Annotated in this window: 45 protein-coding genes and 2 rRNA genes (2 of these 47 only partly in view); 21 read left to right on the forward strand and 26 right to left on the reverse strand. The window is 64.0% G+C overall.

Going from position 1 to position 57,671, the window contains the following annotated elements; all coding sequences use genetic code 11:
• The 18 genes from tssG to yacG form a co-directional block, all read left to right on the forward strand.
• Positions 1 to 639, forward strand: partial view of a type VI secretion system baseplate subunit TssG gene (gene tssG, locus BUS12_RS37510; RefSeq protein ID WP_074302617.1) — the 3' portion only. 438 nt of this gene lie to the left of the window's left edge; only the last 639 of its 1,077 coding nucleotides appear in the window; the start codon falls outside the window, past its left edge; it ends in the stop codon at positions 637 to 639.
• 66 nt (positions 640 to 705) lie between these two features.
• Entirely contained in the window at positions 706 to 2,550 is a 1,845-nt protein-coding gene (locus BUS12_RS37515; protein WP_074302619.1) for a type VI secretion system Vgr family protein, read from the forward strand.
• A gap of 35 nt (positions 2,551 to 2,585) precedes the next feature.
• A complete protein-coding gene (locus BUS12_RS37520; RefSeq protein ID WP_074302621.1) occupies positions 2,586 to 5,126 on the forward strand; it encodes a DUF2169 family type VI secretion system accessory protein in 2,541 nt (846 codons plus the stop codon).
• Entirely contained in the window at positions 5,123 to 6,181 is a 1,059-nt protein-coding gene (locus BUS12_RS37525; RefSeq protein ID WP_074302623.1) for a pentapeptide repeat-containing protein, read from the forward strand. Before BUS12_RS37520 ends, BUS12_RS37525 begins: the two co-directional genes overlap by 4 nt.
• A gap of 29 nt (positions 6,182 to 6,210) precedes the next feature.
• Positions 6,211 to 6,891, forward strand: coding sequence for a DUF3540 domain-containing protein (locus BUS12_RS37530; RefSeq protein WP_171991776.1), 681 nt, complete (start codon positions 6,211 to 6,213; stop codon positions 6,889 to 6,891).
• Between the two features lie 13 nt (positions 6,892 to 6,904).
• A complete protein-coding gene (locus tag BUS12_RS37535) occupies positions 6,905 to 7,294 on the forward strand; it encodes a DUF4150 domain-containing protein (protein WP_074302628.1) in 390 nt (129 codons plus the stop codon).
• Positions 7,295 to 7,312: 18 nt separating this feature from the next.
• Positions 7,313 to 7,834: a type VI secretion system lipoprotein TssJ gene (tssJ, locus tag BUS12_RS37540; protein WP_074302630.1), complete on the forward strand. Its 522-nt coding sequence runs from the start codon at positions 7,313 to 7,315 to the stop codon at positions 7,832 to 7,834.
• Positions 7,834 to 9,201, forward strand: coding sequence for a type VI secretion system baseplate subunit TssK (gene tssK, locus BUS12_RS37545; RefSeq protein WP_074302632.1), 1,368 nt, complete (start codon positions 7,834 to 7,836; stop codon positions 9,199 to 9,201). Before tssJ ends, tssK begins: the two co-directional genes overlap by 1 nt.
• Before the next feature lie 50 nt (positions 9,202 to 9,251).
• Positions 9,252 to 10,469 (forward strand): type VI secretion system protein TssL, long form, encoded by a 1,218-nt coding sequence (tssL, locus tag BUS12_RS37550; RefSeq protein WP_143788589.1) that lies wholly within the window; start codon positions 9,252 to 9,254, stop codon positions 10,467 to 10,469.
• Positions 10,466 to 14,071, forward strand: coding sequence for a type VI secretion system membrane subunit TssM (gene tssM / locus BUS12_RS37555; protein ID WP_074302634.1), 3,606 nt, complete (start codon positions 10,466 to 10,468; stop codon positions 14,069 to 14,071). The genes tssL and tssM overlap by 4 nt, the downstream gene beginning before the upstream one ends.
• 130 nt (positions 14,072 to 14,201) lie before the next feature.
• Positions 14,202 to 15,365 (forward strand): FHA domain-containing protein, encoded by a 1,164-nt coding sequence (locus BUS12_RS37560; RefSeq protein WP_074302636.1) that lies wholly within the window; start codon positions 14,202 to 14,204, stop codon positions 15,363 to 15,365.
• A gap of 175 nt (positions 15,366 to 15,540) precedes the next feature.
• Complete coding sequence (locus tag BUS12_RS37565) at positions 15,541 to 16,833, forward strand: HlyC/CorC family transporter (RefSeq protein ID WP_074302638.1); 1,293 nt, start codon at positions 15,541 to 15,543, stop codon at positions 16,831 to 16,833.
• A gap of 265 nt (positions 16,834 to 17,098) precedes the next feature.
• Positions 17,099 to 18,409 (forward strand): GspE/PulE family protein, encoded by a 1,311-nt coding sequence (locus BUS12_RS37570; RefSeq protein ID WP_083640853.1) that lies wholly within the window; start codon positions 17,099 to 17,101, stop codon positions 18,407 to 18,409.
• A 2-nt stretch (positions 18,410 to 18,411) separates the two neighbouring features.
• Complete coding sequence (locus BUS12_RS37575) at positions 18,412 to 19,632, forward strand: type II secretion system F family protein (protein WP_074302641.1); 1,221 nt, start codon at positions 18,412 to 18,414, stop codon at positions 19,630 to 19,632.
• Positions 19,633 to 19,660: 28 nt separating this feature from the next.
• A complete protein-coding gene (locus BUS12_RS37580; RefSeq protein WP_074302643.1) occupies positions 19,661 to 20,590 on the forward strand; it encodes a prepilin peptidase in 930 nt (309 codons plus the stop codon).
• 3 nt (positions 20,591 to 20,593) lie between these two features.
• Positions 20,594 to 21,196, forward strand: a complete 603-nt coding sequence (gene coaE, locus BUS12_RS37585) for a dephospho-CoA kinase (protein ID WP_074302645.1) — start codon at positions 20,594 to 20,596, stop codon at positions 21,194 to 21,196.
• Positions 21,197 to 21,397: 201 nt separating this feature from the next.
• On the forward strand, positions 21,398 to 22,153 hold the full coding sequence (gene zapD / locus BUS12_RS37590; protein WP_074302647.1) for a cell division protein ZapD: 756 nt from the start codon (positions 21,398 to 21,400) through the stop codon (positions 22,151 to 22,153).
• A gap of 94 nt (positions 22,154 to 22,247) precedes the next feature.
• Positions 22,248 to 22,445, forward strand: coding sequence for a DNA gyrase inhibitor YacG (yacG, locus tag BUS12_RS37595; protein ID WP_074302649.1), 198 nt, complete (start codon positions 22,248 to 22,250; stop codon positions 22,443 to 22,445).
• A gap of 71 nt (positions 22,446 to 22,516) precedes the next feature.
• On the opposite strand, the gene BUS12_RS37600 is transcribed toward yacG, so the two are convergent.
• The 4 genes from BUS12_RS37600 to secA form a co-directional block, all read right to left on the reverse strand.
• Positions 22,517 to 22,951: an NUDIX domain-containing protein gene (locus BUS12_RS37600; RefSeq protein ID WP_074302651.1), complete on the reverse strand. Its 435-nt coding sequence runs from the start codon at positions 22,949 to 22,951 to the stop codon at positions 22,517 to 22,519.
• Positions 22,948 to 23,817 carry an ATP-binding protein gene (locus BUS12_RS37605; protein ID WP_074302654.1) on the reverse strand — a complete coding sequence of 290 codons (870 nt, stop codon included), beginning with the start codon at positions 23,815 to 23,817 and terminating at the stop codon, positions 22,948 to 22,950. The genes BUS12_RS37600 and BUS12_RS37605 overlap by 4 nt, the downstream gene beginning before the upstream one ends.
• Before the next feature lie 66 nt (positions 23,818 to 23,883).
• Positions 23,884 to 25,125: a bifunctional glutamate N-acetyltransferase/amino-acid acetyltransferase ArgJ gene (gene argJ / locus BUS12_RS37610; protein WP_074302656.1), complete on the reverse strand. Its 1,242-nt coding sequence runs from the start codon at positions 25,123 to 25,125 to the stop codon at positions 23,884 to 23,886.
• A 157-nt stretch (positions 25,126 to 25,282) separates the two neighbouring features.
• Positions 25,283 to 28,084, reverse strand: a complete 2,802-nt coding sequence (gene secA, locus BUS12_RS37615) for a preprotein translocase subunit SecA (RefSeq protein WP_074302658.1) — start codon at positions 28,082 to 28,084, stop codon at positions 25,283 to 25,285.
• 280 nt (positions 28,085 to 28,364) lie between these two features.
• On the opposite strand from secA, the gene BUS12_RS37620 reads away from it, so the two are divergent.
• The gene (locus BUS12_RS37620; RefSeq protein ID WP_074302660.1) at positions 28,365 to 28,862 is read left to right on the forward strand and encodes a DciA family protein; all 498 of its coding nucleotides are present in this window, start codon (positions 28,365 to 28,367) and stop codon (positions 28,860 to 28,862) included.
• Positions 28,863 to 28,936: 74 nt separating this feature from the next.
• On the opposite strand, the gene lpxC is transcribed toward BUS12_RS37620, so the two are convergent.
• The 18 genes from lpxC to coq7 form a co-directional block, all read right to left on the reverse strand.
• A complete protein-coding gene (gene lpxC / locus BUS12_RS37625) occupies positions 28,937 to 29,854 on the reverse strand; it encodes a UDP-3-O-acyl-N-acetylglucosamine deacetylase (protein ID WP_074302662.1) in 918 nt (305 codons plus the stop codon).
• Positions 29,855 to 30,120: 266 nt separating this feature from the next.
• The gene (locus BUS12_RS37630) at positions 30,121 to 30,624 is read right to left on the reverse strand and encodes a peroxiredoxin (protein ID WP_074302664.1); all 504 of its coding nucleotides are present in this window, start codon (positions 30,622 to 30,624) and stop codon (positions 30,121 to 30,123) included.
• 260 nt (positions 30,625 to 30,884) lie between these two features.
• The gene (gene ftsZ, locus BUS12_RS37635) at positions 30,885 to 32,081 is read right to left on the reverse strand and encodes a cell division protein FtsZ (RefSeq protein ID WP_074302666.1); all 1,197 of its coding nucleotides are present in this window, start codon (positions 32,079 to 32,081) and stop codon (positions 30,885 to 30,887) included.
• A 129-nt stretch (positions 32,082 to 32,210) separates the two neighbouring features.
• Positions 32,211 to 33,443 carry a cell division protein FtsA gene (gene ftsA / locus BUS12_RS37640; protein WP_074262553.1) on the reverse strand — a complete coding sequence of 411 codons (1,233 nt, stop codon included), beginning with the start codon at positions 33,441 to 33,443 and terminating at the stop codon, positions 32,211 to 32,213.
• 27 nt (positions 33,444 to 33,470) lie between these two features.
• A complete protein-coding gene (locus BUS12_RS37645) occupies positions 33,471 to 34,223 on the reverse strand; it encodes a cell division protein FtsQ/DivIB (protein WP_074302668.1) in 753 nt (250 codons plus the stop codon).
• A 10-nt stretch (positions 34,224 to 34,233) separates the two neighbouring features.
• Positions 34,234 to 35,175 (reverse strand): D-alanine--D-alanine ligase, encoded by a 942-nt coding sequence (locus BUS12_RS37650; protein ID WP_074302670.1) that lies wholly within the window; start codon positions 35,173 to 35,175, stop codon positions 34,234 to 34,236.
• A complete protein-coding gene (gene murC, locus BUS12_RS37655; RefSeq protein WP_074302672.1) occupies positions 35,172 to 36,578 on the reverse strand; it encodes a UDP-N-acetylmuramate--L-alanine ligase in 1,407 nt (468 codons plus the stop codon). The genes BUS12_RS37650 and murC overlap by 4 nt, the downstream gene beginning before the upstream one ends.
• On the reverse strand, positions 36,575 to 37,702 hold the full coding sequence (gene murG / locus BUS12_RS37660; protein WP_074302674.1) for an undecaprenyldiphospho-muramoylpentapeptide beta-N-acetylglucosaminyltransferase: 1,128 nt from the start codon (positions 37,700 to 37,702) through the stop codon (positions 36,575 to 36,577). The genes murC and murG overlap by 4 nt, the downstream gene beginning before the upstream one ends.
• The gene (ftsW, locus tag BUS12_RS37665; protein WP_074302676.1) at positions 37,699 to 38,961 is read right to left on the reverse strand and encodes a putative lipid II flippase FtsW; all 1,263 of its coding nucleotides are present in this window, start codon (positions 38,959 to 38,961) and stop codon (positions 37,699 to 37,701) included. The genes murG and ftsW overlap by 4 nt, the downstream gene beginning before the upstream one ends.
• On the reverse strand, positions 38,958 to 40,493 hold the full coding sequence (gene murD / locus BUS12_RS37670; RefSeq protein ID WP_074302678.1) for a UDP-N-acetylmuramoyl-L-alanine--D-glutamate ligase: 1,536 nt from the start codon (positions 40,491 to 40,493) through the stop codon (positions 38,958 to 38,960). The genes ftsW and murD overlap by 4 nt, the downstream gene beginning before the upstream one ends.
• Before the next feature lie 31 nt (positions 40,494 to 40,524).
• Positions 40,525 to 41,694, reverse strand: coding sequence for a phospho-N-acetylmuramoyl-pentapeptide-transferase (gene mraY, locus BUS12_RS37675; RefSeq protein WP_074302680.1), 1,170 nt, complete (start codon positions 41,692 to 41,694; stop codon positions 40,525 to 40,527).
• A 17-nt stretch (positions 41,695 to 41,711) separates the two neighbouring features.
• Positions 41,712 to 43,151 carry a UDP-N-acetylmuramoyl-tripeptide--D-alanyl-D-alanine ligase gene (locus BUS12_RS37680; protein ID WP_074302682.1) on the reverse strand — a complete coding sequence of 480 codons (1,440 nt, stop codon included), beginning with the start codon at positions 43,149 to 43,151 and terminating at the stop codon, positions 41,712 to 41,714.
• The gene (locus tag BUS12_RS37685; protein ID WP_074302684.1) at positions 43,148 to 44,707 is read right to left on the reverse strand and encodes a UDP-N-acetylmuramoyl-L-alanyl-D-glutamate--2,6-diaminopimelate ligase; all 1,560 of its coding nucleotides are present in this window, start codon (positions 44,705 to 44,707) and stop codon (positions 43,148 to 43,150) included. Before BUS12_RS37685 ends, BUS12_RS37680 begins: the two co-directional genes overlap by 4 nt.
• Complete coding sequence (locus BUS12_RS37690; protein WP_074302686.1) at positions 44,704 to 46,572, reverse strand: peptidoglycan D,D-transpeptidase FtsI family protein; 1,869 nt, start codon at positions 46,570 to 46,572, stop codon at positions 44,704 to 44,706. The genes BUS12_RS37685 and BUS12_RS37690 overlap by 4 nt, the downstream gene beginning before the upstream one ends.
• Entirely contained in the window at positions 46,569 to 46,925 is a 357-nt protein-coding gene (ftsL, locus tag BUS12_RS37695; RefSeq protein WP_074302688.1) for a cell division protein FtsL, read from the reverse strand. The genes BUS12_RS37690 and ftsL overlap by 4 nt, the downstream gene beginning before the upstream one ends.
• Entirely contained in the window at positions 46,922 to 47,875 is a 954-nt protein-coding gene (rsmH, locus tag BUS12_RS37700; RefSeq protein WP_074302690.1) for a 16S rRNA (cytosine(1402)-N(4))-methyltransferase RsmH, read from the reverse strand. Before rsmH ends, ftsL begins: the two co-directional genes overlap by 4 nt.
• A gap of 15 nt (positions 47,876 to 47,890) precedes the next feature.
• Positions 47,891 to 48,319 carry a division/cell wall cluster transcriptional repressor MraZ gene (gene mraZ, locus BUS12_RS37705; protein ID WP_074302692.1) on the reverse strand — a complete coding sequence of 143 codons (429 nt, stop codon included), beginning with the start codon at positions 48,317 to 48,319 and terminating at the stop codon, positions 47,891 to 47,893.
• Positions 48,320 to 48,763: 444 nt separating this feature from the next.
• On the reverse strand, positions 48,764 to 49,393 hold the full coding sequence (coq7, locus tag BUS12_RS37710; protein ID WP_074302694.1) for a 2-polyprenyl-3-methyl-6-methoxy-1,4-benzoquinone monooxygenase: 630 nt from the start codon (positions 49,391 to 49,393) through the stop codon (positions 48,764 to 48,766).
• A gap of 301 nt (positions 49,394 to 49,694) precedes the next feature.
• Here coq7 and BUS12_RS37715 point away from each other — a divergent pair, with 301 nt between their 5' ends.
• Positions 49,695 to 50,867 (forward strand): porin, encoded by a 1,173-nt coding sequence (locus BUS12_RS37715; protein ID WP_074302696.1) that lies wholly within the window; start codon positions 49,695 to 49,697, stop codon positions 50,865 to 50,867.
• A gap of 239 nt (positions 50,868 to 51,106) precedes the next feature.
• Here the strand turns inward: BUS12_RS37715 and BUS12_RS37720 are convergent, their stop codons facing one another.
• Complete coding sequence (locus tag BUS12_RS37720; RefSeq protein WP_074302698.1) at positions 51,107 to 52,780, reverse strand: long-chain fatty acid--CoA ligase; 1,674 nt, start codon at positions 52,778 to 52,780, stop codon at positions 51,107 to 51,109.
• Positions 52,781 to 52,938: 158 nt separating this feature from the next.
• The gene (locus BUS12_RS37725) at positions 52,939 to 55,017 is read right to left on the reverse strand and encodes a molybdopterin-containing oxidoreductase family protein (RefSeq protein ID WP_074302700.1); all 2,079 of its coding nucleotides are present in this window, start codon (positions 55,015 to 55,017) and stop codon (positions 52,939 to 52,941) included.
• 170 nt (positions 55,018 to 55,187) lie between these two features.
• On the opposite strand from BUS12_RS37725, the gene BUS12_RS37730 reads away from it, so the two are divergent.
• Complete coding sequence (locus BUS12_RS37730) at positions 55,188 to 56,381, forward strand: M20 aminoacylase family protein (protein WP_074302847.1); 1,194 nt, start codon at positions 55,188 to 55,190, stop codon at positions 56,379 to 56,381.
• A 218-nt stretch (positions 56,382 to 56,599) separates the two neighbouring features.
• Here the strand turns inward: BUS12_RS37730 and rrf are convergent.
• Positions 56,600 to 56,713 (reverse strand): 5S ribosomal RNA (rrf, locus tag BUS12_RS37735).
• A 169-nt stretch (positions 56,714 to 56,882) separates the two neighbouring features.
• Positions 56,883 to 57,671: ribosomal RNA gene (locus tag BUS12_RS37740) — 23S ribosomal RNA — on the reverse strand; its annotated part runs 1,889 nt beyond the window's last position; the annotation flags it as partial.

Consider the following 57,671-nt stretch of genomic DNA (forward strand, 5'->3'; position numbering starts at 1 on the left):
GCCGATGCCCAGCCGACCGTCAGTCTGGACCGCCGGGAAGGCGCGCGCTTCGACAACTATCTCGCGAGTCTCGTCCATCTCGGCTTACCGGCATTGCGCCGGCGCGACGAGATTCCCGACCACGCCAAATACTTCATGGCAGCTCACCTGGTGCGGCAAACCCGCAATCCCGAAGGACTGCGGCAGATCCTGCGCGCTTATCTCGGCGTGCCGGTGGAGATCGTCGAACATGTGCCGCACTGGATACCGGTCGGCGCGCGGCAGCGCACGACACTCCGCACGCATGCGAACACCCAGAGACTCGGCGCGGGCGCGATGCTCGGCATCGCCGCGCTCGACGCCCACGCGAAGTTCGAGATCAGAGTCGGGCCGCTATCGCGCGAGGCGTACCTCGCGTTATTGCCCGGCACGCGGCGGGCGCGCCAACTGACGGACTGGGTGCGTCAGTACATCGGGCTCGAATGGGCGTGGGATCTAAGACTCGTGCTGGCAGCAGATCAGGTCACGGGCAACACGCTCGGCCGCGATCAGCCACTGGGCTGGGGCAGTTGGCTCGGCACGCGGACCCGTCGGTGCGCCGCCGACGACCTCGTCTACTCGCCCGAGACCAGCACGCACCGCCACGCTCAAGCCGAGTAGCACAAGCCGATCCCGCCCGCTACGCCTGCCACCGCACCGCGCCCATCAACCGTCGAGACGTTCTTCATGAGCCACATCATTACCGCGCATACGCCGCTCGATCCCGAGACGCTTCGGTTCCGCGCGCTGCAAGGAAGCGAGACGCTGTCATCGCTCTACGAATTCCGGGTCGAACTCGTCAGCCACTCGGCTTCGCTGGACATGGACGGCCTGCTCGGCAAGCCGCTGACACTGCATATCACCACCCTGAAGGGCAGCACCCGCTATCTCGGCGGACAGATCGCGCGCTGCGAATTCGCCGGCCGCGAAACCGGCACGCCGCGCAGCTATCTCTATGTGGCAACCCTGCGGCCCTGGCTCTGGTACCTGACGAAGACGACAGACTGCCGCATCTTCCAGAACCTCTCGGTGGTCGACATTCTTCGCGCGGTGTTCGGCAAATATGGCTTCCAGGTCGAAGAGCGTCTGCTCGCGCACTATCGCAACTGGGACTACTGCGTGCAGTATCAGGAGAGCGACTTCGCTTTCGTCAGCCGCTTGATGGAGCAGGAAGGTATCTACTACTACTTCCGCCATGAAGCCGCGCAGCAGGTTCTGGTGCTCGCGGACGACATCAGCGCGCACGACCCGCTGCCCGATTACGCCACGCTGCCCTACCTGCCGCCCGATCATCTGGCGCTGCCTCGCGACGAAGGGGTCGATCAATGGCGACCGGCCGCGCAGATCAGCACAGGCGCCTACGCCGTCGACGACTACGATTTCCGCAAGCCCCAGGCCGACCTGTCGCAGGTACGCGCTCACCCGTTGAGCGCCGAGCATGGCCGCTACGAAAAGTACCTGTGGCAAGGCGGCTACATCGAAGCGGAACAAGGTGAACACTATGCGCGCGTGCGCCTCGAGGAAGAGCAGGCTGAACATACCCGCACCCGCGCTCACACCCGCTTGCGCGCCATGGCGCCGGGTTACCTGTTCACGCTGAAGAACTGCCCGCGCCAGGCGGAAAACCGCTCGTACCTGGTGGTCAGCGTCACGTATCGGTTGCAGGAAGGCGGCTATGCAAGCGGCAGCAGCGAGGCGCACTACGGCTTTCATTTCGTCGCGCAGCCTGCGTCGTCGCCGTACCGCGCGCCCAGCGTCACGCCGCTGCCGAAAGCAACCGGCCCACAAACCGCGCTCGTCGTCGGACCGGCCGGCGAGGATATCTGGACCGACCAATACGGCCGCGTGAAACTGCAATTCCGTTGGGACCGTTATGGCCAGCGCGATGAAAACAGTTCCTGCTGGGTTCGGGTATCGGATGCCTGGGCCGGTTCCAACTACGGCGCCATTCACATTCCCCGGATCGGCCAGGAGGTGGTGGTCGATTTTCTCAATGGCCAGTTGGACCGGCCGCTGATCACCGGCCGCATCTATAACGCCGATCAGATGCCGCCCTTCAGTCTGCCCGCAGCGGCCACGCAAAGCGGCTTCGTCACGCGCACGCCCGGCGGCACGAGCGCCAACGCGAACATGTTGCGCTTCGAGGACCGCCAGGGCGCGGAACAGGTCGCGCTGCATGCCGAGCGCAATTACGACCTCTCAGTGGAAAACGACGCAACGACCCGTGTGGGCGGCAGCCAGACCAGTACGGTCGACGGCAACTCCATGACGGTGGTGGAAGGCACCATGGAAACGGTGAGCACCGACGCGATTTCGATTACGGATGCCGCCACGAGCATTACCGGCTCGTCCGTTGGCTTTGTCGGTTCGGGTGTGAGCATCTCCGGCTCGCAGATCTTCATGGCTGGGTCGAGCATCAACGTTATCGGCAGCAGCGTTGGCGTGACGGGCTCGTCGGTCACCGCGACCGAATCGAGTGTCTCGCAGACCGGCGTGTCGTTCAGCACCGTCGGCTACTCGGTGACGTTCTGAAACCGGCATCTCATGGTCCACACACACCACGCACAATGAAAATCATCAAACCCACGCCACTGGGTGTCCTGACACGCCCGCACCGGGCCGCAGGCAGCGAACATCTGGGCGTCGCGATTCCCATGATGGTGACGCTCGGCGAAACCCCGCGCCTCGTCAGCGAGTCGGAACTATGGGACACGGTCGGCGCGGAGCTGGCCGGCTTCCCGCTCGATGCGGCGCTCCCCAAACCGCGAGCCGAGTTTCTGCTATCGGCGCGTGCCTACGGGCGGTATTGCGACCATACGAATACGTGCCGGGTGGGTATCCGTTTCGCCGGTGTGGAAAAGGCGTTGCTCGTGTCGGGCGAGCGCCGCTGGGCAGGTTCGGCGCCCTCGGCCGCCGAGCCGTTCGAGTCCCTCGCGATCGACTGGCCTCTCGCGTTTGGCGGAGCCGGCTACGCGGACAATCCCCGCGGCCGCGGGTTTCACGGCGTGTCGGCAAACAGCGAGCGGTCACAGCAGCAGCTATCTCAACCGCTTCCCAACGTCGAATACCCGGCGGAGCGCTTACGCGGACCCGGACAGATCGTCACGCCAGGCAGTTTCACGCCAATCGCAGCCGACTGGCCGCAGCGCCGCGCGCTCTACGGAGCACTCGACGCGCAATGGCGCGAAAGCGATTGTCCAGGCTTTCCATGCTCGATGGACACCCGCTACTTCAATATCGCGCCCACCGATCAGCAATTCCCGGCGCTCGATGCCATGCCGGACGGCGCGGCCTATCGCATCGTTCATATGCATCCCGAACAACCGGTGATAACAGGCGCGCTGCCGCCGCTGCGTGCCCGTTGCTTCCTGCAGCGGCAATCCGAAGACACGCTCGCGGAGATTCCGATGCGTCTGACGACGGTGTGGTTCATTCCGCATCGCGAGCGGGCCGTGATGATCTTCCACGGCATAGCCGGGATTCGGGAGTTCGACGCGCAAGACGTCGCATGTCTGCTACTCGGCGCCGAACTGAGCGGCGAGCCGCGTTCCGCAGCCGACTACCGGCGCACCTTCGACCGGCGCATGGACCGCAAGCACGGTGCGCTCCATGCGCTGCGCGACCAGGATCTGGTGCCGCCGGCACTGCTCATCACGGCTGACGACGCGTCCACCGACGCCACGTCGCACGATGCGCTAGAGCGCAATCTGCAGCAACGCGCACGTCAGCAGATCGAGCGAGCGCGTGCGGCAGGCCTCGCGCCTGGCGCTTTCGATGCAGCGCCGACGCAGCCCCCTCGCATCGACCAACTGGCGGAGTTCGTCGAACAGCAGGAAAGGATCGCTCAGGAGCAGCGCGCAGCACTGGAAGAGAAGCAGCGTGAGATCGAAGCCCGCCACGCGGCAAGCGGAATGGGCAAGCGCGTCAATCCGCCAACCACGCGGCGTGGCCCGCCCGCGCTATCGCGCGATGGCGCGGCATCACGGCGTGCCGATCGGAAGAAGGACCCAAGCCACCTGGAAATCGACGCCGACAAGAAACTCCGCGAGACCTACCGGCATGCCGTCCAGTATCAGGAAGCAGCACCGCGCCTCGACACGGCCGCCGGGCGCGTATTGCAGGAACGCGTTGCCGCGGCGCATGCGCGTGGCGAGTCGCTGGCCGGTTGGGATCTGACCGGCGCGGATCTGAGCCGGATGAGTCTGCGCGGAGCAACGCTGTCCGGCGCGTTGCTGGAAAGCGCCGATCTCAGCGACACCGACCTGACAGGCGCGGTGCTGGGAAACGCGGTACTCGCGCGTGCCACACTCGTGCGTACGGCGTTTGCGCGCACCGACCTGACGGGCGCCAACCTGTCGCTGGCGCAGTGCGACGGCACCGACTTCAGCGACGCCGTGCTCGATCGTGCGCTGTTCGAGAACACGCGGTTCGAGCGTTGCCGGTTGACCCGTGCTTCAGTCCAGCGAACCCAGTTCAGGGATTGCCGCTTCCTCAGCACCGACTTCAGCGAAGCCACCCTGAGCGACCTGGCCTTCATCGAACAGACTTTCGACACTGTCGATTTCAGCCGCGCCAGCATCCGCAAGCTCGCCTTCATCCAGTGCACGCTTACCCGCGTCGCGTTCGCGAGCGCCGATATAGCAGGCTTCGGATTCGTCGAAACCGTCGCGAGCGGTATTCGCTTCGACGGCGCGATCCTTCGCAAGGCCTGCTTCGTCAAAGAGAGTGTGCTCGACAACGCGGATTTCTCGCAGGCGCAACTGAGCGAAGTCAACTTGCGCCAGGTCCGCGCACACGGTGCGAACTTCAGCGGCGCGCGGATCGACCAGTGCGACTTCTCCGACGCCCGCATGCGGTTGGCCGATCTACGCGCGGCAAAGATCGCAGACAGCCACCTCGTGCGCACCGATCTGAGCGGCGCCAATCTGGTGCGCGCCGATTTGATGGGCGCTTCGATGCGGCGCGCCGTCCTGCACGGTGCGAACTTTCGCGAAGCGAACCTGTTCCGCGCCGACTTCGCGGAGGCAGCGATCGACGATACGACACAGTTCGACGGCGCCTATCTGGACCAGGCCAACTTTCATCCGTTCGCCAAGGCGGCAGCATGAGTCCGGAACGAGATCGACTGCAGCAGAGGGTGCGCAACGGCGAGGTCATCGCGGATCAGTCGTTCGGGAGGCTGTCCCTCGAGCATGGCGATCTGTCGGGCGCCATCTTCGAACGAACCACCTTTAGCGGCACACGGCTGGCCCGCGCGCACCTCAGAGAATGCGTGTTCAACGCATGCCGCTTCACCGACGTCGATCTGTCGAACGCCGATCTGTCGAAAAGCGTGTTCCTGAACGGCGAGCTGGTTCGTACGGACTTGTCCGCGAGCCTGCTGGACGATTGCCGGTTGGCCGGCACGCAGGCCAGCGGCACGCTCTTCTCCCGCATGCGCGCCAGCCGTTTCACCTGCCTGAAAAGCGATCTCAGCGCTTGCCGGTTCGACGACGCGCAGATCGAACTCGGCTTCTTCGACGAAACACCGCTGGCAGGCGCCGACTTCACTGCCGCTCTCATCCGCAAATGCTTCTTCTATCGACTCGACATGCGCGCGGTACGTTTCGCACAGACAGTGTTCGAGCGTGTCGTATTCACCGAGTCGAACCTGGCCGGCCAGCACTTCGGCGGGCAGACGTTTCGCGGCTGCCAGTTTATCGACACCGATCTGCGCGGCGCCGATTTCACGTCCGCGCGCCTCGGTCAGTGCAACTTTCAGGGCGCGTCGCTCGAGCAGGCGCTCATGAATGAGGTCGACGCTGCATGCGCGAACTTCTACCGCGCAAAGGTCGAGCGCGCGCAATGCCGCGGCGCGCAATTCGAAAACAGCATCTGGGCCGAGGCGCGCCTCCGGGCAGCGGACTTCACCGGAGCGAATCTGCGCGGCGCGGTGTTCCATCGCGCCGACGCATCGGACTGCCGCTTCGCGCAAGCCCACCTCGAAGGCGCCGACTTTTCGTACGCCGAGCTAAGCGGCGGCAATTTCGATCAGGCCACGTTGGGGCGAACCCAGTTTCATCGAGCCGGTCATGCCGGATGGCGCGGCCGCCCGGGCGCTATCGACAATGACCCCGCTCGATTCGCCGCAGAAGAATGGTCGAAGCGCCGAGACGGCGGCTGACCACCATGCCCATCAATCAGAGACCCCCTATGAAATCGACAGTAGCGGAATTGAGAACGCCTGCGCACGGTCTAGCTCGCGAGAGCCACGACGTCGTGGGCATCGCCGTGGGCATCGTCGTGGCCCTCTTGCCTGACGACGCCGTGCTGGTGGAATGCGACGGTGCCCGACTGCGCTGCCTGCGCGCGTATAGCTGCCTCGTTGCGCCCGAACCCGGCGATCGCGTCGTCGTCTCTTGCGCCGATCCGCAGCAGCGCTATGTGCTGGCTATCCTCGAACGCGTGTCGGCGGGTGAGACGCGGCTTCGCTTCGACGGCGACCTGCTCGTCGAAACGACGCAGAGCCTGCGTTTTTGCGCGGGTCGGGACATCGCCGTCGAAGCCACCCAGGCGCTGCAACTCGACAGCCGACGCATAACCGTCGCAACCGACGAAGCCGAACTCAGCGCCGCTGCTGCGGCGCTCGATTGCCGCGACCTGCAGGCCCGCTTCGGCGCGCTACGTCTGATCGGAAAGACGCTGGAGACGGTCGTCGAACGCATCGTGCAGATCAGCAAAAGCAGCTTCCGCACGATCGAAGCCATCGATCATCTACGCACCCGTCATCTCGACTACGCGGCCTCCGCAAGCCTGCGCCTGCACGGCAAGAACGCACTGCTGACGGCGGAGCGGCTGTCGAAGATCGATGCCGAACAAATCCATCTCGGTTAGGAGAACCTCATATATGGTCATGGTCAACTCAAGCTCGGGCGGCGCCAACGATGCCGTCTGCGTCAACAAGACGCCCCCGTTCGGCGTCCCGGTCGCTTACGACAACAATGCCCAGCGCACCCAGGCCATCCCGAACGTCAGCAACATCCTGACCGGCGGCGCCCCGACGCACAACCTCGCCACCCTCATTCCCGTCACCCGCGGCGACGCGCCGGGTTCGATGGGCGGCGTCGTGTCGGGCACCGTCTGCTCCACCTCGCGCAATATCAACGGCGCGAATACGGTGCTGCTGCACGGCATGCCCACCACCCGCATGACCGATCCGACCCAGCAGAACGCCAACAATGCCATCGGCACCGGCACGTCGCCCAGTCAGACCCACATCCTGAACCTGGCGCCCTGATCCCTCCATGGCCACGTCATGATCAAACACACCCCCCGCCACGCCCTGCATCTGCTCGGCGCAGCCGTCCTGCTGAGCGCCTGCGCCGCGACACCCCAGGCCGTGCCGGTTCCGTACGACCTCTATCTCGCGGCCGGATCGCAGGTGAATCCGGACAGCCGCGGGCGACCCGCGCCGATTCTGGTCGGCATCTACGAACTGAAGTCCACAGCAGCGTTCGATTCCGGCGACTTCACGGCCTTGCAGGATCACGCGGCCGCCACCCTCGGCGACGACCTGGTCTCGTTCGAACAACTGATCCTGCTGCCAGGCGAGCACAAGCTGATGCGCCGGCCGGGGAATCCGGCGAGCCGTGCGCTCGGCATCGTCGCCGGTTATCGGGTGCTCGGCAAAAACGTCTGGAAGGCCACGGTTGTGCTGCCCGAGGGCAAGGATACGAGCGCGTTCATGCTCTGGTGGTCCACGCCGCAACCGCTGCGCTTGCAAGTGAAATTGGACGCCGGCGGCCTGACCGCCACAACGACGGACTGGACCCATTGATGAAGCATGAAAATCTGCCGCTGAAGGACTCCGGCGTGTCCAGAGGCAAAGTCGTCTGGTCGGAAGGCATGTACTTGCGGCCACAACATTTTCAGCAACTCGAGCGCTATGTCGAAAGCTACGTCCAGCAGCGCTGCCTGGGATTGCAGGGGGCGTTCTGGGGCTTCCTCGGCGTCGAGATCGATCACGACGCGCTCGCCCTGGGCAAGGTGTCGTTGACGATGGCGCACGGGGTGTTTCCCGACGGCACCCCGTTTCGGCTTACCAGTCCGGATGAGCTTCCGGCGCCGCTCGACGTGCCCGCCCATGCGAGAGACGAGATCGTGCTGCTCGCCTTGCCGCTCAGGCGGCCCGGCGGCGAAGACACGATCTTCGAAGAGCAGGCCGATTCGCCGGCGCGCTACGGCGTGTGCTCGCGCGAAATCGCCGACAGCAATGCCATCGCGCTCGGACCTGCCACCGTGCAGATCGCCCGGGCGCGTCTTCGTCTGGTGCTGGCATCGCAGCTCGGTAGCGAGTGGCAGGCGCTCGGTCTGCTGCGCATCGTCGAGAGGCGCAGCGACAACCACCTGGTGCTCGACCCCGGCTATATCCCGCCGATGCTCGTCGCCGGCCAGCACCCCACGCTCTTCAACTACCTGCGCGAACTGGACGGACTGCTCGAACAGCGCGGCGAAGCGCTCGCACAGCGGCTCTCGCAGCCGGGCCGCGGCGGTGTGTCCGAGGTGGCGGATTTTCTGCTGCTGGCGTTGATCAACCGCGCTCAGGCCGACACCTGGCACGTTCGGGAGACGGGCCAGGTGCATCCCGAGCAACTCTTTCAGCAGTGGCTAGGACTCGCCTTCGATCTCTGCACTTACACGCGCAACGAGCGCCGGCCCGTGGTACGTCCGGCTTACCGTCACGACGACCTGCAAGGCAGCTTCGTGCCGCTCATGACCGAGCTGCGCCGCGCCTTGTCGACCGTGCTCGAACAGAATGCCGTCGCCATCGAACTGCAGGAGCGCGCGCAGCGGGTCTGGGTCGCGCAGGTTCCCAATCTGGAACTCCTGCGCAACGCCGGTTTCGTGCTGGCCGTGCATGCCGACCTGCCGGCCGAGACGCTGCGCACGCGCTACCCGGCGCAGGTCAAGATTGGCCCGGCCGAACGGCTGGCGGAACTGGTGCATCTGCATCTTCCGGGCATCGCGCTGCGCCTGCTGCCGGTCGCGCCCAGGCAGATTCCGTACAACGCCGGCTATCACTACTTCGAGCTGGATACCGGCGGCGAGTTGTGGAGGCAACTGGAGAAATCGAGCGGCCTTGCCTTGCATGTCGCCGGCGATCTGCCGGGACTCGCCATGGAGTGCTGGGCGATCCGCGGCTAACCCACGCGCCAAGCGAAGCTAAACGAGACGAGAGCTGACGGAGAAGCCCGATGAGTGCCGCTGTTCAATCGCACACACCCCCACCGCCGGCGAGCTCAGCGAATGCGCTGGTCGTCGCCGCCCATACCTTGCTCGCCACGCTCGCGCAAATGCGCGTCGACGCGGCGATCCAGCCGGAGCGCTTGCGCGAATATCTGGTCGACGAAATCAGACAGTTCCAGACTCGCGCGCAGCAAGCCGCGATCTCCGTCGAGACCATCGTCGGCGCGCGCTATTGCCTGTGCTGCGCGCTCGACGAAGCCGCGGCGCTCACGCCTTGGGGCGGCGGCGGAGTCTGGTCGGCGCACAGCCTGCTGGTCGCGTTCCACAACGAGACCTGGGGCGGCGAAAAATTCTTCCAGTTGCTGGCGCGCCTGTCGTCGAGTCCGCACGAGCATCGAAACATTATCGAACTGCAGTACTTTTGCCTCGCGCTGGGATTCCAGGGACGCTACCGCGTCATCCAGAACGGCGCCGCGCAACTGGCGACGCTCATGCGGCGGCTGCACAAACTGCTGCACGAGACGGGCAGCGGTTACGCACATCCGCTGTCCCCTTCCTGGCGCGCCGCTGATCGCAAGGCTTCGGTCACGCTGCGCCGCGGGCTGCCGGCGTGGGCATGGCTGTGTCTCGCCGGTTTGCTCGGCGGCCTGAGCTTCGCCGTCTATCTGTGGTCGTCGAACCGCGACGGCGACCGGACCACAGCCGCCATCGACGCCATCCGTCTGCCGGCCATCAGCGCGGCCAGGCCTACCGCGTTTTCATCGGGCATCGCGCCGTTGCTCGATGCGGAACTGACAAGCGGTGCGATTACGGTGCGCGACGAAGCCGACCGCAGCGTCGTCGAAATCCGCGGCGACGGCCTGTTCGACTCAGGCTCCGCGACCACCAAAGCGGCCTATTTGCCGGTGCTGATGCGGATCGCCGAGGTACTCAACCGGCTCGAAGGAGACATTGTGATCACGGGACATACCGACAACCAGCCGATCCGCGACAAGCGCTTCGCCTCGAATCTCGAACTCTCGCGGGCTCGTGCGGAAGCGGTCAGGCAGTTGCTGCTGTCGGCCGGCCTCGACCGTACGCGCCCTATCGTGGCGGTAGGACGCGGCGACACCCAGCCCGTCGATACCAATACGACGGCGGAGGGCCGCTCTCATAACCGGCGCGTGGATATCGCGCTCCTGACGCCCGCCGTCACGCGGGATCTTTCCGGAACGACGCGCAGATGAACGTTCTCAAGCGGCTGTTGGGGTTGTTGCTGTCCCGTGAAGCATGGGTGCTGGCCGGCCTTCTATTGCTCGTGCCGGTGGTCTGGGTCTACGGCCCCTTGCTGGCGATCGGCGACATCCGTCCTCTGGCGGCGGCTGGCGCGCGCTGCCTGTGCATCGGGCTGGTGCTGCTCGTCTGGCTCGCCTGGGTGATCCACCGCAGCCCGGCGCGGCCAGCCAGCGAAGGCGTATTGGCGCGTTTGCGCCGACGCCAGGCGACACCGCGCGATAACCCTGCCGGCGACGCAGACGGCGAACGTATCGCCGAGTTGCGCACGCGTTTTCGCGAGGCGCTCCATCTGCTGCGTCACGCTACGGTGCATGCGGGCCGCTTCTCGGCCTGGCTCGACAGGTTGACCGGCCAGTATGTCTATCGGCTGCCGTGGTATCTGGTCGTCGGCAGCAGCGGCGCGGGCAAGACCGCCGCGCTTGTCAACGGTGGACTTGAATGGTCGATCGCCGAACAGTCGGGCGAGGCCGCGAGCCGCCGCGTCGAACCGACCCAGCAATGCCGCTGGTGGTTCAGCAACGATGCGGTCCTCGTCGACACGCCGGGCCCTTACCTGGAAGCAGCCGATGCCGGCGAGCGGCGCGGGGCCGAATGGGGAGAACTGCTCGCCCTGCTGAGAAAATACCGGCCGCGCCAGCCGGTCAACGGCGTGCTGCTGATGGTCGGCATCGACGATCTCCTGGCCTTGAACGAAGCCGACCGCGCATCCTATGCAACGCGACTGCGCAAGCCATTGCAGCTCCTGCAGGCGAAGCTCGATGTCCGCGTGCCGATCTATCTGTGCTTCACGCGGATGGATCGCCTGAGCGGCTTCAGCGATTATTTTTCCGGGCTGAATCGCGATGACCGGGCGCAGGTCTGGGGGATGGCGGCGACGCCGGAGGACACGACACCTGGCCACTCGGGTTGGCTCTCCGGCGCCGCCTTCGATGCCCTGGCGCGGCGTTTGACCGACGGCTTGCGGGATGTGCTGATCGCGGACCCGGACCTCGACAGCCGCGCGCGGGCCTATCTGTTTCCACAGCAATTCGCCAGCCTGAAGGAAGTCATCGGAGACTTCTGCCAGACGCTGTTCAGGCATTCGCCGATCGAGACCAATCCGCGGGCGCGCGGCATCTACTTCACGAGCGCCCAGCAGAACGGACCGACGCTCGACCGGGTTCTGACGCCGATCAGGCAGGCGCTGCAGGTACCTGACGCAACGCCTGTGCGCGACGCTGCGCATCGCAGCCGAAGCTATTTCCTCAAGCAGTTCCTGCACGATGCGGTGTTCGCCGACGCGGGATGGGCTGGCGTGAGTCGCTCTGTACGGCGACGGCGGCTGATGCTGCATGCGAGCGTGGTAGCGTTGCTCGGCCTCGTTCTGCTGACGTTGCTGTGTGGCTGGACGTTCAGCTACTGGAACAACCGGGCCTATCTCGGCGAAGTGAACGCGCATGTCGCGGCGCTCGACCAGCAGACCCAGCAGCCGCTGGAGCTTGCCGGCGGCGCGTTGCTGCCGCTTGTGCCGCTGCTCGACGCGTTGCGGAGCCTGCCGCGCAGCGAGCGCTTCCAGCTGGACGCGCCTTCGTTCCTGCGCTACCGGATGGGCTTATATCAAGGCAGGAAAACCGGCGACGCAGCCGATGCCGTCTACCGGCGTGCGCTCGACGAGCGGCTGTTGCCGCAAGCCGCTACCCGTCTCGAGAAGATTCTCGCCACCGCACCGGCCGACGACAGCGAATTCAGCTATGACGCGCTGAAGGCATATCTGATGCTCCATGACGCGGCTCACTATGACGCAGGCTTTCTCACCGCATGGCTGATGCTCGACGCGGAAAAGACGCTACCGTCGAACACCGCGCCGGATGAAACCGCGCGGCTGGCAGCGCATCTCACCAACCTGTTCGGCTCGCACACGGTGAGTTCGCCGTTTGCGCTGAACGAGTCGCTCGTGAACAGCGTGCGCGAGCGGTTAGTGCGCGATTCGCTGGCACAGCGCACCTATCACCTGCTGCGTCGGGAACTGCTGCGCAGCGCGGGCGGTGAAACGGTTAGCGTCGTCAGTGCCGGTGGTCCGCAGGCTGGTCTCGTGTTCACCCGTCACAGCGGCAAGCCCCTGACCGACGGCATTCCCGCGCTCTACACCTATCAAGGGTACTGGGACGTCTTCGCTAAACGGGTCGACGGCGCCACAACCCGACTGGAGAACGAGGAACCGTGGGTGCTCGGTATCCGACCTGAGCCGCAAGGCGAAGAGGCGCGGCGCAAGCAATGGATTGCCGAGGTCAAACGTGCGTACCTCAACGACTACATCGACATATGGGACGCCTATCTGAACGACGTCGGGCTGATCGACAGCAAATCGCTCGCGCAAAGCATCCAGATCGCCCGCACGCTCTCCGCGCCCGATTCGCCGTTGAGGCAATTCCTGCAGGTTGCAGCGAACGAGACGACTTTGCTGCGCACACGCAGCAGCGGACCGGCCGCGACCGGACAAGCGCCGAAGGGCGGCGCCGAAGCCGGTCAGGCGCTCTCCGCGCTGTTCGGCAGCGGGTCTTCCGGTCAGCCGCAATACGATGACGCGCGACCCGAGAGCATCGTGGACACTCATTTCGAGCCGCTGCGGCGGCTGGTCGCCGCAACCGGATCCGGCGGCGACGCGGGTGCCGCACCGCTCGAAAGCAACCTGCGTCTGCTCGACGAACTGTACGGTTATTTGAGCTCGGCCAATGCCGCCTTGAGCAGCGGAGCGCCTGCGCCGCAAACGGACGTCTTCGACAAACTGCGTGCGGACGCGGATCGCATGCCGACGCCGTTGCGGAACATGTTCGGCGACTTGTCGCGCAGCGCGGCAGGGCAGATCAACGGCGCCGCGCGGCAGAACCTCGCTCATGACGCGCAGGGCAGTATCGGCAAGGCGTGCCGGCAGACGATCGCCGGGCGCTATCCGTTCGCGCGCGATGCCGGCCGGGATGTCGCGCTCGACGATTTCTCACGGTTTTTCGCCGCCGGTGGCCTGATGGACAGCTTCTTCCAGAAGAATCTCGCGGCGCAGACCGACACCGGCGCAAGCCGTTGGACCTTCAGGCGCAACCTTGCCGGCGGCATGCCCGCCGACACGCACCTGCTCGGCGCCTTTCAGAATGCGGACACGATCCGCAACGTGTTCTTCGCCGGCAATGCGACGGCACCGTCGCTGCAGATCGAGCTCACACCGCTCGATCTGGACCCCGGCATCACGCAATACTCGCTGGACGTCGACGGTCAAACGATCCGCTACGCGCACGGCCCGCAGATTCCAGCGACAGTGAAATGGCCGGGCTCACGCGGCGCAAATCTGGTCAGCCTGCAGATCAGTACACCGAACGGTTCAGACGGCCTGCAAACGCAAGGCCCCTGGGCGCTGCACCGCTTGCTCGACAAAGCGCGTATCACGCCAGGCGCGGCGCCTGAGAGTTTTGTCGCCACCTTCGACTTCAGCGGGCGAAAGCTGGCGCTGCGCGTCACTGCCAGCAGCAGCTATAACCCGTTTCGCCTGTCGCAGATGGAGGCGTTCGCTTGTCCTTCGTGATCTGCATCCGACACGCCGCGTGGCGCGTGGCGCGGCGCCGTGAGCACGCGCTTCGCGACCGGCGGCCTCTCGCCTCGATTCGCTTTTTTGTTTGTTTTGTTTGTTTCGTTTGCCATCAGGAACCTGACGTATGTCTTCCTCTCACATCACACTGACTGTCGTTGCCTACCATGGCCAGGCGCTCGTCGACGGCGCTCGCGCAACGTTCGATACGCACGGCGGCACGATCGGACGGGACGGCAGCAACCTGCTGCCGCTGCCCGGCGACGATGGGCTGGTCGCGCGCCACCATGCCACTGTCAGCTCGCAAGCTGGTCATTGGCAACTGCTCAACACCAGCGGCTACGCGGCGATCGCAATCAACGGCAAGATGCTGGCGCCGGGCGCGCAAACGAACCTGCAGGCGGGCGACATCGTCAATATGGGCGCCTATGTCTTGCGGGCCGGCGTGGATGCAGTGCCCGCTGCGTGGGACTTGCCGGCGCTTGCCGCGCTCGCCGGATCTGAGCGCACTGGCGTGCATCTGGAAGCTGCGGCGCCGCTGCGCTTCGAGATGCCCGCCGCCCCATATCCGGCGGATCCCCTGACAGGCTTCGGATCAAGCGCCGGGACGGCCGATCTGCTTGACACGCCGCTCGATCCGCTCCTGCTGTTCGGCACGGCTCCGGCCTGGTCCAGCGCAACCGCGCTGGAGCCGCCGGGGTTGTTTGCCGACCTGTCCGACACGCGGTCATCCTCTGCCTTCGACGCTTCGAATCGCCCCAATATGCACGGGTATGCCGTGCGCGATGCGGTGCCGGAACACGGCAGTCATCTGCGCTTGCAGATTGCTTCGCTCGCGGCCGCTCCGGCTCAGGCGCAAGCGCAACCGGCCGCCGAGGTGTGGAACTTCGATCCATCCAGCTTCGAGCGCCCGAGGCCGGACAGTTCTGGCAGCGTGACGAGCGGGGATGCAGGGGATGCCACCGCTCCGGGCGTGCCAGACATACCAGACATACCAGACGTACCGGGCGCACCAGGTACCGCCCGGACCGTCGCGCCGGAGTACGGTGCCCAGTTCGGGGCGCCGACCGTGTTGCGGCCAGCCGGTCCGATCAGGATTGTGGAACCGACTGCCGCCGCCCCGCTCATCGAGCCGGCCGACCACCACGCGCCCATCCTGCACGAGCTGGCCCGACACTTCCTTGAGGGCGCGGCGATCGAACCCGGCTCTGCAGCAGAGGCCGGCTTGAACCGGCAGGTCATGTATACGCTCGGAAAGCTCGTCCGCAGTCTGATGCCGCCACGCTCATGACGAAGGCGAAGGTGAAGGTGAAGGGCGACCCACTGAACCGTAGCGACGCTCGCCCAGCGCCCGCCCGCCGCCAGAAAGCCAGGCGGCGCCAAACCGCGGGACAGCCGGCCAGACAGGCGGGTACGGTCCCCTCTGCTATATTCTTCCCATCCTGCCCTTTACCAGTTCGCGACACGTGGAACAACTACCGTTATGGGCGCAGATAGGCGCCGTCTTCCTGCTGCTTATCTGCTCCAGTTTCTTTTCGATCTCCGAAACGGCGATGATGGCGCTCAACCGTCACCGCCTGAAGCATCTGTCCAATCAGGGCGTGCTCGGCGCCAAGACGACGCAAGGCCTGCTCGCCCACACCGACGAGCTGCTAAGCGTCATCCTGATCGGCAACAATCTGTTCAACACGATCATCCCGGTGCTGACCACCTCGGTCGCGCTGCATACGTTCGGCCGCAACAATCTGGTGCTGTCGATTGCGACCGGTATCGTCGCATTCCTGATCATCGTCTTCGCGGAGATCACGCCGAAGATCGTCGGCGCGACGTTTCCGGAAAAAATCGCCTTGCCGGCGAGTCTGCTGATCGCCCCGCTGATGCGCGCGACGAAGCCGATCGTCTGGTTCGTCAACCTGTTCGCCAACGGCATCCTGCGCATCCTGCACATCAATACGAAGGGCGCGCACGACCAGCGACTTTCGACCGAGGAGCTGCGCACCATCGTCCTCGAGTCCGGCAGCTTCATGCCGACCAAGCACCGCAGCATCCTTCTGAACCTGTTCGATCTGGAGAACATCTCCGTCGACGACGTGATGATTCCGCGCCGCCGGATCGAAGCGCTCGATTTCGATGCGCCGTTCGAGCAGATTCTGCATCAGCTCGAAACCTGCTATCACAACAAGCTGATCGTCTATCAGGGCGACATCGACCGTGTGCTCGGCGTGTTGCACGTGCGCAAGACGCTGTCGGCGCTGCACAACCAGGAGCTTGAGCGCGAGACCTTGCGCGAGCTGCTCGCCGAACCGTATTTCGTGCCGAGCGGCACGCCCGTGTTTCAGCAGTTGCAGTACTTTCAGGAGAGCCGTCACCGAACCGCGCTGGTCGTCAACGAATACGGCGAACTGCAGGGGCTGGTCACGCCGGAAGACATCATCGAGGAACTGATCGGCGAGTTCACCACCTCGATCCCGCGTAGCGCGAATTCGCGCGGCGGCTGGAACGAAAACGGCGAATGCATCGTCGCCGGCAGCATGCCGCTGCGCGAACTGAACCGCTGGCTGCAGCTCACCCTGCCGACCGACGGGCCGAAGACCCTGAATGGCCTGATTCTGGAAATCCTCGAAGAAATTCCCGATGGCGACGTGTGCGTGCAGATCGCGGGCATCAAACTCGAAGTGATGCGCAGCGACGATCAGGCGGTGCGCACCGTCAAGATTTTCAAGCCGGGCGCGAAGGGTGGGAAAAAGCTGCGGAGCTGATGGGTAGGTGTGCTGGGCGTAACTAGTGCCGGGGTCTGTCCATCGAACGGATGGGCTTTCCGCGGCCGTCTGCCGTCTACCGTCTGCGGCATACCTGGCCATCCGGCCGAATGGCGGTAACGCTCCGCCTGCCCGATGATGGAGTCGTCTTGTTCTACAGGCGGCTCCCGGCCGGTTTCCGATGTCATCCTCGCCCCGCTTCACACCGGCTAGCACCGCTGATCGTCTGGCGCCCACCGTTACAACGGGCGTGCCCTATCGTGCCATGGCACTCGAGGTCGAGCCTGCCGCCGCACCTGCCACGCCCGCACCCGCGCCGCCGGCCCAGCATTCGGCACGCGCGTTCGACAGTACAAGCCGCGACGACACGCCCCGCCGCGAGCCAACGCCCGGTGTCGCCGAAGCGGACAACACCCCCGCAGTCCGTCTGCTGAGCGACACGCTGCGGGAAGCCACCCGCCGTAACGCCTCGGACCTGCATGTCGAACCCACCGAACATGGCTGGCGCATGCGGTTGCGCATCGACGGCGTGCTGCACGCCATCGCGCAACCGCCGGCCCATCTGCGCGACGCCTTCATCACCCGCGTGAAAGTGCTCGCGCGCATGGACATCGCCGAACGGCGCGTGCCGCAGGACGGACGCCTGCGCATCGCCACCACCCCAGGCAAGTTCGAAGACTATCGCGTGAACTCGCTGCCCACGTTGTTCGGGGAAAAGCTCGTCCTGCGACGACTCGACGCGCTGCCCGCCGCCCTCTCGCTCGATTCGCTTGGCCTCGATCCCGCTCAGCGCGCCACGCTCGAGGCAGCCATCAGCGCGCCGCACGGACTGGTGCTGGTGACCGGTCCAACCGGCAGCGGCAAAACGCTCTCGCTGTACTGCTTCCTGCAGAAGCTCAACGCCGAATCGCGCAACCTCTGCTCGGTCGAAGATCCGGCGGAAATCCAGCTCGCCGGCATCAACCAGGTCAGCGTGCGCGAGAAGGCCGGTCTCACCTTCGCCGTCGCGTTGCGCGCGTTTCTGCGCCAGGATCCGGACGTGATCATGGTCGGCGAAATCCGCGACGAAGAGACCGCCGACGTCGCCGTCAAGGCGGCGCAAACCGGCCACCTCGTGCTCTCTACGCTGCACACCAACGACGCGCCGGCCGCCATCGCGCGCCTGATCGATATCGGCGTCGAGCCGTATCACCTGGCCGCCGCGCTACGCATGGTCACCGCGCAACGGCTGGTGCGGCGGCTATGCGTCGTCTGCCGGACAGCGGCGCCGCAATCGGCAGCCGCGTTGCGCGCGGCCGGCTTTAGCGAGGATCAACTCGACGGCTGGCATCCCTACGTCGCTGCGGGCTGCGACGCTTGCCACCGCATTGGCTACCGTGGGCGCGTCGGCATTCACCAGGTGATGCCGGTGTCGGACGCGATGCGCGAGCTGATCGTCGCGAATGCAGGCACGCTCTCGCTCGCCCGGCAGGCCCAGGCTGAACGGGTGGGCACGCTGCGCGAGGCCGCGTTGGCGCGCGTGCGGGACGGCACGACCAGTCTCGCCGAAGCACTCGGCGCAACCGAGGTCGTATAACCATGAGGACAACTGAAGCCGAAGCACGCGAGATGCGCTTTGCATGGCGCGGCGTCGATGCCGCGGGCACACAGCACAGCGGCACGCTCATCGCGGCAGACGCGAGTGCCGTGCGCACACTGCTCAAGCGCGACAACCTGTTCATCGTCGAACTCACGCCACGCGGCGTCGCGCCACGCCCTCAGGCACGCGCCTCGGAAGTCACGCGCTTCACCCGTCAACTCGCCAGTCTGCTGCGCGCCGGATTGCCGCTCGCGTCTTCGCTCGAACTGCTCGCGCAAGCCCCTGCGCCACGCCAGCGCGGTATGTCGCGCATCGTCGGCGCCCTGGCGCGCGACATCACGAGCGGCCTGAGTTTCTCGGCGGCGCTCGCACGGCATCCGGCCCAGTTCAACCCGCTGTATTGCCAACTGGTCGCGGTCGGCGAAGCGGCGGGCGCGCTCCCCGCGGTACTGGCGCGCGTCGCCGACGACCGCGAACGGGGCGCCGCGCAGCGCGCCAAGGTCAAGGCCGCGCTCACCTATCCCGTCGCGATCCTGCTGCTGGCACTCGCCATCACGGCTGCGTTGCTGGTATGGGTGGTGCCGACCTTCAAGCAGATCTTCGACGGCTTCGGCGCCCGCTTGCCGGCGCCCACGCAAATCGTCCTGGCGCTCTCCGACGCCACGGCGCGCTGGAGCGTGCCGGTGCTCGCGTCGACGGTGTGCGCCGGTTTTGCCATGGCTTCCCTGCTGCGGCGCTCTGAAGCAGCACGCGTGACGCTAGCCCGCCTGATGCTGCGCCTGCCGGTCGCCGGCACGCTGCTCGCGACCCTGTGTGCGGCACGCTGGAGTCGGGCGCTCGGTACGCTGCTGTCAGCCGGTACGCCGCTCGCCGACGCATTCGACTCGCTGACCCATGCCACGGGCAACGCCTGGTTCGATCGGGCCACGGTCGAGATCGCCGCCCGCCTGCGGCGCGGCGAACGGCTCGCCGCCGCCATGCGTGCCGCGCGTTGCTTTCCGGCCGAGGTGGTTCAGCCCGTCGCCGTCGCAGAGGAGTCCGGTGCATTGGATACGATGCTGATCGACGTGGCCTCGCTTAGCGATCGTCAGGTTGACGAAAAGATCGGCACCCTGGCGAGCCTCTGCGAACCGCTGGTGATCATCGTGCTGGGGACGCTGGTCGGCGGCCTTGTCATCGCGATGTATCTTCCCATTATTCAACTCGGCAACGTGGTGTAGCATCGCAGCCGAATCCAACTATTTCGCCATGCCGGCTACTCAAGCACTCGTGTCAGATACTTCCTTCAGCGCCCTTCATGGTCACGTCGCGGCCAGCCTCGGCGCCACCTTCGGCAGCTTGCCCGCCGGCGTGCAGATTGCGTTTGCAATCGTGTTCGGCCTGGTCATCGGCAGCTTTCTGAGCGTGGTCGCGCATCGGCTGCCCATCATGCTCGAGCGTGCATGGCGCGAAGAAGTCAGCGAGGCAACCGGCGTGCCGCTCGAAGACGACGGCCTGCCTGCGCGCTACAACCTGTGGCTGCCGCGCAGCGCATGTCCGCACTGCGGCCACGTCCTGCGCTCATGGGAAAACATCCCGGTGCTGAGTTATCTGCTGCTGCGCGGTCGCTGTTCGGCATGCAAGGCCTCCGTCTCCGCGCGCTATCCGTTGCTTGAGATCGCCAGCGCCGCGTGCGCAGCGGGTGCGCTGGCCGTGTTCGGCCCGAACGCCATGGCGCTGGCCGCCTTCGGCCTGTGCGCGGCCTTGCTGGCCATGAGCGCGATTGACATCGACACGCATCTGCTGCCCGACTCGCTGACGCTGCCGCTGCTCTGGGCCGGCCTGATCGTCAATTTCAACGACATGTTCGCGAGCTTGCACGACGCCGTGCTGGGCGCGATTGCGGGCTATCTTGTACTCTGGGTGGTGCACTGGCTGTTCAAGCTCGTACGCGGCGTCGAAGGCATGGGCTATGGCGACTTCAAGCTGCTCGCCGCGCTCGGCGCATGGCTCGGCTGGGCCGCGTTGCCGCAGATCGTGCTGATCGCCGCGGTGGCCGGTGCGGTCGTCGGCCTGGCGGCGACCTGGCGTGGCCGCATGCGCTTCGAGGAGCCGCTGCCGTTCGGTCCGTTCCTCGCCGCAGGCGGCGCGCTTACGCTGTTTCTCGGCACGCCCCTCTATCTGGCACTCGGAGGCTAAAGCATGTTTGCTGTGGGACTGACGGGCGGCATCGGCAGCGGCAAGTCGACCGTCGCCGACCTGTTTGCCGCGCGCGGCGCGGCGATCGTCGACACCGACCTGATCGCGCATCAGATCACTGCGCCAAACGGCGTCGCAATGCCGAAGATCGCCACTGAGTTCGGCGCCTCGTTCGTCGCAGCGGACGGCTCGCTCGACCGTGCCCGCATGCGTACCCTGATCTTCGGCGACGAGGGCGCACGCCGGCGTCTCGAAGCCATCACGCACCCGCTGATCCGGACCGAGACCGAACGTGCAAGACATGAGGCCAGCGGCCCGTATGTGATGCTGGTGGTGCCGCTGCTGGTCGAGTCGGGCAGTTGGAAAACGCGCGTGAACCGGGTCCTGACGGTGGACTGCAGCGTCGAGACGCAGATCGCCCGTGTGATGCGCCGCAACGCCTTCAGCCGCGAGCAGGTTGTCGCGATCATCGCCCGTCAGGCGACTCGCGAAGCACGCCTTGCCGCCGCGGACGACGTGATCGTCAACGAAAACGCTTCCGTAGAAGAACTCGGCGCGCAGGTCGAAGCGCAACATAGGCTGTATTTGTCCCTGGCAGACGCATGAGACTGCGGCGCCCGCCCGCGGCGACAAGAAGGCGGCTTGCCCTGCTGTCGCAATAAAGCACGGACAGCACACTCAAACAGGCGCGAAACAAGCGCAAAAATCAGCGAAAGCGCATCGGGAAAGTGTGTGATTGCTAGGGTAGTCTCACGGCATTAGAATGTTCTGCATTCCCGTCACCGACCACGCCCGAGGCGAGCCCGCTTGATCCTTTACGAGTATCCCTTCAACGAGCGAATCCGGACGCTGCTGCGCCTCGAAGACCTCTTCGAGCGCTTCACGTTCTTTCTGACTCAGGAAGATGCCAGGGAACACCATGTCGCGCTGACAACGCTGTTCGAAATCTCTGAAGTCGCCGGTCGCGCGGATCTGAAGTCGGATCTGATGAAGGAACTGGAGCGGCAGCGGCAAACGCTTGCGCCGTTCCGCGGCAACCCGGGCATCGAGCAGAACGCGTTAGAGGCCGTGCTGGGCGAGATCGAACAAACCCTCTCGGGGCTCTCGCAGATGCAGGGCAAGACCGGCCAGCATCTGGCGGACAACGAGTGGCTCGCCAGCATCCGCAGCCGCGCCATCATCCCGGGCGGCACCTGCAAGTTCGACCTGCCGTCGTACTACGCCTGGCAACAGACACATCCGGACCAGCGCCGTCAGGACATCGCCAAATGGGTGACGCCGCTCTTGCCGCTGCGCGACGCCGCCACCATCGTCCTGCGCCTCGCGCGCGAGTCCGGGCAGGCCTCGAAGGTCATGGCAATGCAGGGCAGCTACCAGCAGATGCTGTCGGGCCGCTCGTATCAGTTGATGCAGGTGCGTGTGTCGCCGGAATTGCGGGTAATTCCCGAGGCCAGCGCCAACAAGTACATGCTGTGGGTGCGGTTCACCGTGCAGGACGGCGATCTGCGGCCGCGTGCGGTCGACGTGGACGTGCCGTTTCAACTCACGCTTTGCAGTCTGTAGCGCAGATTACGCCGTCGCGGGGCAGCGCCTTTCAAGCAGCGAAAATGCCCCTATATTAGAAACTTGTCCCGTTTGCGATTGACTGCCTGAGCGAATGATCACTGTCGTTAAATGCCCCACCTGCGGCAAGGATGTCCGCTGGACACCGGAGAGCCGCTTCCGCCCCTTCTGTTCCGAGCGCTGCAAGCAGATCGACCTCGGCGCCTGGGCCGCTGAGAAGTACAAGATCGGCAGCACCGACGAAGAACCGCCCTCGGACGACGAGCCGAGCGGCGATTACAACCCGCATTAGGCGCGGGCTGGCCGGCGCGGTAAAACGTGCGGCCGGCGTACGGCCGCGTCGATCTTACCGCCCTGCCGCCGCTATTCGGCGGCAAGCCATTCAAGCACCGGAATGGTCGCCGGCAATAAAGGCGACACCTCGGCCGGCAGCGATTGCCAGACAAATGCCTGGCCTTCGCGGCCGTGCGGCTCGCCGGTCCACTGCGTCACCTTGCAGAAGTAAAGCCGCACGTAGGCATGCGGGTAATCGTGCTCCAGCGTATGCCAGCGGTGGCTCGCCTCTACCTCGATGCCCAGTTCCTCGTGCAGTTCGCGGGCCAGCGCCGCCTCGACCGACTCACCGGGCTCCAGCTTGCCGCCCGGAAATTCCCAGTACCCTTCATAGGGCTTGCCGGCCGGCCGCTGGGCCAGAAGATAGCGTCCATCCGGCTGCACCAGCACGCCGACGGCCACTTCCGTGACCGGGCGCCCGTCGGGGTTCACGGCGGGGTTGGCAGGGGTCGTGGAAGCCGTCATGCCTGCGACTTCCGGCCGGAGCGGTCACGGGCGAACTGCCACGCCACGCGTCCCGAGCGCGAACCGCGTTCGAGCGCCCACACCAGCGCGTCGCCACGCGCCGCCTCGACCTCGGCGGCATCGCAGCCGAAATGCTGCAGCCAGTGCCCGACAATCGTCAGATAGTCGTCCTGCTTGAACGGATAGAAGCTGACCCACAAGCCGAAGCGCTCGGACAGCGAGATCTTCTCTTCCACCACTTCGCCCGGATGAATCTCGCCATCGGACGTGTGCTTGTAGGTCTCGTTGTCGCTCATGTACTCAGGCAACAGATGGCGCCGGTTCGACGTGGCGTAGATCACCACATTGTCGGATTGCGCGGCCACCGAACCGTCGAGCGCCACCTTCAGCGCCTTGTAGCCCGACTCGCCCTCTTCGAACGACAAGTCGTCGCAGAACACGACGAAGCGTTCCGGACGCTGCGAGATCAGGTCGACGATATCGCCGAGATCGTGCAGGTCGTCCTTGTCCACTTCGATCAGCCGTAGCCCGTCTTTGGCGTACGCATTCAGGCAGGCCTTGATCAGCGACGACTTGCCGGTGCCGCGCGCACCCGTCAACAGCACGTTGTTGGCCGGCTGCTTGTGCACGAACTGACGCGTGTTCTGCTCGATCAGGCCTTTCTGGCGGTCGATATTCTGCAGGTCGTCGAGCGTGATGTCCGAGATGGCCGGCACCGGCTGCAGGTAGCCGCGGCCCTGGCGCTTGCGCCAGCGGAAGGCGACCGCCGCCGACCAGTCGACGTCAGGCGTTGCAGGCGGAAGCACGGCTTCCAGGCGGCCAAGCAAGGCCTCGGCACGAGTCAAAAACTGTTCGAGTTTATCCATGACGAAGAATCAAAGCGGTTGAGGTGCGAGTCACCAGCGAGCGTACCCGCCAGGTGACAGACTGGATCACGAGCGATAGTCGGCGTTGATGCTCACGTAGTCGTGCGACAGGTCGCAGGTCCAGATCGTGGCCTGCGCATCGCCACGGCCCAGCACGACGCGGATCAGAATCTCCGCCTTTTTCATCACACGCTGGCCGTCTTCCTCGCGGTATTCGGGATTGCGGCCGCCCGCCTTCGCCACCAGCACGTCGTCGAGATACAGGTCGATCTTGCCGACGTCGAGGTCGGTCACGCCCGCGTAGCCGATCGCCGCGAGAATGCGGCCCAGGTTCGGGTCCGATGCGTAGAAGGCCGTCTTCACCAGCGGCGAATGGCCGATCGCGTAAGCGATCTGGCGGCATTCCGCCACATTCGAACCGCCTTCCACCTGCACCGTCATGAACTTGGTGGCGCCCTCGCCGTCACGCACGATCAACTGGGCGAGCGTCTGCGCGACCTCGGTCACCGCATCGCGCAACGCCGCGTAGGCGGGCGAATCGGTGGACGTAATCGCCGGCAGACTGGACTTGCCCGACGCGATCAGGATGAACGAGTCGTTGGTCGACGTATCGCCGTCGATGGTGATGCAATTGAACGAACGGTCCGCCACGTGCTTGACCAGCGCGTCGAGCACCGGCTGCGCCACCGCGGCGTCGAACGCGAGGAAGCCGAGCATGGTCGCCATGTTCGGCTTGATCATGCCCGCGCCCTTGCTGATGCCGGTCAGCGTCACCGTATGACCGTCGATGCTCACCTGACGCGAGGCCGCCTTGGGCAGCGTGTCCGTGGTCATGATCGCCTGCGCGGCGTCATACCAGTGTGCGGCCTGGCGGTTCGCCAGCGCGGCCGGCAGGCCGGCCTTCAGGCGGTCGAGCGGCAGCGGTTCGAGAATCACGCCGGTCGAGAACGGCAGCACCTGCTCCGGTGCAATACCGGCCAGACGCGCCAGTTCGACGCAGGTTTCACGAGCGATCACGAGGCCCGGCTCGCCGGTGCCCGCATTCGCATTCCCCGTGTTCACCACCAGCGCACGAATCCCTTTACCGCTTTCGCGCACATGTTCGAGATGCTCGCGGCAGACGATGACCGGCGCCGCGCAAAAACGGTTCGACGTGAACACGCCGCCGACCGTCGCACCTTCTTCGACGGAAATGACGAGCACGTCCTTGCGGTTCGGTTTACGGATGTTCGCCTCGGCCCAGCCTAGCGTAACGCCGGCGACGGGGTGAAGTTGGGCGGCATCGATGGAAGGGAAATTGACAGCCATGGTCGCGACCTGTTGTCCAAGTTGAAAATGCCGGCATGAAGCCGGCATCGGAAAATCATAAAAGGGTAGTGCGGCAGGAGCCTCACCACCGTGGAATTACCAGCAAAGCGCTGGGTAAAACAACGCGGCGCGCTTTACGCGCGCCGCCTTTTCAGTCTCACGCAATCTTGCCGTGGCACTGCTTGTACTTCTTGCCGCTGCCGCACGGGCAAGGGTCGTTACGGCCCACCTTCGGCACGCTGTCGCCCAGCGGCTCGGCGGAGGCATGCGTGCTGTGGCTCATGGCGTCGCCGATCATCGCGGCCGTAGCCGCCTCAGCGGCAACCGGCGCGGCGGCCTCGGCGAATTCGGCATGGCGGAACTCGACATGCTCCAGCTGGCTAGTACCCTGCTCTTCGAGATCTTCCGCCACCTGTTCCAGCTGCGCCGTCGATTCCACCTGCACGTTCATCACCACACGCGTGACGTCGAGCTTCACCGCGTCGAGCATGGCCGCAAACAGTTCGAAGGCTTCGCGCTTGTATTCCTGCTTCGGATTCTTCTGCGCATAGCCGCGCAGATGGATACCCTGGCGCAGGTGATCGAGCGCGGCCAGATGTTCGCGCCACGCGCGGTCCAGCGTCTGCAGCATGATTGAACGCTCGAAGCCGCTGAAGTTCTCGCGACCCACCAGTTCGACCTTTGCCTCGTACGCTTCGTCCGCAGCGGCAATCACCGCTTCGAGGATTTCGTCCACGCTGATCGACGACGACTCGTTGATCATTTCCTGAATGGCGAGATCGAGCTGCCATTCGTTGCGCAGCACTTCTTCCAGCTCGGGCACGGACCATTGCTCTTCGATGCTGCCGGCCGGCACGAACTGATGGACGATGTCGGTAATCACACCATGACGCATGGCGCCGATGGTTTCGGTGATGTCGTTCGCCTCGAGCAATTCATTGCGCTGCTGGTAAATCACCTTGCGCTGATCGTTCGACACATCGTCGTATTCGAGCAATTGCTTACGAATATCGAAGTTGCGTGCCTCGACCTTGCGCTGTGCCGATTCGATCGAGCGCGTGACGATGCCCGCTTCGATCGCCTCGCCTTCCGGCATCTTCAGGCGGTCCATGATGGAGCGCACCCGGTCACCGGCAAAAATGCGCAGCAGCGGATCTTCCAGCGACAGGTAGAAGCGCGACGAACCCGGGTCACCCTGACGGCCGGCACGGCCGCGCAGCTGATTGTCGATCCGGCGCGATTCGTGACGTTCGGTGCCGATGATGTGCAGACCGCCTGCGGCCTTCACCTTGTCGTGCAGTTCCTGCCATTCGTCGTGCAGCTTCTGGATGCGGCGCTGTTTCTCGTCGGCGGGGATGGCCTCGTCGAGTTCGATGAAGGTCGCCTGCTTCTCGGCGTTGCCGCCCAGCACGATGTCGGTACCGCGACCGGCCATGTTGGTGGCGATCGTCACGCGTTGCGGACGACCCGCTTCCGCCACGATCTCGGCTTCGCGCGCGTGCTGCTTGGCGTTCAGCACTTCATGCGGCAAGCCGGCCTGCTTCAGCAGATGCGACAGCAGCTCGGAGTTTTCGATCGAAGTGGTACCCACCAGCACCGGCTGGCCACGCTCGTGACAGTCGCGGATATCGCGGATGACGGCGTCGTAGCGTTCCTTCGCCGTCTTGTAGATCTGATCCTGCTTGTCGATCCGCTTGGGCGGACGATTGGTCGGGATCACGACCGTTTCCAGCCCGTAGATCTCGTTGAATTCGTACGCTTCCGTATCCGCCGTACCGGTCATGCCGGACAGCTTGGCGTACATGCGGAAGTAGTTCTGGAACGTGATCGAAGCGAGCGTCTGGTTTTCGCTCTGGATCTTGACGTGTTCCTTCGCTTCGACGGCCTGGTGCAGACCGTCCGACCAGCGGCGGCCCGACATCAGACGGCCGGTGAATTCGTCGACGATCACCACTTCGTTGTTCTGCACCACGTAATGCTGGTCTTTGTAGAACAGCGTATGGGCGCGCAGCGCGGCGTACACGTGGTGCATCAGCGTGATGTTCTGCGGCGCATACAGGCTCTCGCCCTCGCCGATCAGGCCCCACTCGGCGAGCAGGCGCTCAGCCTTTTCGTGGCCCGATTCCGTCAGGAACACTTGACGACCCTTTTCGTCCAGCGTGTAGTCGCCCGGCTTTTCGACGCCCGTGCCATCGGCCTTTTCTTCGCCAATCTGGCGCTCGAGCAGCGGCGGCAGCGCGTTCATCCGCACGTACAGGTCAGTGTGATCTTCAGCCTGACCGGAGATGATCAGCGGCGTACGGGCTTCGTCGATCAGGATCGAGTCCACTTCGTCGACCACCGCGAAATTCAGCGAGCGCTGCACGCGCGCGTCGGTCTCGTAGACCATGTTGTCGCGCAGGTAGTCGAAGCCGAATTCGTTGTTGGTGCCGTAGGTGATGTCCGAGGCGTAAGCCTGCTGCTTCATGCCATGGTCCATCTGCGACAGGTTGATGCCCACCGACAGACCGAGGAAGTTGTACAGGCGCGCCATCCATTCGGCGTCGCGTTGTGCAAGGTAATCGTTCACCGTCACGACGTGCACGCCGCGGCCGGTCAGCGCATTCAGGTACACCGGCAGCGTGGCGACGAGCGTCTTGCCCTCACCTGTGCGCATTTCGCCGATCTTGCCGTAATGCAGCACCATCCCGCCGATCAACTGGACGTCGAAGTGGCGCATTTTCAGCACGCGCTTGCTCGCTTCCCGGCAGACCGCGAAAGCCTCCGGCAGCAGCTTGTCGAGCGACTCGCCGCTGGCGATGCGCTGGCGGAATTCACCCGTTTTGGCGCGCAGTTGATCGTCCGTCAATTGCTCGATCTGCGGCTCGAGCGCATTGATCGCCGTGACGGTCTTTTGATATTGCTTGACTAGCCGCTGGTTGCGGCTGCCAAAAATCTTTTGTAGAAAACCGGTGGTCATCGGATCGGTGTCTGCGTCGCGGCTTCGGCCGGCTCACGGCATGCGGTTTGCCCACATGCTGGCCCGGGGTCGGAAATGCCTCGGCGGCTTAGTCCAAGAGTGAATTCGAATCGGGCATTTTAGCACGCGCCCCAGCGCGCGCCTGTGTCAAGGGCGCGACGCAGGGACACCGTGCAGAGCCCCGGCCCAGGCCCCACTGGAGCCGGCCGCGAGCCTATCCCGCGCGGTACAATCCGGGCGTGGGTGCGCATTGTGTGCGCTCACGCCGTCACTATCCTACATGAGCCGCTCCCCGTCGTTTTCAAGGCCGCCGCCGAAGCAGTTCAACACGCGCCGTCCGCAACCGGTCGCCGAGGTGCTCAAGCGCACCGATGCGTTTGCCGCCCTGCGCGCCGGCGTGGAGCAGATCGCCGCGCTCGAAAAGGACCTGCGCCAGTTGCTGCCGGATTATCTGGGTTCGGGCGTCGAGCCCGGCTTCATCAAGGACGGCGTCCTGGCACTATTTGCCGCGCACAACGCGCTGGCGGCCCGTTTGCGCCACCTCGAGCCGCGATTGCTGTCCGATCTGCAGCAACGCGGCTGGGCGGTGAACGCGCTGCGCATCCGCGTGCGTCCGCAGGCGGTGAAGGAACCGCCGCCCGTCAAGCAGGCCCGCATGACGCCCGTCGGGGCGGATGCGCTGCACGCGCTGAGCGAATCGCTCGCGCCCTCGCCCTTGCAGGCGGCGCTCGCCAGGATGGCGGCCCGGCATCTACGGAATCGCGAACCCAAAAAATAAGCGGCCCGAGGGGCCGCTTATTTTTCATCCGCTTCGACTACGCGCCGGGCGCGCCTGAAAATACCCAAACGGGATCAGGCAAACGCCGTCTGCGTGTCGTACGCAAAGCCGCGCGGGGCTTTCTGCGTGTCGTTGAAGGTGACGATTTCATACGCGTCTTCGTGCGCCAGCAGTTCGCGCAGCAGCGCGTTGTTCACGCCGTGGCCCGACTTGTAGGCGGTGTACGACGCCAGCAACGGATGCCCGACCACGTACAGGTCGCCGATGGCATCCAGCATCTTGTGCTTCACGAACTCGTCGTCGTAGCGCAGGCCGTCGTTATTGAGGATGCGGTACTCGTCCAGCGCGATTGCGTTGTCCATGCTCGCGCCACGGGCCAGGCCCATTTCGCGCAGCATTTCCACTTCGTGGGCATAACCGAAGGTACGGGCACGGGCGATGTCGCGCACATACGAGGTATGCGCGAAGTCCACTTCCAGCGCCTGACCGGTTTTGTCCACGGCCGGGTGGCGGAAATCGATGGTGAACTTCAGCTTGAAGCCAAAAAACGGATCCAGGCGGGCGAACTTGTCGCCGTCGCGGACTTCGACCGGCTTCGTGACCTTGATGAACTTCTTCGCCGCGCCCTGCTCTTCAATGCCTGCCGACTGGATCAGGAACACGAACGACGCTGCGCTGCCGTCCATGATCGGAATCTCTTCCGCGGTGACGTCGACATACAGGTTGTCGATGCCGAGGCCCGCGCAGGCGGACATCAGATGCTCAACCGTCGAAACGCGCGCACCGTCTTTCTGCAGGACCGAAGCGAGGCGCGTGTCGCCAATCGCCATCGCGGACGCAGGAATGTCCACCGGCGTGGGCAAATCCACGCGCGAGAACACGATTCCGGTGTTCGGGCCGGCCGGGCGGAGCGTCAATTCGACCTTGCGGCCGGAGTGCAGGCCGATGCCGACTGTCTTGACGATCGATTTGATAGTGCGCTGCTTCAACATGGTGATCTTCTATTCGATTGAAAATCCCAATCGGGACTTTTTATTCCATAGCGCGAAGTATACTCCATTACCCTGGGATGCGTCGTTTCCAAGGGCGTATCAATCTGTTTCGCTACATTACCCAATTGGCAAAGCGTGACGGGCCGATGCCCGGAACGGAGGCGTTTCCGGACATCAGCCCGCGTTACGGCTTGTCACACGAATGCCTTGCGGCCGTTGCCCCGGCACAACGTCGCGCCGGAAAAGGGCCGTTCAGCACTCCAGAACTAGCTCAACGTAGCGAGGATACTCCCAGCATCGCTGACTTCGAACTTGCCGGGTGCCTCGACGTGCAGCGTCTTGACCACGCCGTCGTCGACCACCATCGCGTAGCGCTGGGAACGGATTCCCATGCCGCGCGCCGACAGGTCCTGCTCCAGACCGAGCGCCCGCGTGAAAGCCGCACTACCGTCCGCCATCATGCGCACCTTGCCCGAGGTGTGCTGATCGCGTCCCCACGCGCCCATCACGAACGCGTCGTTGACGGACACGCACCAGATCTCGTCGATGCCGGCAGCGCGCAACTGCTCGGCGTGTTCGACATAACCCGGTACATGTTTGGCCGAACAGGTCGGGGTGAACGCGCCCGGCAATCCGAAGATCACCACGCGCTTGCCCGCAGTCTGTCCGCGCACGTCGAAGCTGTTCGGCCCGATCGTGCAGCCCGCACGCTCGTCTTCGATCAATTCAAAGACGGTTGCGTCGGGTAGCTTTTCACCCACCTTAATCATGCTCAGTCCTTCACATCGATGCGGAGCGTGCCCGCACGTTGTCGTGTCGCAGTGGATCATGCAGTTGCGCACCTGCCCCTACTTGTCGCGCCATCTGCCGGCGACAGCCGCCCCTTCCGCTTCGCGAATCCGAAGAGGGCACCTGTCCTGGCCGCGTCTCACAAGAAAACGCAGCCTGCTTTGCCGTTCCACCCGCCACGCTCGTGCACTCCCTGCTGGCACGCAATCCACGTGCCGCAGCGAAAGCCTGCTCGTGCGCGTCAGTCCGCCTGCTTGCGCAGGAATGCCGGAATATCGTACGTATCGACGCCCTTTTCCTGCAGCGCCTGCACGTGCGAAGCCGCCGTGTCACGCGAAGTGCGCCACACTGCCGGCGTATCCAGCGCGCCGTAGTCTGCCGTGCTTGCGTGGTGTTGCGGAGCGTACGCGTGTTGCATTGCACCAATCGGCTGATTGTCCGTGCCGGTGCGCAGCAGCGTCATCGGAGCCGATTGCTGCTTCTTCGCCGCACGGCCCAGACCCGTTGCCACGACCGTCACGCGCAGCGCGTCGCCCATTGCATCATCGTATACCGCGCCGAAAATCACGGTAGCGTCTTCTGCAGCGTAGCTCTTGATGGTGTTCATCACTTCGCGCGTTTCCGACAGACGCAGCGAACGGCTCGAGGTGATGTTCACCAGCACGCCGCGTGCACCCGACAGGTCCACGCCTTCCAGCAGCGGGCTAGCCACAGCCTGCTCGGCAGCCAGACGGGCGCGATCGACGCCGGCGACCGTCGCCGTGCCCATCATCGCCTTGCCCTGCTCGCCCATCACCGTCTTCACGTCTTCGAAGTCGACGTTCACCAGACCGTCGACGTTGATGATTTCCGCGATACCGGCAACTGCGTTGTTCAGAACGTCGTCTGCGCACTGGAAGCACTTGTCCATCTCGGCGTCATCGCCCATCACCTCGAACAGCTTGTCGTTCAGAACGACGATCAGCGAGTCGACGTGATCCTCCAGTTGCTGCGAACCGGCTTCTGCTACACGCATGCGCTTGCCGCCTTCGAATTCGAACGGCTTGCTGACCACGCCAACAGTCAAGATACCCATTTCCTTGGCGATCTGCGCCACGACCGGAGCAGCCCCCGTGCCCGTGCCGCCACCCATGCCTGCGGTGATGAACACCATGTGCGCGCCACGCAGTGCGTCTGCGATGCGCTCACGTGCTTCTTCTGCTGCGGCGCGGCCCATTTCCGGCTTGGCGCCGGCGCCGAGACCGGTGTTGCCGAGCTGGATCACCGCGGTGGCACGCGAACGCGACAGAGCCTGCGCGTCCGTGTTCATCACGATGAAGTCGACGCCTTGCACGCCGCGGTTGATCATGTGCTGAACGGCATTGCCGCCAGCGCCACCGACTCCGACCACCTTGATAATGGTGCCGTTGGTTTCGGTTTCCAGCATCTGGAATTCCATGTTGCCTCCGTCAAGATAAAAAATTGCAGCCACTCGGCCGTTATTCGGCAGGAGATCGGGCAACCTCCTGTCGCGCGCCAGCCGCCGGCACCAGCGCGTGTTTTGAAAACTGTTCGTACAGCGAATGCTTTAGAAATTGCCCAGGAACCAGTCCTTCATGCGCGTGAACACCTGGCCCATCGAACCGGATTGCACCGCCACCTTGCGGCCGCGCATCCGTTGCGAACGTCCTTCCACCAGCAGGCCCATCGCGGTCGAGTAGCGCGGATTGCGCACCACGTCGGCCAGACCGCCCGCGTATTCCGGCACGCCAATCCGCACCGGCTTCAGGAAAATGTCCTCACCCAGTTCGACCATGCCGATCATCATCGACGCACCACCGGTCAACACCACGCCGGAGCTCAGCAGTTCCTCGTAACCCGACTCGCGCACCACCTGCTGCACGAGCGAAAACAGTTCTTCGACACGCGGCTCGATCACCGCCGCCAGCGCCTGGCGCGACAGCGTGCGCGGACCGCGCTCGCCCAGCCCCGGCACTTCGATCATCTCGTCCGGATCGGCGAGAGCCTGCTTGGCGATGCCGTAGTCCACCTTGATGTCTTCCGCGTCCGGCGTCGGCGTGCGCAGCGCCATGGCGATGTCGCTGGTGATCTGGTCGCCGGCAATCGGAATCACCGCGGTGTGACGGATCGCGCCTTCGCTGAAGATCGCGATGTCGGTCGTGCCGCCGCCGATATCCACCAGCACCACGCCCAGTTCCTTCTCGTCCTCGGTCAGCACCGCCAGCGACGACGCCAGCGGCTGCAGGATCAGGTCGTTCACTTCGAGCCCGCAGCGGCGCACGCACTTGACGATGTTCTGCGCCGCGCTCACCGCGCCCGTCACGATATGCACCTTCACTTCGAGGCGGATGCCGCTCATGCCGATCGGCTCGCGCACGTCTTCCTGACCGTCGATGATGAATTCCTGGGTCAGGATGTGCAGCACCTGCTGATCGGTCGGGATGTTGATCGCCTTGGCCGTCTCGATCACGCGGGCGACATCGGCCTGCGTCACTTCCTTTTCCTTGATCGCCACCATGCCGCTCGAATTGAACGAGCGGATATGGCTGCCGGCGATCCCGGTGAATACGTTCGTGATCTTGCAGTCGGCCATCAGCTCGGCTTCTTCAAGCGCACGCTGAATAGACTGCACGGTGGCCTCGATGTTCACCACCACGCCTTTCTTGAGCCCCTTCGATTCGCTCTGGCCGAGGCCGATCACCTCGTAGTGACCTTCGCCTTTCAGCTCGGCGACGATGGCCACGACCTTCGACGTCCCAATGTCGAGGGCGACCAGCAGATCTTTATAGTCTTTACTCATAGCGTGCTCATTGCGTGTGATGTTCCGTTACTTCTTGCCTTTGTCGGGTTCGCTGATAAAGCGCATGCCTGCTGCGCGAATCGCGAAACCGTTCGGATAGCGCAAGTCCGCATACTCAATGTCCTTCCCCCAACGTTGCGTCACTGCCGCCCACGCCGCCGTCAGGCGCCGGCTGCGATCGAACAGCGTCTGCTGGTTGCGCTCGCGCCCCAGCTCCACCTGCGTGCCGTTCGACAGCTTCACCGTCCAGGCGTAACGCGGTGACAGCGTCACTTCGTCCGGCGTCGCGCCCAGCGGCGCAAACCATTTCTTGAAGTCGCGATACCGCGCGACCACTTCTTGCGCCGTGCCGTCGGGGCCGTCGAAGGCCGGCAAGTCTTCTTCGAGCTCGCCCTGGTTCGCCGTGAACAGTTCGCCGTCCACGCTCACCAGTTGATCGCTGCCCCACGTTCCAAGCGGTTTGTACTCTTCCAGCGTGACAGCCAGCGCATTCGGCCAGACGCGCCGCACACTTGCGTGACGCACCCATGGCATCTGCTCGAAGGCCTGGCGCGCCGCATCCAGATCCACGGTAAAAAAGTTGCCCTTCAGCCGGCCCACGACGCCAGCGCGCACCGTCGGCGTGTTGATGTGCTCGGTGTCGCCGTCTATCTGGATTTCGCGCAGCGCGAAGCTCGGCCGCTGCACCAGCCAGATCCCACCTGCCGCCAGCAGCACGAGCACCAGCAACGCGTGCAGCGCGTTGGCGGCGAGATTGAGCTGGCGAACGTTGTTCCACATAGCGATGACGTCAGTCCTTCAGCGTGAGCGCCAACACGCTCACGACCAGTTCTTTGTAGCTGATGCCGACCGCGCGCGCCGCTTTCGGCGGCAGCGAGTGATCGGTCATGCCCGGCGCCGTATTCACTTCGAGGAAATATGGGTTGCCCGCGCCGTCCAGCATGAAATCGGCACGGCCCCAATCGGTGCAGCCGAGCACGTCGAAGGCGCGGCGCGCCAGCGTCTTCAGGCGCGCTTCCTCCGCCGGCGCCACGCCGCACGGAATCAGGTACTGCGTGTCGTTGGCGACGTACTTCGCGTGATAGTCGTAGAACTCGCCCGCCGGCACGATGCGGATCACCGGCAGATCGAGGTCGCCGGCGATGCATGCGGTGTACTCGCCGCCGCCTTCGATGCTCTTTTCCACCACCACGATCCTGTCGAACTTCGCGGCTTCTTCGAGCGCGGCCGGCAACGCGTCGGCGCTCTTCACCTTGATCACCGCGACGCTCGAACCTTCGCTCGCCGGCTTTACGAAAAGCGGCAAACCGAGCTTTGCGACGATCCCCGCGGCACACGCCGCGTAGTCGTCACCGCGCAGCACTGCTTCGAACGACGGCGTCGGCACGCCCAGTTGCTGCCACACGAGCTTGGTGCGGAACTTGTCCAGACCGAGCGCCGAACCCAGCACGCCGCTGCCGGTATAGCGAATGCCGTAAAAATCGAGCGCGCCCTGGATCTGGCCGTTCTCGCCATAGCCGCCGTGCAGCGCGTTGAAGGCGCGCACAAAGCCCTCTTCCTTCAACGCCGCGAGCGGACGCTCGGCGGGGTCGAACGGATGCGCGTCGATGCCGGCCTCGCGCAGCCCTTGCACCACGAGGCGGCCCGAGTTGAGCGACACTTCGCGCTCGGCGGATTCACCGCCGAGCAGCACCGCCACTTTGCCGAACGCTTTAGGATCGATACTGCTCATTTCACACCTTCGTTTTGCGCGAGACGACCCGGCACACCGCCGATCGAACCCGCACCCATCGTGATCACCACATCGCCTTCGCGCACGAGGCTCGCGAGCGCATCCGGCACTTCATCCACCGTTTCGACAAACACCGGCTCGGTCTTGCCCGCGACGCGGATCGCGCGTGCGAGCGCCCGGCCGTCGGCTGCCACGATCGGCGCTTCGCCCGCCGAATAAACTTCCGTCAGCACCAGCGCGTCGACGGTGGACAGCACCTTCACAAAGTCCTCGAAGCAGTCGCGCGTACGCGTGAAGCGGTGCGGCTGGAACGCCAGCACCAGACGCCGGTCCGGGAACGCACCGCGCGCCGCTGCGATGGTCGCGGCCATTTCGACCGGGTGATGGCCGTAGTCGTCGACCAGCGTGTAGGTACCGCCGGTCTCGCCACCCGAACTGACCGGCACTTCGCCGTAGCGCTGGAAGCGCCGGCCTACGCCGTTGAAATCTGCCAGCGCTCGCTGGATATCGGCATCTTTCACCTCAAGTTCAGTCGCAATCGCAATGGCGGCGAGGGCGTTCTGAACATTGTGGATACCCGGCAGGTTCAACACGATGTCGAGCGGCGCCGCATCTTCGCGCATCGCCGTGAAATGCATCTTGCCGTCATGCGCCTCGACGTTGACCGCGCGCACCTGCGCATCGGCCGCGAGACCATAGCGGATGATCGGCTTCGAGACGAACGGCAGGATCTCCTTCACGTTCGGATCGTCGACGCACAGCACCGCGATGCCGTAGAACGGCAGTCGATGCGTGAACTCGATGAACGCCTGCTTGAGCCGCGCGAAATCGTGGCCGTAGGTGTCCATATGATCGGCGTCGATGTTCGTGATGACTTCGATCACCGGGAACAGATTCAGGAACGAAGCGTCCGACTCGTCCGCTTCGGCGACGATGAAGTCGCCCGTACCCAGACGTGCATTGGCGCCGGCACTGATCAGCCGGCCGCCGATCACGAAGGTCGGATCGAGTCCGCCCGCGGCGAGCACGCTCGCCACCAGCGAGGTGGTCGTGGTCTTGCCATGCGTGCCGGCGATCGCGATGCCCTGCTTCAGGCGCATCAGTTCCGCGAGCATCACGGCACGCGGCACGATCGGAATGCGCCGATGGCGCGCCGCCAGCACTTCCGGGTTGTCGCTGCGCACGGCCGTCGATACGACCACGGCGTTCGCCCCTTCGATGTTCTCAGCGGCATGGCCAATCGCAATGCGTGCGCCAAGCGCCGCGAGCCGGTCGGTCACCGCGTTCTTCGTGAGATCCGAGCCGCTCACCTGATAGCCGAGGTTGACCAGCACCTCGGCGATGCCGCTCATCCCTGCGCCGCCGATGCCGACGAAATGAATATGTTTGACGATGTGTTTCATTGTTGCCTTCCTTCTGTGCTCGGGCTCCGGCTCGGGACGACGCCTGCCGCTTCCGCGCAAATCTGCGCGACCTGCTCGGTGGCATCGGGTTTCGCGAGCGAGCGCGAACGCTCTGCCATCTCCGCGAGACTCTCGCGGGTCTGACCGCGCAACCATGCAGCGAGGCCTTCCGCCGTAAGGTCGCGTTGCTGCACCACCAGCGCCGCGCCGTGGTCGGCGAGGAACGCTGCGTTGGTTGTCTGGTGATCGTCGACCGCGAACGGAAACGGCACGAAAAACGCCGCCACGCCCACTGCCGCGATCTCGGCGACCGTCATCGCGCCCGAACGGCAGATCACCAGATCCGCGTTCGCGTAGGCGCTCGTCATGTCGTCGATGAACGGCACGAGTTGCACGTCCTCACCGGTCTGCAAGCCTGCTTCCGCGTAGTTCGCCCGCAGCCCGTCGATATGCTTCGCGCCCGCCTGATGCACGATGCGCGGACGTTGCTGCGGCGTCAAAACAGCCAGCGCGCGCGGCACCACTTCGTTAAGCGCGGTGGCGCCCAGACTGCCGCCCACCACCAGCACATTCAGCGGACCGCTGCGTTGTGCGTAGCGTGCTTTGGGTGGCAATGTGCGCGCAAGTTCCTCACGAATCGGATTGCCGGTCCATTCAGCGTGCGGCAATGCGTTCGGAAACGCCACCAGCACACGTCTGGCGAGCTTCGCGAGCACCTTGTTCGCGAGGCCGGCGATCGAATTCTGTTCGTGCAGCACGAGCGGACGACCGCTTAACGCCGTCATCACGCCGGCCGGGAAGGTGATGTAACCGCCCATGCCGAGCACCACATCGGGCTTCACACGACGCAGCACGCTCAGGCTTTGCGCGCACGCACGCAGCAGGTTGACCGGCAGCATCAGCTTGGTCTTCAGTCCCTTGCCGCGCACGCCGCCGAAACGCACGGATTCCATCGGGATGCCGTGCTTCGCGACGAGGGTTGCTTCCATGCCCGCGGGGTTGCCGAGCCACACGACTTTCCAGCCCCACGCCTGCATCAGATGAGCGACCGCCAGCCCCGGGAACACGTGTCCCCCGGTGCCGCCGGCCATCACCATCAGCGTGCGCTGTTGCGTGGGGGTCATACTTTCCCTCCGCGCATCAACACCCGGTTCTCGTAATCCACTCGCATCAGCAAAGCCACCGCCACGCAGTTCAGCAAAATGCCCGAGCCGCCGTAGCTGACGAGCGGCAGCGTGAGACCTTTGGTGGGCAGCAAGCCGAGGTTCACGCCCATGTTGATGAAGGTCTGCGCGCCGAACCACAGGCCAATGCCCTTCGCGACCAGTCCCGCAAACGTGCGATCCAGCGCCAGCGCCTGACGGCCGATTTCGAACGAGCGGCGCACGATCCAGTAAAACATCAGGATCACCACCAGCACGCCGACAAAACCGAGTTCCTCGCCGATCACCGCGAGGATGAAGTCGGTATGCGCTTCCGGCAGATAGTTGAGCTTTTCGACGCTGCCGCCGAGACCCACGCCGAACCACTCGCCGCGCCCGAACGCGATCAGCGAGTGCGTCAACTGATACGCCTTGCCTTGCGCGTACCGGTCGTCCCACGGATCGAGATACGCGAAAATCCGCTCGCGACGCCACGGCGACGCCCACACCAGCAAGCTGAACGTGCCGACCGCGGTGGCCACGAGGCCGCCGAACAGCTTGCCGTTCACACCGCCGAGGAACAGCACGCCCATCGCGATGGCCGCGATCACCATGAACGCGCCCATGTCTGGTTCGAGCAGCAGCAGCGCGCCGACCACGCCGACCGCGAAAGCCATCGGCAGAAAGCCCTTGGCGAAGCTGTGCATGTACTCCTGCTTGCGCACCGTGTAGTTCGCCGCGTAGATCGTCACGGCGAGCTTCATGATTTCCGACGGCTGCATGTTCGTGATGCCGAGCGGAATCCAGCGGCGCGCGCCGTTCACGCCCTTGCCGACGTGCGGAATCAGCACGATCACGAGACTGACCAGCGCGAGCAGGAAGATCTTCGGCGCGTATTTGTCCCACGTCGAAACCGGGATGCGGAAGGCCGCCACGCCAATCACCGAACCCAGCACCACGAAGATGATCTGGCGGACAAGAAAGGCCCAGTCGCGATACGACGAGTACTTCGGCGAGTCCGGCATCGCGATCGACGCCGAGTACACCATCACGATGCCGAGGCCGAGCAGCGCGATCACCACCCACAGCAGCGAGTGATCGTAGTCGAGCATGCGCGAGCGCAGCGGACGCACGCCGTTGACGGCGCTCGCGAGCCCGCTCGCGGTGCGGCTGGCGCTTGCATCGCCGACTGAGCCGCGCTGTTTGGCGAGGCGCGAACCGAAGCGTTCCGACCAGCTCATATCATCGTCCCCCGTTCGGCCGCGATGTCTTCCACCGTGCTGCGGAACACCGCGGCACGATGCGCGTAACCCTTGAACATGTCGAAGCTCGCGCAGGCCGGCGACAGCAGCACCGCGTCGCCCGGCTGCGCGAGCGCCGTGGCGGCGCGCGTGGCGTCTTCGAGCGTGGCGTGATCGGTGAGGGCGATGCCGGTGTCGGCGAGCGCGGCACGAATCTGCGGCGCATCGCGGCCGATCAGCATGACCCCGCGGCACCAGCGCATCACCGGTGCGGCGAGCGGCTCGAAGTCCTGGCCCTTACCGTCGCCGCCGGCGATCAGCACCACACGTTGCGCCAGACCGTCGAGCGCCGCGACCGTCGCGCCGACGTTGGTGCCCTTGCTGTCGTCCACGTAGTCGATGCCTTCGATCGACGCGATCAGCTCGACCCGATGCGGCTCGCCGCGGTATTCGCGCAAGCCGTGCAGCAACGGTGCGCCCGGCAGGTCGATGGCACGCGCGAGCGCATAGGCCGCGAGCGCGTTGGCCGCGTTGTGCAGGCCGCGGATGCGCAGCGCGTCGGCCGGCATCAGGCGCTTGAGGCCGAGGTTCGGCGGTGCGGCAGTTTCGCCCTTGCGACGGCGGGTCGGCGCGGGTTCGTCCGAGGCGTCGCGGTCGTGCGCTTCCACCAGCCAGATGATGCCGTTATCGCGCAGCAGACCGTAGTCGCCGGGACGCGTCGGCTCGGTGACGCCGAAGGTAATCGCCGGTGCCGGGCTGTCGCCCGCTGCGGCGTCCTTCGCGGGGCTTGCCGCGAGCGCCATCACGCGGGCGTCGTCGCGATTGAGCACGCGCACGGTCTGCGGTCCGAAGATCCGGCCTTTGGCGGCGGCGTAGGCATCCAGGCCACCGTGCCAGTCGAGGTGGTCCTGCGTAATGTTGAGAATGACGGCCGCGTCGGGCGCGAACGTGTGCGCCGTTTCCAGCTGGAAGCTCGACAGTTCGAGCACCCATACATCGGGCAACGCGGTGTGGTCGATGGCTTCGGTGAGCTTGTCGAGCGCAGCCGGGCTGATATTGCCCGCCACCGCGACCTTCTTGCCGGTGCGTTCGCACAACAGGCCAGTGAGGCTCGTCGTCGTGGTTTTGCCGTTGGTGCCGGTGATCGCTATTACCTTTGGCGCGTAGCCGCTCTCGCCGAGCGTCTTCAGCGCCTGGGCGAAAAATTCGAGTTCACCCCACACGGGGATGTCTTTTTCACGGGCTTCGCTAATCAGCGGCAACAGATCCGCGGCGAGCGGCGACAGGCCGGGGCTGATCGCCACCAGCTCCACACCTTCGAGCAGCACAGGCGAAAACGGGCCGCCGACAAAGTCGGCATCGATGCCGTGCGCTTCGAGTCCGGACAGATTCGGCGGCACCTCGCGCGTATCCGCCACGCGCAGCCGACACCCGTGCCGCGCGCACCAGCGCGCCATCGCGAGACCGGATTCACCGAGTCCCAGCACGAGCACCATCGGCTTTTGCCGATCCCGAAACTTCTCGCCAAACATTGCTGACTTTCCCTTTGACTTCGAAAACGGCTTAACGCAACTTGAGCGTGGACAACCCGAACAGACACAGCATCAACGTGATGATCCAGAAGCGCACGACAACCTGCGTTTCTTTCCAGCCGGACAATTCGAAATGGTGATGCAGCGGCGCCATCTTGAAGAGACGCCGGCCTTCGCCGAAACGGCGCTTGGTGAACTTGAACCACGTCACCTGCAACATCACCGAGAGCGTTTCCGCGACGAAGATGCCGCCCATGATGAAGAGCACGATTTCCTGACGCACGATCACCGCGACCGTGCCGAGCGCGCCGCCCAGCGCCAGCGCGCCCACGTCGCCCATGAACATCTGCGCGGGGTGCGTGTTGAACCAGAGGAACGCCAGCCCGGCCCCACCCATGGCGGAGCAGAAAATCAGCAACTCGCCGGCGCCGGCAATGTGCGGAAACAGCAGATACTTCGAATAGACCGAACTGCCCATCACATACGCGAACACGCCCAGCGACGCGCCCACCAGCACGACCGGCATGATCACCAGGCCGTCGAGACCGTCGGTGAGGTTCACCGCGTTGCTCGCGCCGACGATCACCAGATACGTCAGCACGATGAAGCCCCACACGCCGAGCGGATAGCTGATCGACTTGAAGAACGGCAGCATCAGGTCGGCGTGCGGGGGCAGGCCCATCGACAGGCCGCTGCGCACCCACGCCATGAACAGGTCGTACACGCGCACGTTGCTCGCTTCGGAGACGCTGAAGGCGAGATACACGGCGGCGAACAGGCCGATCACCGACTGCCAGAAATACTTCTCGCGCGACGACATGCCGCGCGGATCCTTGTAGACCACCTTGCGGTAATCGTCGACCCAGCCGATCACGCCGAAGCCGAACGTCACCAGAATCACGATCCAGATAAAGCGGTTGGTCAGATCGGCCCACAGCAGCGTCGATACCGCGATGCCGAGCAGGATCAGCACGCCGCCCATGGTGGGCGTGCCGGATTTGACGAGGTGAGTTTGCGGGCCGTCTTTACGGACAGCCTGGCCCACCTTCATGGCGGTCAGCTTGCGGATCACCGCCGGGCCGCAGACGAGCCCGATCAACAGCGCGGTAATCGTCGCCGCCACCGCTCGGAAAGTCAGATAACTGAACACGCGCAAGAAGCTTGCGTCATTCTGCAGCCATTGCGCCAGCGCCAGTAGCATGCTTCGGTCCTTCCAGTTCAATGCGCACCGGGCGCTGCGCCCGGTGCAGTGGGTTGTGGACTCGTTACGGCGTCCACCACGCGTTCCATTTGCATGAAGCGCGAGCCTTTCACGAGAAGCGTTGCCGCAGCGCCCTTGCCGGACAATTCCGGGGCCTGCAGCAGTTGAGCGACGAGCGTCGCGACGTCGTCGACATGATGTGCATCCGCGCCATACGCGGTGCAGGCATCGCGCGACGCAGCGCCGAGCGCGTACAGCGCGTCGATGCCGCGCTCTTTGGCGTAAGCACCGATTTCGCGGTGAAACGCCGGACCGTGATCGCCGACTTCGCCCATGTCGCCCATCACCAGCACGCGCGGCGAGGGACGGGAGGCGAGCACGTCGATCGCGGCGCGCATCGAATCGGGATTCGCGTTGTAGGTGTCGTCGATGACGGTGGCGCCCGCGAGCGTACCGAGCGCCGCGCGCTTGACCTGCAGACGCCCTTTCACCGCACCGAACGATTCGAGCCCGCGTTTGATCGCGTCGAGCGATACGCTGGCGGCCAGCGCAGCGGCCGTGGCCGCCAGCGCGTTGTGCGCGTTGTGGTCGCCGAGCACTTGCAGCGTGACGTCGAGGTGGCCTTCCGGCGTGTCGATGCTCAGCAGGTTGCCGGCGAAGACGCCTTTCACCGCGGCGTCGGTCGAACGGCCGTCGTTATTCAGCGCGAAGTCGACGATGCGGTTGCCGGTGGCCGCGACGCGCCAGATGCTCGCGTATGCGTCGTCCGCCGGAAACACGGCAACACCTTCCGGTGACAACGCGTGAATCACGCTCGCATGCTCGAGCGCGACGGCCTCGACGGTGGTCATGAATTCCTGGTGCTCGCGCTGCGCGTTGTTCACCACCGCCACGGTAGGCTCGGCGATCTTTCCGAGCAACGCGGTTTCGCCCGGGTGATTCATCCCGAGTTCGACCACCGCCAACCGATGCACCGCGCTCAGGCGAAACAGCGTCAGCGGCACGCCGATGTCGTTGTTGAAGTTACCCGCAGTGGCAAGCCGCGCGTCCGCGCCGACAGCCGCGGCGAAGATCGACGCAATCATTTCCTTGACCGTGGTCTTGCCGTTGCTGCCCGTCACTGCGACGAGCGGCATCGTGAAGCGGCGCCGCCAGCCGCGCGCGAGCGCGCCGAGCGCGACGCGCGTGTCGGCGACCTGCAAGGCCGGCAGATTCCAGCCGGCCGGGGTGCGCGTCACCAGCGCCGCTGCGATCTGGCGCGCGGCCACGTCCGGCAGAAAGTCGTGCGCGTCGAAGCGGTCGCCCTTGAGCGCGACGAACAGATCGCCGGGACCGGCGGTGCGGCTGTCGGTCGAGACGCGTTCGAAGGCCACACTGTCGTCGCCGAGAACGGTCGCGCCCGGGATCAGCGCGGCGGCTTCGCGCAGGGAAAACATCGCTTCACCTGGCCGGGTCATTCGCCACCTCCGCGCGCCTGCGTAGCACGGGCGGCGAGCGCCAGACGTGCGTGATCCTGATCGGAGAAAGCGCGTTTCTTGCCCATGATTTCCTGTGTTGCTTCGTGCCCCTTGCCGGCCAGCACGATTACGTCTTCACGCGCCGCGCCGCGGATGGCCTGCAGGATGGCGCTGGCGCGATCCTCGATCCGGCGGGCCTTCGACGCGTCCTTCATGCCCGCGGCAATCTGGTCGAGAATCTTCTGCGGATCTTCGCTACGCGGGTTGTCGCTCGTCACGACGACGCCGTCCGCCAATCTTTCCGCAATCGCCCCCATCAACGGACGCTTGGTCGCATCACGATCGCCGCCGCAGCCGAACATGCAGATCAGCTCGCCGCCGCGCGCGGCCGCCATCGGGCGCAGCGCTTCGAGCGTCTTTTCCAGCGCGTCGGGCGTATGCGCGTAGTCGATCACGACGAGCGGCTCGTCGTTTTGCAGACGGCCGCCGAGGCGCTGCATGCGGCCGTTGACCGGCTCCAGTTTTTCCAGCTCGGTCAGGGCGGCGTCGAACGGGACGTCCGCTGCAAGCAGCGCGCCCAGCACGCCGAGCAGGTTGCTGACGTTGAACGCGCCCAGCGTCTGCACTTCGACTTCGGCGTCGCCCCAATCGGAGGTGCTCAGATGGAAGGCCGTGCCGGTTGCGGTGGCGCGCACATCGGCCGCGTGCAGCCAGGCGTCGGCCTGCGGTGCGGCGGCGTCCGGCGCTTCGGTGCGTGTGCCGATACTGTAGGCGATGGTGCGAGCGTGGCCCTGGGTACTCGCCAGCAGCCGGCGGCCAGCCTCGTCGTCATGATTGATCACGGCGCAACGCAATTCCGGCCACGCGAACAGACGCGCCTTGGCGGCCTCGTAGGCGGCGAAGGTGCCGTGATAGTCGAGGTGGTCCTGAGTGAGATTCGTGAACACGGCGATCTCAAACGCCGTGCCGTTCACCCGCCCCTGATGCAGCGCATGCGACGACACTTCCATCGCGACCGCCTGCGCACCCGCATCGCGCAACTGCGCGAGACTGCGCTGCAATTGCGGCGCGTCCGGCGTCGTGAAACCGGTATGCACGAGGTGGCCCGGCAAGCCGGTGCCCAGCGTGCCGATAATCGCGCAGCGCGTGCCGAGCGCGGTGAGCGCCGCGGCAATCCACTGGCTCGATGACGTCTTGCCGTTGGTGCCCGTGACGCCGATCACCCGCATCGCATCGCTCGGGTTGCCGTACCAGCCGCTTGCAATCGAGCCCGCCAGCTCATTCAGCGCGGGCACCGCCAATCCCACCGACGCATCCACCGCGCCAGTGAAGTTTTCCGGCTGATACAGCACCGCGGCCGCACCGCGCTCGATCGCGCTGTCGATGAACGGCCGGTTGTCGGCGCCGTCGACCGCATACGCCAGAAACACATCGCCGGCCGCGAGCGAGCGCGTATCGGCGTGCAGATGAGCGTCCGGCTGCGCGCGAGCGTGCAGCCAGGTGAGGGCGACGGCGATCTGCCGCTGCGCGGGATGCTTCGAACGTAGCGCGCTCATCGCACGACTCCGGGATGATTTTTCGCGTTCGAGGCGATGGTCATTTTCTTGGCGCCGCCGCTGGTGGCCAGTTTCTTCGCCGACGCAGACGGCAGGGTCGGCGCGGCGGGCGCAACCGGCGCCGAATCGTCCGACACCACCATCTGTTTGACCGGCATGTCGGGCGGAATATTGAGCGAGCGCAGCGTGTCGCCGGCGATGGCCGAGAACACCGGCCCCGACACCTGGCCACCGAAGTGGCTGCCGGCCGTCGGTTCGTCCACCGACACCGCGACCACGATGCGCGGATCCGGCATCGGCGCCATGCCGACGAACGACGCGCGGTACTTCGATTTGTCGTAGCCGTGCGCACCGTGCTTGTATGCCGTGCCGCTCTTGCCGCCGACGCGGTAACCCGGCACCGCTGCATCGGGCGAGGTGCCGCCGGGCGCGACCACGGTTTCGAGCATCGCGCGCACTTCGCGGGCGGTGACCGGCGAGAAAATCTGCGGACCGGTGGCGGGTTGATCGCCCGGCGAGCGGAAGATGGTCACCGGCATGATTTCGCCGTCGTGAGCGATAGCGGTGTAGGCGCGCGCCAACTGGAACAGCGAGGCGGACAGGCCGTAGCCGTACGACATGGTGGCCTGCTCGATGCGGCGCCAGCTCTTCCACGGACGCAGATGGCCCGCGGTGGCGCCGGGGAAACCGATCTTCGGCGCCTGGCCAAGACCGATGCTGGTATACATATTCCACATCTCTTCGGGCTTGAGCGTCATCGCGATCTTCGTCGCGCCAATGTTGCTCGATTTCTGAATCACACCGCCGACCGTCAGCACGCCGAACGCGCTGTCGTCGGTGATCGTCGCGCCGTCGAGATTGAAGTGGCCCGGCCCCGTATCTACCAGTGTAGTCGGCGCCACGCGATGCAGATCCAGCGCGAGCGAGATCGTGAACGGCTTCATGATCGAGCCCGGCTCGAACTCGTCCGTGAGCACGCGGTTGCGCAACTGGTCGCCGGTCAGGTGCGAGCGGTCGTTCGGGTTGAAGGTCGGATAGTTGACGAGCGCCAGCACTTCGCCGGTGCGCACGTCGATCACCATGGCCGCGCCGGCCTTGGCCTTGAATTTGTCGACCGCGGCCTTCAGGTTCGTATACGCGATGTACTGGATCTTGCTGTCGATCGCCAGATCCACGTCCTGGCCGTTGTGCGGCACGACCTGTTCGTCGACGTCTTCAATGATGTGCCCCATCCGGTCCTTGATGACGCGGCGGATGCCCGGCATGCCCTCGAGCTGCTTCTGGTCGCCGAGTTCGACGCCTTCCTGGCCTTCGTCCTCGACGTTGGTGAAGCCGATCAGGTGCGCGGCAATCTCGCCTTCCGGATAGAAACGCTTGTACTCGTCGCGCTGGTAAATGCCCGGAATGTCGAGCGCCGTCACCTGCGCGGCGACATCCACCGGCACCTGACGTTTGACGTAGACGAAGTTCTTGTCCTCGGACAGCTTGGCGCGCAATTCGGTATTCGTCATACCGAGCAGCTTGCCGAGCGCGGCCAGCTTGTCGGCGCCGAGATCGTCAGGCACCGCTTCGGGAATCGCCCAGATGGCACGCACCGGCAAGCTCGTGGCCAGCACGAGGCCGTTGCGGTCGAGAATCTTGCCGCGCGTCGCCGGCATCTCCAGCGTGCGCTGATAGCGGCTCTCGCCCTGCTTCTGATAGAACGCGTTGCCCGGGCCCTGAATCCAGAACGCACGGCCGGCCAGCGCGACAAACGCCATGAACAGCATGAACACGACGAGCTTCGAGCGCCACATCGGCAGGCGCACGGACAGAATCGGGTTCGACGCAAACGGGACGCTCTTGCGATTCGACGACTTTTTCATCGCACGCCCCCATGACGGGTGGCGAGCGGGGTCGACGCGGACAGCGGCGCCGAAGTCGGCACCGGCGCGTCTTCAGCCGTAGCGGCGCCCGGGTCGAGCGTCAGGTATTGGGTGCGACCCGTCGTGACAGCCTGCATTTTCAGCGAGTCCGTCGCAATCCCTTCGATGCGCGAGGTCTTCGACAGCGCGCTCTGCTGATATTGAAGCTGCGAATAGTCTTGCTGCAGCTGGCGCTCCTGCGACTGCGCGCGCTGCAACTGGATAAAGATCTGACGCTGCTGATTCGTTGCGTTGACTACAGATAATGCACAACCCATCACGACAATCAGCAGGAAGATATTGAGGCGGCTCATGGCGCGATACGCTCCGCCACGCGCATCACAGCAGAACGGGCGCGCGGGTTCGCGGCGACTTCAGCGTCGCTCGCGAACACGCGGCCGATGATTTTGAGCGGCGGGCTGGGCAGGTCGACGGCACGAATCGGCAGGCGACGGTCGACCGTAGGCGTACTGGCGTGCGCCTGCATGAACCGTTTGACGATCCGGTCTTCGAGCGAATGAAAGCTGATGACCACCAGCCGCCCCCCTTGCTCCAGCAGCGCAAGCGCCGCTTCTAAAACGACTTGCAGCTCCGCAAGCTCTTGATTGATGTGAATCCGTATAGCTTGAAAGGTGCGGGTTGCCGGATCCTTGCCCTTCTCACGGGTCTTGACGACGTTAGCCACGATTTGGGCAAGCTCGCCCGTGCTGACGAGAGGCCCAAGACGGTCGGACTCTGCCCGGCGAGCAACAAGCGCCTTTGCAATCTGAAAAGCAAACCGTTCTTCCCCATAATCTCGTATTACCTCCGTCAGTTCCTGCACCGTGGCCCGCGCCAGCCAGTCAGCAGCAGACTCGCCGCGCGTCGGGTCCATCCGCATGTCGAGCGGGCCGTCGGCGCGGAAGCTGAAGCCCCGCTCCGGATCGTCGACTTGCGGCGACGACACGCCCAGATCCAATAAAACGCCCGACACCCGCCCTACCCCGCGCTCCGCAATCGCTTCGCGCAGTGAAGCAAAACTCTCGTGCACGATCTCGAAACGCGGATCGGCGATTTTCTGAGCCGTGGCGATGGCGAGCGGGTCTTTGTCGAACGCAATCAGCCGCCCCGACTCGCCCAGCTTGCTCAACACCGCACGGCTATGACCGCCGCGTCCGAACGTGCCGTCCACATAAACGCCGTCGGGGCGCTTGACCAGCGCCTCGACCGCCTCTTCCAGCAGCACCGTGCGATGCTGCAATTCGTTTCCCATCGCAGATGCCATATATGTATGCCGCGATCAGAACGTGAAATTCTTCAACGCATCGGGCATGCCCTGCGCCATCGCCGCCTGTTCCTTGGCCGCGTAGGTTTGTGCATCCCACAACTCAAAGTGACTGCCCATGCCCAACAACATCACTTCCTTTTCCAGCAAAGCCGCCATCCGCAATTCAGGAGACACCAGCACGCGACCGGCGCCGTCGAGATCGACATCCGAAGCATTGCCAAGGAAAATCCGGCGCCACCAGTGAGCGTCCATGGGCAGCGCCGCGATTTTGGTGCGGAAGACTTCCCATTCCGGGCGCGGAAATAGCAACAGGCAGCCGTCCGGGTGCTTGGTGATCGTCACCCGGCCTTCTGCCTGTCCTTGCAGCGCGTCCCGATAGCGCGACGGGACGGACATCCGCCCCTTCGCATCGAGTGTCAGCGCCGACGCCCCTTGGAACACTTCCGCTCTCCCCTGTCGATCAGAGTGAGCGCTTCAGCGCTTTACTCTGGTCCCTTGCAAACTCGTTGCGATCGCGACACGGCACGCCGCTCGCCTGTTCTCGAAAATCTACCCGAAACCCCCTCGGGAATCACACAAAAATACACTTTCTCACACTGTCTCCCACTTTAGAGGAAGCCCAAACAGGGGTCAAGGGAGAAGCGCGGATTTTTAACGAAATTTGTTTGTTAGAACAAGGACTTAGCGCGACTCCTTCACGTCAGACCTAAAACGGAAAACCGTTATAAATGAATGCACTAGTGCAACTTGTGAAGGTGATACGTGAAAAGTCCGGGCGAAGCGCGTGGAATCTAAGCGATCTGCGGCGGGGGATAAGCGGAATCAGCGGAGGATTTGAGGCGATTAACCGGACGACGCGCGTTGCGCCGTCCCACTTCGCAGCGATTAAACGTAATAAGCAGTACGGGTCATGATTTTCGACGCGGCGCGCATCAAGGCGCGAGCCGGAAAAGGCAGCTCGACACCGCCGGCATCGATCGCGGCTTTGCCATGAGCGGCTTCGTCCGCGCGCATCTGCTCGACGATGGCGCGCGACTCGAGATCCGCCTCGGGCAGCGCTTCCAGATGACTGTCGAGATGCTGCTCCACCTGGCGCTCGGTCTCCGCCATGAAGCCGAGGCTCACCCTGTCGCCGAAGCGGCCGGCCACCAGACCGAGCGCGAGAGCGCCGGCGTACCACAGCGGATTCAGCAGACTGGGCCGAGACTCGAGCGCCTCGAGCCGCCGGGCGGTCCACGCCAGGTGATCTTCCTCCTCGCGTGCCGCGTGCTCGAAGGTCGCTTTCAAGCTGGGCGAGCGGGTGGCAAGCTTTTGCGCCTGATAAAGCGCCTGCGCGCACACTTCGCCGACATGGTTGACGCGCATGAGGCCCGCCGCATGCTCGCGCTCTTCCGGCGACAGCTCCGGCATGTCGGCCGACGCGTTCGGCACCGGCACCGGCCGGCTCATCCGCGACACGCCCGTCATTGAGCGTAAACCCCGATCCAGCTCGGTAATCAGTTCATCCAGCACCATCCAACTCTCCTGGTTCGACACCTCAGTCCGAATCTCCCAAACGACCGCGCGGCGTGCGTTTGCGCAGCAAAATCGCACGCCGGGAGCGCTTGCTAAGGACTGATTTAATAGCCAATTTTCAATTTTAGACCATGTTGCGTAAACGAAACAGCGGCGTTCCATGCAACCTGCTTTTTCTTTGTGCAGGGTATGCCTTTTGTTACATTACCTGCAACTTCTCGCGAAGTTAGATAGCAAGGTCCAGACGTACCAAAAATATTAGCCTTGTACAAAAAATTCGCAGTTCCTTGGAGATTAATCGATGAAAAAGTCGCTTCTCGCTCTCGCAGCATTGGGCGCGTTTGCTGGCGTCGCTCATGCGCAGAGCAGCGTGACCCTGTACGGTATCGTTGACGAAGGTTTCAACATCAACACCAACGCCGGTGGCAAGCATCTGTACAACCTGTCCAGCGGCGTTCTGCAGGGCAGCCGTTGGGGCCTGCGCGGTACGGAAGATCTGGGCGGTGGTCTGAAGGCCATCTTCGTGCTCGAAAACGGCTTCGACGTGAACACCGGTAAGTTGGGTCAGGGCGGTCTGGAGTTCGGTCGCCAGGCTTACGTCGGTCTGTCGAGCAACTACGGTTCGATCACCCTCGGTCGTCAATACGACTCCGCGGTCGACTACGTCGGCCCGCTGGAAGTCGGCGATCAATGGGGTGGCTACATCGCTGCTCACCCGGGCGACCTGGATAACCTGAACAACGATTACCGCGTCAACAACTCGATCAAGTTCACGAGCAACAACTACAACGGCCTGACCTTCGGCGGCTTGTACAGCCTCGGCGGTGTGGCTGGCGAAACCGGTCGCAACCAGATCTTCTCGCTGGGCGCCGGCTACGCGAATGGCCCGTTGGTCCTGGGCGCGGCCTACCTCAACGTTCGCAACCCGAACGTGAGCTTCTTCGGCAACAGCACGTCGGGCACGGTTTCGACGACGACGTCGAATGTCGCGTCGCCGGTGTTCTCGGGCTACGGTTCGGCCAACACGTATCAGGTTATTGCTGCAGGCGGCGCTTACACGTTCGGCGCGGCAACGATCGGCGGCACGTACTCGAACATCAAGTTCATGAATCTGGGCGCTTCGTACGCCTCGCCGTTCGCAGGTCAAACGGCTACGTTCAACAACGCCGAAATCAACTTCAAGTATCAGTTGACCCCGGCATTGCTGATCGGCACAGCGTACGACTACACGCGTGGCAGCAAGATCGAAGGCGACTCGGCAGCCCAGTATCACCAGGTTTCGGCTGGCGTCGACTACTTCCTGTCGAAGCGCACGGACGTCTACATCATCGGCGTGTATCAGCACGCTTTGGGCGAGACGCTGAACGCGGCCGGCACGGCGCCCACCGCGGCCGTTGCAGCAATCAGCAACCTGACGCCTTCGGCGAACCAGAACCAGTTGACGGCGCGCGTCGGTATTCGCGCCAAGTTCTAATAAGTCGTAACAAAGCTGTATGCCTCAAAGGCGCCTTCGGGCGCCTTTTTTTTGCGTCGACGCTTCCCGATTGCCGCCTGGATGCGCATTCGCGCTCGCGCTCAGTATGCGGCTCGGAAATAGGAACGGCCCAACGAGCGGAGGCTCGTTGGGCCGTTCTTTGGGTCACGCCGGTCAGGCTGATGCGCTTGCTTGTGCGGTGGGGTGAGCCTGTCGTCGTCACCCTTTCCCGCGAGCCCTTATACGCGCCCGTCGCGCAATTCGCGCCGCAAGATCTTGCCGACATTGCTCTTGGGCAGCTCGGTACGAAACTCGATGATTTTCGGCCGCTTGTAACCCGTCAGTTGCTCCTTGCAGAACGCGAAAATGTCCGCGTCGGTGAGCGCCTGATCCTTCTTCACGACAAAGAGTTTCACCGCCTCGCCGGAATGCTGGTCCGGCACGCCGACCGCCGCGACTTCGAACACGCCCGGCAGCTTGGCGACGACATCTTCGACCTCGTTCGGATAGACGTTGAAGCCGGACACCAGAATCATGTCCTTCTTCCGATCGACGATCTTCACGTATCCCGCTTCGCTCACAATACCGACGTCGCCGGATTTGAAGAAGCCGTCCGGCGTCATGACCTTCGCGGTTTCATCCGGCCGGTTCCAGTAGCCCGCCATCACCTGCGGACCGCGGACGCAGATCTCGCCGGGCTGGCCGAGCGGCACCTCGTTGTTTTCGTCGTCGCGAATCGAGATTTCGGTCGACGGCAGCGGCAGGCCAATCGTGCCGCTGTACGAGGTGACGGTCACCGGGTTGCACGTTACACAAGGCGACGTTTCCGACATACCGTAACCTTCGACGATCGGGCTACGCGTCCTTTCATACCAGCGCTTCGCGACGGCTTCCTGCACCGCCATCCCGCCGCCGTTGGCGACGAGCAGCTTTGAGAAGTTGAGCTTGTCGAAATCGGGATGGTTGAGCATCGCGTTATAGAGCGTGTTCACCGCGGGGATGGTCGTCACCGCATAGCCCTGCAGTTCCTTGATCATGCCGCCGATGTCGCGCGGATTCGGAATCAGCACGCCAAGGCCGCCCGTACGCACCGTCAGCAGTCCGCAGACCGTCAGTGCAAAGATGTGATACAGCGGCAATGCGACGACAGTCACGAACTGCTCGATGTCGTCCCGCCCCGCGCGAGCCGGATCGAGCCAGACCTGCGACTGCAAAACGTTAGCGATCAGATTCCGATGCAACAGCGTGGCGCCTTTCGCGACGCCGGTCGTGCCGCCCGTGTACTGGAGGAACGCGACATCTTCCGGACCCTGCTTGACCGGTTTGAACTCGTGGCGTGCGCCTTCGGCAATGGCGGTGTTGAACTTGACGTGACCGGGCAGGCTCCACGCCGGCACCATCTTCTTCACGCGGCGCACGACGAAGTTGACGATCAGCCCCTTCGCGCCCATCAGGTCGCCCATCGCCGCCACGACCACGTGCTTGATCGCCGTGTTGCGCACCACCGCTTGCAGCGTCACCGCGAAGTTCTCGAGGATGATGATGGCTTCGGCGCCGCTGTCCTTGAGTTGGTGTTCGAGCTCACGCGGCGTGTACAGCGGATTCACGTTCACGACCACATAGCCGGCGCGCAGAATGGCGGCGATCGCCACCGGATACTGCAGCACGTTCGGCATCATGATGGCAATGCGGGCGCCGCGCACGATGCCCTTGGACTGGAACCATGCGGCAAGCTTGCGCGACAACGTGTCCAGCTCGCCGTAAGTGATCTGCTTGCCCATGCAGACGAACGCCGGCTTGGTGCGATATTCGCGGAAACTTTCCTCGAACAGGTCGGCAACGGACGAGTACTGACTCGGATCGATCTCTACTGGAACGCCGGGCGGATATGATTTCAGCCAGATTTTTTCCATGCGGCGTCTCCTCCTTTATTTTCGTATGGTCGTGCTAAAAACGCATCGTAGCATGCGACCTACCCCACGATTCGTGAAAAGCACCCGTGTTAGACGCCGCCCTCGAACGCGATTTCCGAGAACCGACGAGCGGTGTGGATGGGTTTTAGCCCGGGATTTCAAACGCGCTCGACTTCGACGAGGCAGTCGTAGAAAGTCGCCGAGCCGCCGAGGTCGGTGAGCGCCTGGCTTGTGACCTGATTGGCATTGCAGCCGTCGGGCGCCAGTTTTTTCCACCAGATGGACAGCCCGACCACCAGACCCTCGCGCGCCTTGTCCGTCACGCGGGCACGCGCCTGCATCGAACCACGGTCGTTAAAGATGCGCACCAGATCGCCATCGAGCACCTGGCGCCGGCTTGCGTCGGACGGGTGAATGTCGATGTGAGGTTCGCCCTCCGTGGAACGCAAACTTTCCACGTTGACGAACGTGCTATTCAGAAAGTTACGGGCAGGCGGAGAGATCATGGCCAGCGGATAACGCGCCGCGAGCTCGGGGTCGCCGTCCGCGGATTCATAGGGCGGCAGGTAGTCCGGAAGCGGATCGAATCCTTGCTGCGCCAAACGTTCGCTGGAAAACTCGCATTTGCCCGACGGCGTGCGGAAACCACCGTCGGCAAATGGCGCGTCCGGCAGGTTGAGCTTGGCCCAACCGGTGCGTTTCAACGACTCCCAGTCGACGCCTTCGAAAACCGGATCCTCCCAGCGGAAGGCATTCGCCGCGACAGACTCGTCCGACTCGAATAGCGCCGGTTCCTGCAGGTTCATGCGGCGGGCGATTCCGCGGAAAATCTCGGTATTGGGCCGTGCCTCCCCTACCGGTTGGATGGCCGGGAGGTTCACCATGACGTGCGTGTGGCCGTAGGACTTGTGAAGGTCGAGATGCTCGAGCTGCGTGGTCGCGGGGAGCAGCAGATCGGCGTAGTCCGCGGTATCGGTCTGGAAATGTTCGAGGACGATCGTGAACAGATCTTCCCGTGCGAAGCCGGCCGCTACCCGCGCCGAGTCAGGCGCCACCGCGACAGGATTCGAGTTATAGACGATGACCGCCTCAATTTTGGGACCAAAGCCGGCGTCGCCCGGATGCAGCAAGGCGTCGCCGATTGCATTCATATTGATCACGCGCGCCTGCCGTGACGGCCAACCGGGCATCAGGTCAGGACGCTGCAGCGCGTGGGTGTTAACCGGCGCCCAGCCCGACGAAGAAAGCAGTGTCCCGCCCGAGCGCTCGCGCCAGGCGCCGGTCAACGAAGGCAGACACGCGATCGCGCGCACTGCGTTACCGCCGCCACGTACTCGTTGCAGTCCGTAGTTCATGCGGATCGCCGCCTTTCTAGTGCCACCGTACAAACGCGCGAGATCGACGATGGTTTGTTCGTCGATGCCGCAAATCTGGGCGACGCGGCCAGGCGAATAGGTGAGCGCGCGAGCCTTTAACTGCTCAAAACCGAGCGTATGGTCGGCAATATAGGCGTGATCGAGCAGATCTTCGGTGATCAGCACGTTCATCATGCCGAGGGCTAGCGCACCGTCGGTGCCAGGCTTTAGCGCGATGTGCTGATGGCATTTTTCTGCGGTCAACGAGCGGTAGGGGTCAATCGCGATCAGGCGGGCGCCGCGCCGCTTGGCTTCCTGTGCGCGCGTCCAGAAGTGCAGATTGGATGCGATCGGATTCGAACCCCAGATCAGAATCAGTTCGCTCTCGGCGAAAAACTCCGTGAGCATGCCGAGGCTCGCGCCGTAGGTGTACTTCAGTCCAGCCGCACCGGCTGCCGCGCAGATTGTCCGGTCCAGTTGGGACGCACCCAGCTTGTGGAAAAACCTCTGTGCGATGCTATCGCCTTGCACGAGACCCATTGTGCCGGCGTAGCTGTAGGGAACGATTGCCTCGGGAGCGCGCGCCGCGATCTCCGACAGACGCCCGGCTGCGAGTTTTAGCGCTTCATCCCAGCCGATGGGCTCGAAGCGGCCTTCGCCTTTGGCGCCGACACGACGCAGCGGCGTGGTCAGCCGCCGCGGATGATGCACCCGCTCGGCATACCGGCTGACCTTGGTACACAACGCCCCTTGAGTGGGCGGATGGTCGGGATCGCCGATGACCTTGATTGCACGCCCGTTTTCCACGGTGACTCGCATCGCACAGGTATCCGGGCAGTCGTGCGGGCAGACTGCACGGGCAAACTCAGTGGGGGCATTCATTGGGACGATCCGTGAAAAGGGCGACGTGACGCGGAGTGTAATTTTATTACGTCCTAAAGGCCTGCAAGCTGCGGCACCGCCAAAAATGCCGGGGGGCGTAGAATTGACCATCACCGAGCCCGGGCGAAGGCGTCTCGAGCCACTCCATGCATAGCGAAACACAACGCACCATGAAACTGATCCCCGAAATCCAGGCCGCTCACGGCGAAATCCAGACCCTCCGACGAACCATCCACGCACATCCCGAACTGCGCTACGAAGAGACTCAGACGTCCGATCTGGTGGCGAAAAGCCTCAGTGACTGGGGTATCGAAGTGCATCGCGGCCTCGGCAAGACGGGGGTGGTCGGCATCCTGAAGCGCGGCAGCAGCAAACGGTCAATTGGCCTGCGAGCCGATATGGACGCCCTTCCAATTCACGAGCTCAACAGCTTCGAACATCGCTCCCGTCACGAAGGAAAGATGCACGCGTGTGGGCACGACGGCCATACTGCGATGCTGTTGGGCGCGGCCCGGCACCTGGTCAAACACGGTGAGTTCGACGGAACGATCGTATTCATCTTTCAGCCGGCCGAAGAAGGCGGTGCGGGCGCGCAGGCGATGATCGACGACGGTCTTTTCACGAAATTTCCCGTCGATGCGGTGTTCGGCATTCACAACTGGCCTGGCATGCCGGCGGGGCATTTCGGCGTGACCGAAGGGCCGATCATGGCGTCGAGCAACGAATTCCGTATCGAGATCACGGGCGTCGGGTCTCACGCGGCGATGCCGCACAATGGGCACGACCCGGTTTTCACGGCAGTGCAGATCGCCAATGGTCTGCAGGGCATCATCACGCGCAACAAGAAGCCGCTCGATACCGGTGTGCTGTCAATCACGCAGATTCACGCCGGGGACGCAGTGAACGTCGTTCCGGATCAAGCGTGGATCGCAGGCACGGTGCGCACATTTACGACGGAAACGCTGGATCTGATCGAAACGCGCATGCGCAAGATTGCCGAGAACACCGCGGCGGCGTACGACTGTTCAGTGAAGGTGGTCTTCCATCGCAACTATCCCCCTACCATCAATAGCAGCGAAGAGACCCGCTTTGCTGCTTCGGTCATGAAAGAGGTAGTGGGTGCGGAAAGGGTCAACGACGCCGTAGAGCCGACGATGGGCGCCGAAGATTTTTCGTTCATGTTGCTGGCGAAGCCGGGGTGTTATGCGTTTCTTGGGAACGGCATGGGTGGACATCGCGATGCTGGCCACGGAGCCGGCCCTTGCATGCTGCATAACGCAAGCTACGACTTCAACGATGAACTGCTACCCGTCGGATCGACTTATTGGGTACGGCTGGCGCAGAAGTTTCTCGCGCAGGCATAGCTCGTGGAGATGCGGTTTGGGAATGCAGGATTGTGCTGACCGTTCGTTGGGTGAACGGGGGTTGCGTTAGCTTCACTGCGTGATGAGCGGTTGTAGCGGGTAGCGGGTCGCACGCGTTTGCACAGCGTGCTCGCGTGTTTTTCCACGCTTTCCGGTTCACGCGCGTAAACGCACAAACCCCACCTTTGCGGGGTGGGGTTTGTGCTTGCTGCTGGGGAGCCTGACGATTACCTACTTTCACACGGGTAATCCGCACTATCATCGGCGTGGAGTCGTTTCACGGTCCTGTTCGGGATGGGAAGGGGTGGTACCGACACGCTATGGTCATCAGGCATGACTTGTTGCCGCACTGCTCATGGAGCAATACAGCCAATCGGGAAGAAGTAGTTTCTGGTGATGCCACCAGAGGGTGAAGCGGTTGGGGTTGTGTTGTTTCTGGCACAACACGTGATCACTCAACCGTGTGCGGGGTTCATCCGAACCACAAGACACACCTGTTATAGGATCAAGCCTTACGGGCAATTAGTATCAGTTAGCTTAACGCATTACTGCGCTTCCACACCTGACCTATCAACGTCCTGGTCTTGAACGACCCTTCAAGGGGCTCGAAGCCCCGGGGATATCTCATCTTAAGGCGAGTTTCCCGCTTAGATGCTTTCAGCGGTTATCTCTTCCGAACATAGCTACCCGGCGATGCCACTGGCGTGACAACCGGTACACCAGAGGTTCGTCCACTCCGGTCCTCTCGTACTAGGAGCAGCCCCCTTCAAATATCCAGCGCCCACGGCAGATAGGGACCAAACTGTCTCACGACGTTTTAAACCCAGCTCACGTACCTCTTTAAATGGCGAACAGCCATACCCTTGGGACCGGCTACAGCCCCAGGATGAGATGAGCCGACATCGAGGTGCCAAACACCGCCGTCGATATGAACTCTTGGGCGGTATCAGCCTGTTATCCCCAGAGTACCTTTTATCCGTTGAGCGATGGCCCTTCCATACAGAACCACCGGATCACTATGACCTGCTTTCGCACCTGCTCGACTTGTCGGTCTCGCAGTTAAGCACGCTTATGCCATTGCACTATCAGCACGATTTCCGACCGTACCTAGCGTACCTTCGTACTCCTCCGTTACACTTTGGGAGGAGACCGCCCCAGTCAAACTGCCTACCATGCACTGTCCCCGACCCGGATTACGGGCCAAGGTTAGAACCTCAAACAAACCAGGGTGGTATTTCAAGGTTGGCTCCACGCAGACTGGCGTCCACGCTTCAAAGCCTCCCACCTATC

The sequence above is a fragment of the Paraburkholderia phenazinium genome (assembly GCF_900142845.1).
Lineage (GTDB): Bacteria > Pseudomonadota > Gammaproteobacteria > Burkholderiales > Burkholderiaceae > Paraburkholderia > Paraburkholderia phenazinium_A.

What these genes read in the sequence shown, in the direction of transcription:
- BUS12_RS37515 (WP_074302619.1), top strand. Translation starts at nt 706, where the DNA reads ATGAGCCACATCATTACCGCGCATACGCCGCTCGATCCCGAGACGCTT.
- BUS12_RS37520 (WP_074302621.1), top strand. Translation starts at nt 2,586, where the DNA reads ATGAAAATCATCAAACCCACGCCACTGGGTGTCCTGACACGCCCGCAC.
- BUS12_RS37525 (WP_074302623.1), top strand. Translation starts at nt 5,123, where the DNA reads ATGAGTCCGGAACGAGATCGACTGCAGCAGAGGGTGCGCAACGGCGAG.
- BUS12_RS37530 (WP_171991776.1), top strand. Translation starts at nt 6,211, where the DNA reads ATGAAATCGACAGTAGCGGAATTGAGAACGCCTGCGCACGGTCTAGCT.
- BUS12_RS37535 (WP_074302628.1), top strand. Translation starts at nt 6,905, where the DNA reads ATGGTCATGGTCAACTCAAGCTCGGGCGGCGCCAACGATGCCGTCTGC.
- tssJ (WP_074302630.1), top strand. Translation starts at nt 7,313, where the DNA reads ATGATCAAACACACCCCCCGCCACGCCCTGCATCTGCTCGGCGCAGCC.
- tssK (WP_074302632.1), top strand. Translation starts at nt 7,834, where the DNA reads ATGAAGCATGAAAATCTGCCGCTGAAGGACTCCGGCGTGTCCAGAGGC.
- tssL (WP_143788589.1), top strand. Translation starts at nt 9,252, where the DNA reads ATGAGTGCCGCTGTTCAATCGCACACACCCCCACCGCCGGCGAGCTCA.
- tssM (WP_074302634.1), top strand. Translation starts at nt 10,466, where the DNA reads ATGAACGTTCTCAAGCGGCTGTTGGGGTTGTTGCTGTCCCGTGAAGCA.
- BUS12_RS37560 (WP_074302636.1), top strand. Translation starts at nt 14,202, where the DNA reads ATGTCTTCCTCTCACATCACACTGACTGTCGTTGCCTACCATGGCCAG.
- BUS12_RS37570 (WP_083640853.1), top strand. Translation starts at nt 17,099, where the DNA reads ATGGCACTCGAGGTCGAGCCTGCCGCCGCACCTGCCACGCCCGCACCC.
- BUS12_RS37575 (WP_074302641.1), top strand. Translation starts at nt 18,412, where the DNA reads ATGAGGACAACTGAAGCCGAAGCACGCGAGATGCGCTTTGCATGGCGC.
- BUS12_RS37580 (WP_074302643.1), top strand. Translation starts at nt 19,661, where the DNA reads ATGCCGGCTACTCAAGCACTCGTGTCAGATACTTCCTTCAGCGCCCTT.
- coaE (WP_074302645.1), top strand. Translation starts at nt 20,594, where the DNA reads ATGTTTGCTGTGGGACTGACGGGCGGCATCGGCAGCGGCAAGTCGACC.
- yacG (WP_074302649.1), top strand. Translation starts at nt 22,248, where the DNA reads ATGATCACTGTCGTTAAATGCCCCACCTGCGGCAAGGATGTCCGCTGG.
- BUS12_RS37600 (WP_074302651.1), bottom strand. Translation starts at nt 22,951, where the DNA reads ATGACGGCTTCCACGACCCCTGCCAACCCCGCCGTGAACCCCGACGGG.
- BUS12_RS37605 (WP_074302654.1), bottom strand. Translation starts at nt 23,817, where the DNA reads ATGGATAAACTCGAACAGTTTTTGACTCGTGCCGAGGCCTTGCTTGGC.
- argJ (WP_074302656.1), bottom strand. Translation starts at nt 25,125, where the DNA reads ATGGCTGTCAATTTCCCTTCCATCGATGCCGCCCAACTTCACCCCGTC.
- secA (WP_074302658.1), bottom strand. Translation starts at nt 28,084, where the DNA reads ATGACCACCGGTTTTCTACAAAAGATTTTTGGCAGCCGCAACCAGCGG.
- BUS12_RS37620 (WP_074302660.1), top strand. Translation starts at nt 28,365, where the DNA reads ATGAGCCGCTCCCCGTCGTTTTCAAGGCCGCCGCCGAAGCAGTTCAAC.
- lpxC (WP_074302662.1), bottom strand. Translation starts at nt 29,854, where the DNA reads ATGTTGAAGCAGCGCACTATCAAATCGATCGTCAAGACAGTCGGCATC.
- BUS12_RS37630 (WP_074302664.1), bottom strand. Translation starts at nt 30,624, where the DNA reads ATGATTAAGGTGGGTGAAAAGCTACCCGACGCAACCGTCTTTGAATTG.
- ftsZ (WP_074302666.1), bottom strand. Translation starts at nt 32,081, where the DNA reads ATGGAATTCCAGATGCTGGAAACCGAAACCAACGGCACCATTATCAAG.
- ftsA (WP_074262553.1), bottom strand. Translation starts at nt 33,443, where the DNA reads ATGAGTAAAGACTATAAAGATCTGCTGGTCGCCCTCGACATTGGGACG.
- BUS12_RS37645 (WP_074302668.1), bottom strand. Translation starts at nt 34,223, where the DNA reads ATGTGGAACAACGTTCGCCAGCTCAATCTCGCCGCCAACGCGCTGCAC.
- BUS12_RS37650 (WP_074302670.1), bottom strand. Translation starts at nt 35,175, where the DNA reads ATGAGCAGTATCGATCCTAAAGCGTTCGGCAAAGTGGCGGTGCTGCTC.
- murC (WP_074302672.1), bottom strand. Translation starts at nt 36,578, where the DNA reads ATGAAACACATCGTCAAACATATTCATTTCGTCGGCATCGGCGGCGCA.
- murG (WP_074302674.1), bottom strand. Translation starts at nt 37,702, where the DNA reads ATGACCCCCACGCAACAGCGCACGCTGATGGTGATGGCCGGCGGCACC.
- ftsW (WP_074302676.1), bottom strand. Translation starts at nt 38,961, where the DNA reads ATGAGCTGGTCGGAACGCTTCGGTTCGCGCCTCGCCAAACAGCGCGGC.
- murD (WP_074302678.1), bottom strand. Translation starts at nt 40,493, where the DNA reads ATGTTTGGCGAGAAGTTTCGGGATCGGCAAAAGCCGATGGTGCTCGTG.
- mraY (WP_074302680.1), bottom strand. Translation starts at nt 41,694, where the DNA reads ATGCTACTGGCGCTGGCGCAATGGCTGCAGAATGACGCAAGCTTCTTG.
- BUS12_RS37680 (WP_074302682.1), bottom strand. Translation starts at nt 43,151, where the DNA reads ATGACCCGGCCAGGTGAAGCGATGTTTTCCCTGCGCGAAGCCGCCGCG.
- BUS12_RS37685 (WP_074302684.1), bottom strand. Translation starts at nt 44,707, where the DNA reads ATGAGCGCGCTACGTTCGAAGCATCCCGCGCAGCGGCAGATCGCCGTC.
- BUS12_RS37690 (WP_074302686.1), bottom strand. Translation starts at nt 46,572, where the DNA reads ATGAAAAAGTCGTCGAATCGCAAGAGCGTCCCGTTTGCGTCGAACCCG.
- ftsL (WP_074302688.1), bottom strand. Translation starts at nt 46,925, where the DNA reads ATGAGCCGCCTCAATATCTTCCTGCTGATTGTCGTGATGGGTTGTGCA.
- rsmH (WP_074302690.1), bottom strand. Translation starts at nt 47,875, where the DNA reads ATGGCATCTGCGATGGGAAACGAATTGCAGCATCGCACGGTGCTGCTG.
- coq7 (WP_074302694.1), bottom strand. Translation starts at nt 49,393, where the DNA reads ATGGTGCTGGATGAACTGATTACCGAGCTGGATCGGGGTTTACGCTCA.
- BUS12_RS37715 (WP_074302696.1), top strand. Translation starts at nt 49,695, where the DNA reads ATGAAAAAGTCGCTTCTCGCTCTCGCAGCATTGGGCGCGTTTGCTGGC.
- BUS12_RS37720 (WP_074302698.1), bottom strand. Translation starts at nt 52,780, where the DNA reads ATGGAAAAAATCTGGCTGAAATCATATCCGCCCGGCGTTCCAGTAGAG.
- BUS12_RS37725 (WP_074302700.1), bottom strand. Translation starts at nt 55,017, where the DNA reads ATGAATGCCCCCACTGAGTTTGCCCGTGCAGTCTGCCCGCACGACTGC.
- BUS12_RS37730 (WP_074302847.1), top strand. Translation starts at nt 55,188, where the DNA reads ATGAAACTGATCCCCGAAATCCAGGCCGCTCACGGCGAAATCCAGACC.